This is a genomic window from Microbacterium sp. Marseille-Q6648 (genome assembly GCF_943181415.1).
In the GTDB taxonomy this organism is placed as follows: Bacteria; Actinomycetota; Actinomycetes; order Actinomycetales; family Microbacteriaceae; genus Microbacterium.
Genome location: NZ_CALPBZ010000002.1, coordinates 1 through 55,353 on the forward strand (window position 1 = coordinate 1; position 55,353 = coordinate 55,353).

Genomic DNA, 55,353 nt, shown 5'->3' on the forward strand with positions numbered 1-55,353 from the left:
CCCGCCCGCCTGCCCCCGGCGCCGTCAGCGAGCGGCGTGCACCGGCCGGCCGACACGACGGCCGGTCATCCAGCCCATCGCCCACTCGATCGGCCCGGGTCCGACGAAGCGCCACCACAGCCAGCCGACGAGAACCATGCCGGGAACGATCAGCAGCCACCCGAGATAGTCGTTGGCGTTCGGCCACACCCCCTGCCACAGCGCAAGCAGCCCGACGTGCAGCACGTAGAGACTGAGCGCGACCGCGCCGATCGCGCGCAGCGGCACGAACGCCGCCCCGATCGCGCGTTGCGCCGCCGGCCGCCGCACGGTGGCGAGCACCACCACCGCGACGTACACCGCGAACACCAGACCCACGTCGTGCAGTGTGTCGGGCCAGGAGCCCGAGACGACGAGCACTCCCGACGATTCGACGACGGGCCGCACGGCGTAGGCCACGGGGGCGACGGCGAGCATCAGCCACAGCACCCGGTCGCGGACGAACCCGTGACGCAGGAGCAGGGCGCCGAGTAGGAAGAAGGGCAGCAGGTTCGTCAGCCGGTAGGCCTGCCCGAGCACGAACCAGGACGCCGCTTCACGCAGCAGTCCCGTCGGATCCGCCCCGACGACGCCCGACAGCAGCGTCCGCGCCCACGCGTTGAGAGGATCGCTGACGACCGCCAGCCCGACGGCGACCACCGCCAGCCACCGCGACGACAGGAACAGCAGCGGCGCCCCGACGATCAGCAGCACGCCGAGGTAGCTGAGGACGATCGCGACCCACGTCCCCCACTCCGACAGGATCATGCCGAGCCCGATGAGGATCATCCCGCGGATGATCTGCTGGAAGAGCATGAACGGGATGCCGCTGCGCACCGTCCGCTGCAGGACCAGCTGCGCCGACACACCCATCACGAGGGCGAACAACGGCGAGGCGAGGTCGTTGATGTTCGCCATCACCACGGCGAGCGCGGCCGGGCGCTCGGGGAGGAACGGCACCGCGTGGGCGATCAGCATCGCCAGGAGCGCGACGCCCCGCAGGACGTCGGGCACCAGCAGCCGGGGACCACCGCCCGCTCCCCCGGCGTCGGCCGTGGTGACAGGAGCTCGGGCGGACCGGTCAGAGGTCACGGGCTCGCACCTCCGGACGTTCGGCATGACGGGTCTGCGGCCACGATAGCGCGATGGATCGGGAGCGGCGTCGCCGACCCTCGCCTACCTCGTGTCACCGACCGCCGAGTGACCCGTCTCGGAGCCCTGCGTCACGAGACGCCGAGCTCCGCCTCCGCCGTGACCCGCGCGGTCACGAGGATCGGCAGGTGGTCGCTGAGCCCCTGGGGCAGGGTCGTCACCTTGTCGATCGTGAACCCCGACGATGTGGCGAAGTCGTAGTGCCCGCGGAAGAACCGGTACCGCGTGTACGTCCGGGTGTCGCTGAGCGACAGCTCGTAGCCCTGCTCGCGCACGTGCTGGCCGAGGTGCTCCTTGAACACGGGGTAGTTGTAATCCCCCACCATCAGCGCGGGCAGCCCCTCGCCCAGGTGCTGGATCTCGGCGAGGGCGGTGCGGATCTGATGGCGCCGCAGCGAATTCAGCGCCGTCAGCGGCGCGGCGTGGAACGACGCGAGGATGACGTCGCGGCCGGCGTCGATGTCGTGGAGGCGGACCCCCAGCATCCGCTCTTCCGCCGGTTTGAGCACGCGGTCGTGCAGCGACTTCTTCAGCGACAGCAGGCGCATGTCGACGGCGCGATAGGTGTTCTCGCGGTAGTACACCGCCAATCCGAGCCGGTTGCGCTGCGTGGCGTGGGCCAGGCGGAGACCGTGGATGACCTCGGGGATGTCGGCGGAGTCGCACTCCTGCAGGCACAGGACGTCGACGTTGTGGCGCTCGACCAGCGCATCGAGCTCGGTCGCGGCCCGGTGCTTGCGCAGGTTGTACGAGATGACCCTCATGACGACGCCAGCCTAGACCCGGCCCGGTGGCCGACGGGCGTCCTTGACAGGTCGCACAGAGGGCGCATCGGTTTCGTTCAGGATGCCGCGCCCTGCACGACAATGGAACCTGCCACCCCGTCGCGAGGAGACCCGTCATGCGCATCTCGGCACGAGCGGACTACGCCGTCCGCGCCGCCGTCTCCCTCGCCCGCGCCGGAGCCGACGAGCACGTCTCGGGCGAGCGGATCGCCACCGAGCAGCAGATCCCGGCGACCTTCCTCGAGGGGATCCTCGGCGCCCTCCGCAAAGGCGGCATCGTCACCAGCCGCCGCGGAGCCGCCGGCGGCTACCGACTGGCCGCCCCGGCATCCGACATCTCGGTCGCCGACGTCATCCGCGCCGTCGAAGGCCCCCTCGTCTTCGTGCGCGACGAGCGGCCCAGCGAGATCGAGTACCCGCCGGGCGGCGAGGCTCTGGTGACGCTGTGGGTGGCGCTGCGGGCGAGCGTTCGGCGCGTGCTGGACGACACCTCGCTGGCGGCCCTCGCCTCGGGCGATCTGCCGCCGGTCGTGCAGGAGCTCGCCGCAGACCCGGAGTCGTGGGTCAGCGGACGCTGAAGCCGAGCGACGCCCGCACCCCGCTCCCCACCCCGCGGTGTCCGGCCCGGACGCACCGACACATTGCGTCACGTTGTTGGCGGCATCCGGCCTTCCGTGAGGGAATACCGACTAAACCAGTCGGAATTAGCGGAAAGGCCTGCCCATGCAGACTCTCGTCCTCCTCGCGCTCGTCGGCCTCGGGGCCCAGCTCGTCGACGGCGCGCTGGGCATGGCGTACGGCGTGACGTCGACGACGCTGCTGCTGGCGATCGGGGCGAACCCGGCTGCGGCGAGCGCGTCGGTGCACCTGGCCGAGATCGGCACGACCCTCGCGTCGGGCGTGTCGCACTGGCGCTTCGGCAACGTCGACTGGAAGGTCGTCCTGCGCATCGGCGTGCCCGGCGCGATCGGCGCCTTCCTCGGCGCGACGGTCCTCTCAGCGCTGTCGACCGATGTCGCCAAGCCGATCATGAGCGTGATCCTCCTGGTCCTCGGCCTCTACATCCTCGCCCGCTTCACCTTCCGCTCGCTCCCCCGCGTGGACCGCAGCAAGCCGCTGCGCCTGCGCTTCCTCGCGCCGGTCGGCCTCGTCGGAGGTTTCCTCGACGCCACCGGCGGCGGCGGATGGGGCCCGGTCGGCACTCCGGCGCTGCTGGCCAGCGGCCGCATCGAACCGCGCAAGGTGATCGGCTCGATCGACACCAGCGAGTTCCTCGTGGCGATCTCGGCCTCGCTCGGGTTCCTCATCGGGCTCGGCTCGGGCGGCTTCGACCTGACCTGGGTGGGCGCGCTGCTGATCGGCGGCCTCATCGCCGCCCCCATCGCCGCGTGGCTCGTCCGCAAGCTCCCGGCCCGTCTGCTGGGCTCGCTCGTCGGCGGCATCATCGTCTTCACCAACGCCCGCACGCTGCTCCTGGCGTGGGACACGGACGGCGCCGTCACGGGGTGGGTGCTGGCCGGCATCGCCGTGCTGTGGGCAGCCGCGGTGGCCGTCTCGTGGCGGGCCTGGCGTGCCGAGAAGCACGCCGCCGCCCTCGAGGCGAGCGACGCAGCGGAGGACGCCGAGAAGACTCCCGGCGAACTCGTAGACAACTCCTCGACCCGGTGATGGACACGGCCCCCTGACGGGGTTACAGTTTCTGCAGGAACAGCGGCATAGAGGCTCGACTTCACCCGAACGACGACCTTGCAGGCCTCGCCCGGTTTGCCGTTGCTTCTCGAGGTCCCCTCGGCGTCTCCTAACTGCTTCATGGTCCGCCGAGGGGATCCTGCTATTCCGGGAGCCGCGTCGCGCGCGGCGTCACCGGCGACCGGTACGGTGGCGGGGTGACCGACGACTCGCCCCGCGCCGCCCGGGACGACGCCGAGGCACCCCAGCCTCAGACTCCCCCGCCACCGCCGACCCCGCCCATCGGCCCGCGTGGCGACGCGTGGTCGGCAGCACCTGGTTCCACCTCGCCGCCGCGCTCGTGATCACCGGCCTGGTGCTGAGTTTCGTGGCGAAGCCGTATTGGGTGCCGTCGTCGTCGATGGAGCAGACGCTCATGCCCGGCGACCGCGTGCTGGTCGATCGCCTCGCCTACCTCGGCGGCGGGCCGAGCGCGGGCGACGTCGTCGTCTTCGACGCCGGGGACGCGTGGGGCATTCAGCAGAACACGGCGGACTCCCCGCTCAGCGTCGCCCTGCGGTGGATCGGCGAGGTCACCGGCTTCGGGCCCACCGGACCCCACACCCTCATCAAACGCGCCGTCGCCGTCGCCGGACAGACCGTCGCCTGCTGCAGCGACGACGGCAGGATGCTGGTCGACGGCGACCCCGTCGACGAGCCGTACGTGGGCTCGGACTACGACTTCGAACCCGGGGTCCTCGACTGCGACACCGAGCCCCGGTCGCTCCGCTGCCTCCCCGAGACGACGGTTCCCGAGGGGGCGTTCGTGGCCCTCGGCGACAACCGCACCTCGTCGGCGGACTCCGCGGCGCTCTGCCGCACGCCGGTGCCCGAGGACGGATGCTGGCGCTTCGGCTACGACGGCGAGGCCGTGGGCCGCGCGGCGGTCATCCTGTGGCCGATCGACCGATGGAGCGGGCTGTGACCGCGAGCGCGCCGGCGGCGACCCTCGCGTCGACCTCGTTGCAGCGCACGTACCGGTACCTGAGGATCGCGACAGCCTTGACGGTCGTGGCGATCTTCGTCGGCGTGCTCGCCGCCGTGCCCGCCGTCGGCTGGCTGCCGAGCATCAGCCACTACTACTACTCGCCGGCCCGGACGGTGTTCACCGGCGCTCTCGTCGCCGCGGCCGTCTGCCTGTTCGCGCTGTCGGGTCGCGGCCCCTCGCGCGCCCTGCTCGATGCCGCCGCCCTCTTCGCCCCGCTCGTGGCCGTCATTCCCGCCTCGGGGCTACCGGGGGCCCGTGCTCCCGAAGCCGCCGCCGACGAGGTCGCGGTCGGGCTCACGACCTACCTCGTGATCGGCGTGCTCGTCGTGGCCGTCGGCGCAGGTCTGGCGCTCACCGGCGAGGTCGAGCGCCGCGCGGCCGCCCTCACCCTCGGCGTGAGCGGCGGCATCCTCGTCATCGTCGCCATCTCGTGGGCGGTGGCGCCGGAGGCGGTGCTCCGCTTCGGGCACGTCGTCGCAGCCGTCTCGTTCTTCGCCCTCATCGCCGTCACCGCACTCGTGGAGGCGCTGGGTCCGGCATCGCAGACGCTCCCCCGGTGGCTGCGCACCGCATACATCGTCCTGGGCGCGGGGCTCGCCGTCGTGCTGGTGGCGACACTGCTGTTCAGCGACGAGCGGTTCTATCCCGCCCGCCCGGTGCTCATCGGCGAGTCGATCGCCCTGGTCCTGTTCGCGACGTTCTGGGTGCTGCAGACCGCGCAGAACTGGCGCGACCCGAACCCGGCGCTGCGGTGACGCCCCGCCGGGCCGTTGCCGTGGCGGCGGCCGTCCTCGGTGTCGCCGCCGCGCTGTCGGTCGCGATCTGGGCGACCACCGCGGGAACCAGGGCTGCTCCCTCGCCCGGCACGGACTTCCTCGTCCCTTCCGATTCGTCGGCCGCGCGCGCCGCGGAGTCCGCGGCCGCCGGCTCGCCCGAGGCGGAGGCCGCGGCCCACCTCGCGGGCCGGCCCACCGCGGTGTGGCTGACACCCGAGACCTCCCCCGTCGACGAGGTCGGCGCCCGCGTGACCGACCTCGTCGATCAGGCCCGCGCCGAGGGCCGCGCCCTCGCGCTCGTGGTCTACGGACTCCCCGGGCGGGACTGCGGCGGGCTGTCGGCGGGGGGCCTCGCCGAAGCGGACTATCGCGACTGGGTGGGCGCCATCGGCGAAGCGCTCGAGGGCGGGGTCACGACCGTCGTCGTGCTGGAGCCGGACAGCCTCGCGCTCGCTCCCGAATGCGGGAACGTCGCAGAGCGCCAGGCTCAGTTGAGCGACGCCCTGGCCGCACTGACTTCCGAGAGCATCTTCGTGTACCTGGACGGCGGGCACTCGCGCTGGCTGCCGCCAGCGGAGATGGCCGATCTGATCGCCGGCGTCGAGGGTCGTGAGCGCGCCCGCGGCTTCGCCACAAATGTCTCCAACAGCAACGACGACGCCCTCGAGATCGCGTACGCCCACGAGGTCGCCGAGCGCCTCGGCCCCGGCGCGCACGCCGTGATCGACACGTCCCGCAACGGCTCGGACTCGACCGGGGAGTGGTGCAACGCCTCCGGCCGCTCGATCGGGGCACCCGCCGGTGCTTACGGCGACGACATCGTCGACACGAACCTCTGGATCAAGCCCCCGGGTGAGAGCGACGGCCCCTGCAACGGCGGCGCCCCCGCGGGGGAATGGATGCCGCGCGCCGCGGTCGAGCTCACCCGCGACGTGCTTCGATGATCGGACGGCGACAACCGGCCCGGACTTTTCGCTAGCCGAACGAGGAATGTTACGTCACCGGGACGAAATCCTGCTGTTGCGGGTGTGACGGATGTGTACCATCGAGAAGACCTCGCGAGGCGGGTCCGGGACGATCCGGTCGGCGGGGTCCTGTCATGCGATCGGCCGGGGGGCTAACGTGATCAGCACTTCCGAGATCCAGCGCACCGCGGTGATCGTCGAGGACGACCCTGAGATCCGCCACATCCTGGCCGAGGTCTTCGAATCGGCGGGGTTCTCGACCGTCACGGTCGGCAACGGCATCGACGGCGTGCGGGCGGTCACCGCCTACCAGCCGCTCATCACGACGCTGGATGTCAACATGCCCGGCATCGACGGCTTCGAAGCCGCCCGCCGCATCCGCTCGCAGAGCAGCACGTACATCATCATGCTGACCGGGATGCAGGACGAGACAGACGTCGTGCTCGGCCTCGGGGCAGGCGCCGACGAGTACCTCTCGAAGCCGTTCCGCCCGCGCGAGCTGCGCGCCCGCATCGACGCCATCCTGCGCCGCCAGGGATCCCCGGCGACCGCACCCACGTCGGTTCCCCTGCAGGACAGCGTCGGGCCGTCCTTCCCGGGGCACGCCTCGGCGGGCGCCGCCCACCCCGCCCCGTCCGCGGGGCCGAGCGCGACCATCGCAACCGGCGCAGCGAACATCGCCGGCGACACCCGCTCCGCGCGTCGCGCCAGAGGCGAGGCGGCCGAGGTCGCGCCGGCCGAGAGCGGCTTCTCCGCCGGCGACGTCGCCACCGCGACCGGCTCGTGGCTGCAGCACCGCGATCTCCGCGTCGACCCCGACACCCGCATCGCGCTCATCGGCGACGCCGAGGTCGAGCTCACCCGCACCGAGTTCGACCTGCTGACCACGCTGCTGCACTCCAAGCGCCGTGTTCGCAGCAAGGCCGACCTCACGCTGGTGCTGCGCGGGGAGTCGTACGTGACGAGCTACCTCGTCGGCGACGCCGACAAGCGGGCCATCGAGGCGCACATGACGAATCTCCGCCGCAAGCTCGGCGACAACCCGACCCAGCCCCGCTATATCGAGACGGTGCGCGGCGTCGGCTACCGCCTGACCTCCGAGCTCCTGGCCTCCTGAGGCCGGGCCCCAGCCCCGACCTCACGGCCCTCGCCGCCTCCCCAGCGCGGCTCCCCAGCCTCGTGCCAGGGCTCCCCAGAGCCCTGACCCCCAGCATCCCCAGTCCCGGTCCGCGGCGCCCCAGCGCCGCCGTCCGGATGCTCCACCCCGGGACCTCGGGTCGGTCCCGGGGGGAGCTTCGGGGGAGCACCTCTTCGGGTGAAGCGCTCCCGGTGCGTGCGGCCGGAATCCCCAGATCCCCAGTCGGCCCCACGCGGCTTTCTCACACTCTGTATCCGTGCTGCCTGCGCATCAGCTTCACGAACATGAGGAGAGTCTGTAGGACGGTGACGACACCGACGATCGGCCAGCCGATCCAGAGGATCGACGACTGCGCGACCGGACCCAGCATGGTCCAGATCAGCGCGACGGCAACCAGGACCGCGGCCAGCACGACGAAGGGAGCCCAGTGGGCGTGCCCACCGCCCTTCTCGGCCTTGGCCTGCATGGCCCAGTTGTCGACCTGCTTGCGCGAGAGGAAGCGGGTCCACGAGCGGATGAAGTGGCTGAGCCGGATCCACATGAACAGCTCCGCCGGCACGATCAGCAGCGCGAAGAGCACGTCGCGCGCGGTGCGGGTCTTCAGCGTGAGCGCGATGCGCAGGTTCAGCAGCACCGCCACGGCCGGCGGGATGAGCCACCACGGCGAGAACACGAACGCGTTGATCGAGAGCGACCCCGCCAGCAGCACCAGGAACGCGATGCGGACGAAGAGGTTCGTGAGCATTCCGACGTTCTCGAACCAGCGCAGCCGCAGGTTCGGGTGGAACGGCTGCCCCTTGGTGTCGCCACGCTGCCCCGGCCACATGAGTTCGATCGCGCCGTAGGTCCACTTCACCTGCTGGGCGTCGTAGCCGCGGAGAGTGGTCATGCCGCCGACGTCGGCGCGGGCGAACGGGCTGATCTTGGTGAGGTAGCCGGCGCTCTTGATCTGCAGCGACAGCAGCGAGTCCTCGACCTCGCTGTCCTTCACCCACGGGGTGGCCTGGTGGTTGTCGCGCATGACATCACGCAGCGCCTGCGTGGCGAAGATCGAGAACTGCCCGCCGAGCACCGCCATGTTCCGACCGCGCAGCAGGTTCTGCATGTTGAACGCGGCGAACTGCGTGCGCTGGCCGGCGATGAGGAACTTCGCGATGAATCCGGTGATGGGACGGTCGTCGATCGAGTAGATCGCCGAGATGCCGCCGATGCGGGTGTCCTTGACGGCCTCGGCCTCGAGCAGCTCGACGGCCCGCGCGTCGGCGACGGTGTCGCCGTCGACGCCCAGCAGGTAGTCGTACCCCTCGACGAGCGCGTACCCGTAGTTCAGCGCGCCGACCTTCTTGTCGGGGTTCTTGCCGATGTCGTGAACGAACACCTCGGTGAACTGATCGCCGAGGTCCGTGACGAGTTCGTGGGGGCCGCTGTACTGCGAGGCGATCTTCACCGTCTGGTCGGAGGTGTTGTTGACCACCACGTGGATGACGTCCGGGACCCGCGTCTGAGCGAGCAGGCTCTCGATCACCTGGGCGATCGACTCCTCCTCGTTGTACGCCGGGATCACGCAGCCGATCGTCGAGCGGTGCACCGAGATGCTCTCGAGGACCGACTCGAACTCCTCCGCCCTGGCGCGCTGCGGCTCGGCCTCGACGGGGGTCGAGCCGGCGGCGATGCGCTCGGTGCGGCGGACGATGTCGGTCATTCTCGGTTCTCCGGTCGGGGCGCCTCGTGGCTGCCGAGGAACACTCTGCCGGGTCGACCGCAAGGACCCGACCGGAAGGCCCCGAGGTAACCGCAAGAAACCCTCAAGGAATCCACCGGACGACGCACCCTCGACCGAGGGGAACCGTACGCCACCGCCGATAGACTCCCCCCATGACCGTGAAGCAGTCAGGGGCGCTCGGCGTGCCTGATTCCCGCACGCGGTCGATCTGGCTCACCCAGCTCTCACTGGCGGTGAGCGTCGTGGTGCTGATCGTGGCGATCCTCGTGATCGACCCGGTGCTGTTCGCACGCCCGACCGTGGCCACCGGCATCCTGATCATCGTCATCGCCACCATCTCGAGCCTCGCCGCTCCGCGACGATGGCTTCGCTCGAAAGCCGTCATGGCTGTTCCGTTCGTGGATGCCGCCGCGGTCGGTCTCATGTCGTACGACAGCGACCTGCGCTTCGGAGCGTTCTGGATCTTCCCCGTCATGTGGGTGGCGATGCGGTTCTCGCCCATCGCACTGGCAGGGATGCTCGCCCTCATCGCGGCGATGCTGCTGGCGTCCGCGCTCACCTCCGGCACCGGCGAGTCGCCGCTGCGGATCGTACTGACGCTGCTCTCGCTCGGGTTCCTCGGCATCACCGCCCACATCACGATGCGGGCGGCGAAGGCCTATCGCACGCTCATGCGGCGTCAGGCGCGACGCCTCCAGGCGACACTGGACCGCAGCTCGCGGCAGGAGCGACGCGTCAGCGACCTGCTGAACGGCCTCGACACCGCCGTCGCGCGTGTGACCCCCTCGGGCCGGATCGTCACCACCAACGACGCCTACGTCCGCCTCTACGGGCTCGACCCGCACGACGTCGCCCAGCCCGCGCGCTCGATCGAGTACGACGCCGAAGGCGGCATCCCGCTGCCGGCCGACCAGCGTCCCGTCGCACGCGCGGCGCGCGGCGAGACGCTCGATGACCTGCGGGTCTGGCTGTACACCGTCGACGGCTCGTGGCGCGCGCTTTCGATCACCACGAAACGCGAGGGCGACCAGGACGACGAAGACACCCGCACGCTCCTTTTCGTGCACGACGTCACCGAGGTCGTGCTCGCCGAACGCGAGCGGCGGCGGCTGGCGGCGATCGCCTCGCATGAGCTGAAGCACCCGCTCACCGCCGTCCTCGGCTACGCCGAACTGGCGCTCGAGGCCGACGACCTGCCGCCGCGCACCCGCGATCAGCTCGAGAGCATCCACCGCGCGAGCGAGCGGATGCTCGAGATGACGACGACCCTTCTCACCGAGCCCGGGCAGCGCAGACCCGCCACCCGCCCCCGTCACCGGCTCGACCTGCGCGACATCGTCCGCGAATCCGTCGAGTCCTTCGCCGCCGCCGCGGCAGCCAAGGACATCGCCTTCGCCGTCGAGGCGGACGAGCCGCTGCCGATCGTCGGCGACGCGTTCCGCCTGCGGCAGGTCGTCGACAACCTGGTCAGCAACGCGGTCAAGTACACCCCGCGCGGCGGACACGTGTGGATGAGCGCGGGCAGGGAGGATGCCGACGCCGTCGTGGCGATCACCGACACCGGCATCGGCATCGGCGCCGAGCACCTCGCCGACATCTTCACCCCGTACTTCCGCACCGACGAAGCCGTCACCAGCGCCCCCGGCACCGGTCTCGGCCTCGGCATCAGCCGCGAGATCGTCCTCGAGCACGACGGAGGGCTGACGGTCGACAGCGAGCGCGGCGCCGGCACGACCGTCACGCTGCGGCTGCCGTACGCGGCGGCATCCACCGAACGGCAGGCGATGGCATGATCTCGGCGGATTTCCATCACGCCGTCGCCACGACCGGCCTGGAGGGGCTTCTCGGCCTGGTGCTGGCGCTGTTCACGACCCTCGCGACGATCGCGGCGTACAGCGTCGGGTTCCTCTTCCGCCCGAGCCGGACGACCCTTCTCTGGTCGACGGCGCTGACGGTGGCGATGATCGCCGGGTGCGGCGTCGTCGCCGCCGACGCCGTCGGCTCGCCGAGCATGCGGCTGGCTGCCCTCGGCCTCTTCGCCGGCGTGCCCGCGCTGGTGTGGTCGGGCATGCGCGCCCGCCGCACGGCCCTCGCCTTCGTGTGGACCGGACCTCTCGTCAGCGCCGGGGCGTCGGTCGCCATGCTCTTCAGCGACGACCCGCTCGCACTCGGCCCGGTGTGGCGCATCGCCCTGCTCGCGGCGGGGGTCTTCGCCGCCCTCGTGGTCGCCGAGTGGGTCGTGCAGCCCCGCCCGCGTGACCCCTTCCTGATGCCGCTCGTGGCGGCATCCGCTCTGCTCGTCGCGATCGGCGTGCTCGTCTACGTCACCGGACTCGTCGGGACGCCGTTGATGGGGCTGGAGCTGATCACCATGCGGCTCGTGCGGACGAGCTTTCTGGTGCTCTTCCTCGGGTGCGTGCTGATCGCCACGATCGGGCCGTCGATCCGCGACATCGCTCGGAGGCTGCGGACCGGGCCGACACGGGAGTGGGACCGGTTCGAAGAGTCCGCGCACGCCCGCCTCGTCCGCGGGCGCGAGACGGGCACCCCCTGGTCGGTGATCTCGTTCCAGCTCGATGACGCCGCCGAGGTGCGCCGGGTCGCGGGCGCGCCCGCGCTCGCGACCACCACCTCCCGCGCCGAGCAGGTGCTGCGCGAGACGTTCCCGCCCGATGCCGAGATCTCCTCCCCCGCCGCCGGCGTCGTCGTCGTGCTCACCCCGAGCCCCAACCCCCAGGTGCGTCAGCTCATCCGCGTGGCGCTCAGCCGCATCTCGCAGCTGCCGCCGTACGGCCGCATCCCGGTGCGCCCCTCGGCGAGCGCCGGGTGGGTTCCGGCTTCGACGGCGGGCTATGACCTGACGGTCCTGCTGTATCTCGCCGCGCAGGCCGCCGCCAATGCGCAGGCGCGCGGCGGCGACCGGTGGGAGCGGGTCAGCCCCGAGACGGTGCTGGGGGCGATCAGTCCGTCAGAGCGACCGTGAGCGTGTCGGTCGCGGTCTGCTTGGCGTACTCCTTCGACGTCGGCGTCGTCTGCACCAGGAAGTCGAACGTGAACTGCAGGGTCACGTGCGTCGCCTCGTCGGGCACGGGGCCCGTGACAAAGGTCTGCGAGTAGCTGTACGGGTCGAGCACGAGGTAGCCGGGACTCACGGTGGACGCGTCCTGCTGCGCCTCCAGGGGCGCCAGGTCGGCCTCGGCCGTGCCCGGGACGGCGATCATCGTGGCCGACTGCAGGTACACCTTCTGCCCGTCGTCGGGAGCGACCGTCGTCGTCATCGACAGGCTCACCGGTTTCAGCGCCGTGGCCGTCCAGCGCTCCATGCCCAGCGTCGACCAGTAGTCCACCGCGGCGGTCACCGCTCCCGCGGTCAGTTCACGCGCCGTCGCGCCCCCCGACAGGTCGTTGGGGATCGGCGCCGGCGCGACGCTCGCGGTCGGGGTCGGCGTGGCGGAGCCGCCGGCCTCGTCCCACGGTGCGACCCCGCATCCGCTCAGCGTCGCCGCCCCGGCGACGGCGATCCCGATGACGGCGACCCACCGGCGCGCGACAGTGTTCATGCTCCCCCGAGAATCTCCGGTGGCCCGGAAGACGAAACGCGGGCGACGATCGCCCGCGACTCGGCTCATTCTAGAGGGCGGCGATCAGGCGCCGTCGCGGTCGCCGTCGCGACGGGCGCGGGTCTGCTCCGCACGCTGCGCGAGCAGGTCGTCCGCGGGATAGCCGACCTCGGTGAGGGTGAGGCCACGCGCGGCGAGCACCTTCACCTCGGGCACCCGCTCGGCCTCGTCGCGGATCTCTGCGACGTCGGCCACGGCCAGGCGTCCCTCGCCGACGGCGACGCACGCTCCCACGAGGGCCCGCACCATACTGTGGCAGAACGCATCGGCCTTGACGTTGGCGACGAGCACGCCGTCGGCCTCCCGCCGCCAGTCGAACTCCAGCAGCGTCCGGATCGTGGTGGCCTCGGGCCGGGGCTTGCAGTACGCGGCGAAGTCGTGCAGGCCGATGAGACTGCGGGCGGCAGCATCCATCGCCGCGACGTCCAGCGACGAGCGCACCGTCGTCGTGCGGTGCCGCTCGAGGGGGTCGTAGCCGCTCTCACGGTCGGCGATCCGGTACGCATACCGGCGCCACACCGCCGAGAACCGCGCGTCGAATCCGGCCGGGGCGAGCGCGGAGCGCACCACCGCCACGTCGGCATACTGGCCCAGCACGCCCGTGATGCGCGCCGCGAGCGCCGCGGCGGGCTGCGCGGCCCCGGGCGCCGGCGCGGGTGCGGGGCCCGGAGCCGGACGGATCACAACTCCTGCAGCCGGATCCGGTCCCGCCGCACCATCCCCGCGGAATTCCGCGGTTCTTGCGGCCACCGGCCCCGCCGTCGCGGCCGGGGTGCAGGAGTTATGATCCGCCGCACGCCGGCCCCGGACGTTCAGGAGCCGCTGCTGCTGGTCGGCGTCGAGGTCGAGGTGAGCGACCTGGTCGCTGGCGTGCACGCCGGCGTCGGTGCGGCCGGCGACCACCAGCCGCGGCTCGCCGCCGAGGATGCGGGCGATCGCGTCCTCGAGGGTGCCCTGCACGGTGCGAAGACCCGGCTGGCGAGCCCAGCCGCGGAAGTGCGTGCCGTCGTAGGCGATGTCGAGCCGGATGCGCACCCGCCCAGCCTAACCGCGCCCGCCCGGCCCAACCGTGCCCGCCCGCCTCCCCAGGACGAGCGGGCACGACCCCAGCTTCACCCCCGCCGTCTTCGCGACCGAGCCCCTGCCCTCAACGGACGATGGCGGTGAGCCCACGCAGGCGGTAGAGCATCTGCTCGCTCACCGACCCCAGCAGGAATCGTCGCACCGCGCCGCGCCCGTGGGATCCCATCACCGTCATCCGTGCCGTCACCGCATAGGCGCTCAGGACGTCGGCGGCGGCACCCTCGTCGACGTGGCGATCCACCTGCAGGTCGGGGTAGGTCTGCGCGAGACCGGCGAGCGAGATCGCCTGCGCCTCCTCGGCGAGCTGCCGCAGCGCATCGACGTAGCTCGCCGGCTGCAGCCCCGGCGAGCGCGGCACCTCCATGGGCTGCCACGCGGTGACCGCGATCAGCGGCTCGCCGATCCGGTCGGCCTCGGCGGCGGCGAACGCGATCGCCTTCTCGCTGAGCTCCGATCCGTCCACCCCGACCACGACGCCGGCGCGTTCGCCGTGCTCCGAGTCGGGGACGACGACGACCGGGCAGTGCGCGCCGGCGCTGATGCGGATGCCGTGCAGTCCGCGCGCCGGGCCCTTCCCGCCCGGGCGGTAGTCACTGCCGATCACCAGCAGTCCGGCATCCTTCGACGCCTCGACGAGCTTCGTGACCGGGTTGCCGTGATCCACGCGAGTGGTCACAGGCACGCCGTGATAGCGGATGCTGTCCGCCTCGGCCGCGAGATGCTCGGCGGCTGCCGCCTCGATCTCGGTCACCAGCGCCGCCTCGCCCACGACGCCGACGGCGCCGCCGATGATGCGGAAGAGTTCGAGGGGCGTGTGCGTCGCGGCGGCCCGTTCAGCCGCCCATTCGACGGCGCGGCGCCCCGCCTCGGTCGGAACCACGCCGACGACGATCTTCTTCTTCGACATCTCGGCACTCCCTTCGGGACTGTCTGGATAGGTGTGCTTCGACGCTATGCGCGGCGGCCGCGACCGACCAGGGCCGAAAGACCCAGTGGCCGGAAGTCCCGCTGCGCTCAGAGAACCCGTGCGCGAAAGACCGGTGCGCCGGTAGGCCCAGTGCGCCGGAAGAGCCCCACACCCCGGAAAACTCAGAGCGCGGAAGACCCGCTGCGCTCAGAAAGCCGGTGCGCTGAAAGACCCGGTGTCTGAAGAACCTCGTTCGCCGGAGGACCGTGCGCCGGCTGACCTAGTGCTCCGGCTCTCCCACCGGCGCGACCAGGTGCAGGTCGACCAGTTCGGCGACGAACGCCGCCACATCCTCGGCGACGCGGTGGTCGAACGCGCCGGAATGCTCCGTGGCGCGCGCGCTCAGCTGGGTGAGGGTCACCGGCTCGTCGAGCCAGTCCCACAGCACCGCCGCTGTGCCCTCGAGCAGGCGCGGCCGTCCCTCGACGTCGTCGAGAGCGAGGGCGTAGACCCGGTCGTCGCGGTCGACCCACGCGACGTCGTCGCGACGCCGGAGGTGCGGTTCGTCCGAGACCAGCAGCCCTGCATCCAGCAGGGCGCCGACGGCGACGAGCACGGCGGGAGCGGCATCCGGCCCGGGAGGAGTGCCATAGGCGGCCACGGCGGCCGCCGCCAGCTCGTCGAGGCTCGCACCGTCCGCCGCGCGCCAGACAGCCGGCGCGATCCCGGCCAGCACCCGCACCGTGCCGCGCCCTCGGGTGTCCACGCTCAGGACGGCGACGCGATCGGGGTCGTGCAGCTCGATGTGGTCCGCCCAGTCGGCCCGGCGAAACCGCGGCGGCGCGCCCGGTGTGTTCGCGACGGCCTGCGGCAGGGCCTCGGATGCCGGTTCCCACCCGCTCTGGGCGGGCGTCGTGCGCGCGGGCAGCACCGCGGAACCGGCGTCCATGAGCGCAGCGATCACCGGCACCAGCTCGTCCGCCTCGCGGTACACCACGCGCCGGACGCCGCCGGCGGCTGAGGCGACGTCCGCGATGAACTGCAACGGCGCGTCGGCGTGGGTGAGGAAGCTCGACTGCTCCACCAGGTCGCCGAGCGCGTCTCCGAGGTCGAGGACCTCCACCTCCGGCGCTCCGTCGTGGTCGGGCCGCCGGTCCAGCAGCACGATGGCGCACACGCGCAGCGTCGCGTCGGGTAGCGGCCGCAGACCGGCGGCCGAGGGCGGCACCTGCGCCTTGGGCAGCGCGGGATCCTCGATGACCGACAGCGGCTTGCGGTAGGCGCGCACGCGGCCGGATTCCTCGATGGCGACGGTCTCGTCCGAGACGTAGCCGAACTCCCGCCCCAGGACGCGCGAGGCGGTGGTCTTGCCCCGTCCCGACGGACCGACGAGCACCACCACCTCGCCGGTCTCATTCGCGAGGCCCGCTGCGTGCAGCATCCACGCCTGCCCGCGTGCCGCGTCGATGGCGGTGATCGTCACAAGCTGCGACAGCCCGGACAGCATGCTCTCGACGGGAGCGTCGGCGGGGGTGACGACGACATCCGGGATGCCGTCGGCTGCGGCATCCGCCCAGGCCCGACGGATCGCGGCGGCGCGGACCTCATCCAGACCGCTCAGGTCGATCCCGATGCGCGCACCGACCGCGTCGACGCAGAACACCTCGGGCACATCCGAAGTGTAGGGCCTGGCGCCGGTCACCCGGCACGCGGCGGCCGGATGCGGGCGCGCACTGGCCGCCGATCCCCCGCCGGCCACCGGCTTCGCCCGACTGTGCGTCACGAGGCGGCCGCATGCGAGCGCGCGGCGGCGGCCGGGTGCCGCCGGCCACCGGCCTCGCCCGATAGTGCGTCACGCGGCGGCGGCATGCGAGCACCGGCGGCGGCCACCTGCTGGTGCCGCCGTCCGCCGTCCGCCGGCCTCGCCCGAGGGTGCGTTCCGTACTCGCGGAAGGCGCCGGGTTCAGAACTCGCGGAAGGCGCGCGGTCAGAACTCGCGGACGAGGGCGCGGTCCCGCTCGGTCGCGATGAACCCGAGCCGCTCGTACAGCGTGTTCGCGCCGGTAGGGCTCTCGGTGTCGACATCGAGCACGGCTTTCGCCAGGCCCGCATCCGTCATAGCCCTCAGGGTCCGCGCGACCACCCGCGGCGCAAGTCCCTGCCCACGTCGGTCGCGGACGACGCCGATGAGGTCGATGTAGGAGTTCGTCGCGCCGAGCGTGACCCAGTCGTCCTCGTTGACGGACGCCAGGCAGAAGGCCACGATCCGACCGTCGGCGTCGAGGGCGAGCGTCGACAGGTCCGGCCGCAGGAACGGCCCGCCGACGAACTTCTGCCACCGGTCGGGACTGGACGGCAGGCTTCCCCAATGATCGCGGAAGGCGTCGTTGCGCGCCTCTCGGGCATCCTCGGCGCGATCGGCGCTGTAGGGCACGAGGGTGATGCCCGCGAGGTCCTCCAGTTCGGCGACGGCCACGGAGTTGTCCCGCACCATCGAGGTGAACCACCGCGCGGTGCGAAGTCCGAGAGCCTCCGCGAGAATCACGGCGCCGTCGTTCCCGTCGCTGGCGTAGACGTCGATCTCCCCCGGAAGCGTCGAACCCGATGCCGCCAGCTGCTGCAAGGCCCGGGAGTACTGCCACCTCATCAGCTCGGCGCCGATGCCGCGGCGGCGCCAGGTCGGGTAAACGGCTCCCTGGAGGTAGGACTTCACGCGGGTCGTCGTGTCGGGATGCCGCATCGCCGTCCCTGCCGCGACGACGGTGCCGTCGTGCGCGATCGCCAGGATCGTGTCGACCGTGTGGTCGACGTCGGGCAGGTCGAACGTGTCCTCGACCTCCTCGCGCGGCGTCACCCACGTCGGGTGGTCGACCTGATCGGCGGCGGCGAAGACCGCGTGCATGGCGTCGATGTCATCGCGCGTCGCGCCTCGCCACCGCGCGATGTCGGGATGCCGCGGCTCAGCCGGTCCGGACGCGTCGGCCCCGGCATCCGCGAGACGCTGGGCGAGGGGTGCGGGCGCGGTGTCAATCACCCCGCCACCCTACGCCCGCCGCCATCCGCCCCATCCTCGCGACGCCGGATCACAACTCCTGCACCTCGGCCGGTCACCCCGAGCGCGACCCGCGGAAACACGCCACTGCGCCGCGGCCGACCCCGCCGGGTGCAGGAGTTGTGATCCGCCCACGCCCCACTCCCCTCCTCCCCAACCCTCCCCGGCAGCACCGTTGTGCACAGCCGCCCGGGGACGACCGTCGCCGCCCGCGCCCGGTGCGAGCGTCGACGGATGCAGGAAGCGACGTTGCCGCGAGTCCTCACCCGGGCCGGGCTCATCGAGGCGGGCTACACCGCGAAGACGATCACCCGGGACGTCAAGCGCGGGGTGCTCGTGCGCCTGCGACGCGACCGTTACGCGATCACGCCGTCGGCGGATGCCGACACCGCGGTGCGCATCGGCGGGCGGGTCTCTTGTCTGACCGCGATCGCGGCGACGGGGGCGTTCACCATGGGCGACGAGCGCGTGCACGTGCAGGTCGAGCGACGCGGTTCCCGTCTTCGCAGCCCGAACACGAGCAAGGAGCGCTGGCTGCGCAGCCGCGCGTCGACGGCGAAGATCCGGCTCCACTGGAGCGACTGCGCAGAGACCGGAGGCTCACTCGAGTCCGTCCCGTTCGAGGACGCCCTCCGGCAGTTCATCCGGTGCCAGCCACCGCGGGAGGTGGTCGCGACTCTCGACAGCCTCCTGCGTTCGCGCACGGTGAAGCGACGGCAGCTACGCGAGGTGTTCGCCTCGCTTCCGCCGCGCTATCGCGTCCTGCTCACGCTCGTCGACCCGCGCGCCGAGTCGGGACCGGAATCGCTCCTCCGGCTCATGCTGCGACAGCTCGGCATTCCGTTCGAGATCCAGGTGAGCATTCCGGGCGTCGGACGCGTCGACTTCGTCATCGGCGGCGTGCTCATCATCGAGTGCGACAGCCGCGCACACCACGAGGGGTGGGAGTCGCAGCAGAAGGATCGCATCCGCGACGTCGAGGCGGCGCGCCTCGGCTACGCCACCATCCGCCTCTTGGCCGCGGACGTCATGTACCACCCCGACGACGTCCGCGACGTGCTCCGCGACGTCGCGCGGGCATGGGCGCCCAGGGCCGCCTGACCCGCCTCCTGCGTCGTCACAGAGCCGGAACCGCTCACGCCGGCTCCCGGCGTTGCTCCGGCTCGTCTCGCGCTCGGCTGGGGATCACAACTCCTGCGTCCGCCGGACGGCTCCTCGCAGACCGAGCCGCCCGGGGAGGCATCCGAGGATCACAACTCCTGCACCGCACGGCGGGAGGAGTGCGCGCACCCCCGGTTTTCCGCGGGCACGGGCGGACCGGAGGCCGCGACGTGCAGGAGTTGTGATCCGCCCCGGCGCGAATCGCGCACGCGCAGGAGTTGTCATCCACCCCCGCGCGGATCGCGCACGCGCAGGGGGTGTGGTCCGCCAGACACGGGCGCGAATGCCGCCACGGGCAGGGGCTGTGACCCCGCGCCCCGCCCGCATCACCCGCCCGGACGCAGCGAGACCCGCCGCCCCGAAGGGCGGCGGGTCTCGCGGGGAGGACCGCTGCGGGCTCAGAGAGCCCGCAGGGTCACTCGGACTTCTTGTCCTCGACGGCGTCCTCGGCAGCGGCCTCGGCGGCAGCGCCCTCTTCCGGCGACTCGGCGCCGGCTTCGGTTGCCGACTCGTCCGCGGCGGTCCCGTCCGCGTCAGCCGAAGCGGCCTCGTCGGCAGCAGCATCCTCAGCCGGAGCAGCATCCTCAGCCGGAGCAGCGGCAGCCGGAGCAGCCTTCTTCGACGACGACGACTTCGCCTTCGGGGTCACGGGCTCGAGGACGAGCTCGATGACGGCCATGGGCGCGTTGTCGCCCTTGCGGTTGCCGACCTTGGTGATGCGGGTGTAGCCGCCCTCACGGTCGGCGACCAGCGGCGCGATCTCGGCGAACAGGACGTGCACGACTTCCTTGTCACCGATGATCGACAGCACGCGACGACGCGCGTGCAGGTCGCCGCGCTTGGCGAACGTGATCAGGCGCTCGGCGAGCGGACGCAGGCGCTTGGCCTTGGTCTCGGTCGTCTTGATCGACTTGTGGGTGAACAGCGCGGCGGCCAGGTTCGCCAGCAGCAGACGCTCGTGTGCGGGACCGCCTCCGAGGCGGGGACCCTTCGTGGGCTTGGGCATTCTCGATTACTCCAGTGGGAAAAGTCGGTCGGGGAGGGAGCCGGACGGCTCAGACGTTCTCGTCGTCGTAGCCGCCGTAGAAGTGCGCGCCGTCGAACCCGGGGACCGAGTCCTTCAGCGACAGGCCGAGCGAGACGAGCTTGTCGCGCACCTCGTCGACCGACTTCTGACCGAAGTTGCGGATGTTCATCAGCTGCGTCTCCGACAGGGCGACCAGCTCGGAGACCGTGTTGATGCCCTCGCGCTTGAGGCAGTTGTAGGAGCGGACCGACAGGTCGAGGTCCTCGATCGGCATCGACAGCTCGTTCGACAGGACGGTCTCGACCGGCGCGGGGCCGATCTCGATGCCCTCGGCCTCGACGTTCAGCTCGCGGGCGAGACCGAACAGCTCGGTGAGGGTGCGACCGGCCGAAGCGACGGCGTCGCGCGGGGCGATCGAGGACTTCGTCTCGACGTCCAGGACGAGCTTGTCGAAGTCGGTGCGCTCACCGGCACGGGTCGCGTCCACGCGGTAGCTGACCTTCAGCACCGGCGAGTAGATCGAGTCGATCGGCACCTGGCCGGCCTCGGCGTACTCGTTGCGGTTCTGGGTCGCCGACACGTAGCCGCGGCCGCGCTCGATGGTGAGCTCGAGCTCGAACTTGGCGGTGTCGTTCAGGGTCGCGATGACCAGGTCGGGGTTGTGCACCTCGACGCCGGCCGGGGCGGAGATGTCCGCCGCGGTGACCTCGCCGGAGCCCGTCTTGCGCAGGTACGCGGTGATGGGCTCGTCACGCTCGCTCGAAACGACGAGCTGCTTGATGTTGAGGATGATCTCGGTGACATCCTCTTTGACACCCGGGATGGTGCTGAACTCGTGGAGGACGCCGTCGATGCGGATGGAGGTGACGGCTGCGCCGGGGATCGACGACAGGAGGCTGCGACGCAGCGCGTTGCCGATCGTGTAACCGAAGCCGGGCTCGAGCGGCTCGATGATGAAGCGGCTGCGGAACTCCCCGATCTTCTCCTCGGTCAGAGTGGGACGCTGTGCGATGAGCACTATGTGTTCCTTTCGATCACGTGCCCGCTATATGACACGTGCGGTGGGTGAGGTGTTGAGTTTTGATCCGGGATGCCGGTCCTCCGGCATCCGTGAACGTGCGGTGGCCGGGCGTCGGGGTGCGAGACCCCGACGCCCGGCACGGGAGATCAGACGCGGCGGCGCTTCGGCGGACGGCAGCCGTTGTGGGCCTGCGGCGTCACGTCCTGGATCGAGCCCACCTCGAGACCGGCGGCGGTCAGCGAGCGGATCGCGGTCTCGCGGCCCGAACCCGGACCCTTCACGAAGACGTCGACCTTCTTGACGCCGTGCTCCTGCGCCTGGCGGGCAGCGGACTCCGCGGCCATGCCTGCGGCGTACGGGGTCGACTTGCGCGAGCCCTTGAAGCCCACGCCACCCGACGAGGCCCAGCTGATGACAGCGCCCGAGGGGTCGGTGATCGAGACGATCGTGTTGTTGAACGTCGACTTGATGTGGGCCTGGCCCACGGCGATGTTCTTCTTCTCCTTGCGGCGCGGCTTGCGCGCGGCGGTCTTGGCCTGTGCCATGTTCGTTCTCTCCTAAACCAGGGGGCGCCGGACTAGCGCGCCTTCTTCTTGCCGGCGACGGTGCGCTTCGGGCCCTTGCGGGTGCGCGCGTTGGTCTTGGTGCGCTGGCCGCGGACGGGGAGGCCACGGCGGTGGCGGATGCCCTCGTACGAGCCGATCTCGACCTTGCGGCGGATGTCGGCGGCGACCTCGCGGCGAAGGTCACCCTCCACCTTGTAGGTGCCCTCGATGTGGTCACGGAGTGCGACGAGCTGCTCGTCGGTCAGGTCCTTGACGCGGATGTTCTCGTCGATCTCCGTCGCGGTGAGGATCTCGTTCGAGCGGGTACGGCCGATGCCGTAGATGTAGGTCAGGGCGATGACCACGCGCTTGTCGCGCGGGATGTCGACGCCGGCGAGACGTGCCATGCGGCTCTCCTAGGAGTGTCGTGGAGGTGTGGAGCAGGATCGGTGCCCGGGCCTCCGCCCCGAGGTGTCGGTCTCGTCGGGCCGTTGAGCCCGTCGAAACGTCTGATCCTGCCGTTTGTGTGTTCAGTTGTAGGTCTGTGCGGCTTCGTCTCGGTCGCCTGCGGCGGCCTTGCTCAGCCTTGACGTTCGCGTGTCGATGCGGCTGGCGCATCGACACGTCTCATGTCAACCCTGGCGCTGCTTGTGACGCGGGTTGGACTTGCAGATGACCATGACGCGACCGTGACGACGGATGACCTTGCAGTGGTCGCAGATGGGCTTGACGGAGGGGTTGACCTTCATGATTTCCTGTTTCGCTGTCTTCGCCGCCCGCGCGGAGCCGGGGGCGTTACTTCTCGACCGGTCTAGCGGTAGCGGTAGACGATGCGGCCGCGGGTCAGGTCGTAGGGCGAGAGCTCCACGACCACGCGGTCCTCGGGGATGATGCGGATGTAGTTCTGCCGCATCTTTCCCGAGATCGTGGCGAGTACCTTGTGACCGTTGGTCAGCTCAACGCGGAACATCGCGTTGGGCAGAGCCTCGGACACGACGCCCTCGATCTCGATGACACCGTCTTTCTTCGCCATACGCTCGCTAACACTTGTGCAGACCGGTCGGTCTGCGGTGGATGGGGTGGTGGTGCCCGGACACGCCGAGACAGGCGCAAAGCACCAAAGATCAATAGTACGTGATAGCGGATGCCGCGGCAACTCGGTCTCGACACCGCCCGCCGCGCGATCCCCTCCGCTGCGTGATTCGGCAAGCCCCCCCTGTTCCCCCCTGAAGTCGACTGCTAGCGTCTGCCGCAGGATGATGCGCGCATGGGGGATGAGCGCGCTCCGGGGCGTCCGCGGAGCGCACGTATGGGGAACGATCGCAGCAACGGCGATGCTGGCTGCTGCGCTTTTGGCGTGGGCGGTGATCACCCCGGGAATGCGCGGCCCCGACGAGCCGAATCACGTGGCCGTGGCCGTCGATCTGTTCGAGACGGGCGCATATCCGCCGCCCGGCACTGCGCCATTTCCGGCGAGCGTGCGAGCCTCTTACCCATGGTTCGGCTTCCCCGGCGCCGCGGAGGTCTTCAGCTCGGCGGGACCGGTCGGCGCCCTGCCCGACGATGCGCCCACACTCCGCGATCTGCGTGACGAGAACCCCACCGCTGACGCGGCCATGACGAACCAGATCACCCAACACCCACCCCTGTATTACCTCGCACTGGCGGGCGCGATCCACGCGTTCGGGCTCGCTGACGTGCCCGTGACCCAGGCGATTCTGGCGCTTCGACTGGTTACCGCCGCAATGCTCCTTCCGATCCCCGCGCTCATCGCCACGACGTGCCGGCGGCTGCGCTTGCCGCCCGCAGCGATTCTCGCAGCCTCGTTCATCCCGGCGGCGTGGATACAGTTCGCACACATCAATGTCCTCGTGGGCAACGGCGCCCTCCTGGCACTGACGTGCACGCTCGCGCTTGCGTTGATGGTTCGGGTGGTCACCGGTGACCTGACGGTGCGCACCGGCGTTGCCCTGGGGTTTGCGCTCGCCGCGGCGCTGTGGACGAAAGGCTACGCCCTGGCGCTCCTGCCGTTGGCGATCTTCGTCTACCTGTGGCGCTGGCGGGCCGACCGCGCTCGCATCTGGCCGCCCATGCTGGCAGGCGCGGCTGTCGCCGCGCTCGGTCTGGTCTGGTACGTCGGGGCGCTCCTGGTCCACGGGTCGCTGCAGCCGACCGCCGGACCCCCGAAAGTGATCGTGTTCGCGTGGGAGCCGCTCCTGACCTGGATCGGCGTGTTCGCCCGCGACCTGTCGGGATCGATGTGGATGAACCTCGGCTGGCTCGAGACGCCGATACGCCCTGCGGCCCTTCACATCGCGGCGAGCCTCATCGCCCTCGCCCTCGCCGCCTACGGCGCGTGGAGGCTTCGCGACCGTCCCGCGGTGATCGTCCTGCTGGTGGGTGCCATCCTGCTCACCGTCCTCATCTTCGCCGTCGGCAGCGCCCGCCACTGGCTGTGGAACGGCACCATCCGCGCCGCACAGGGCCGCTACCTGCACGGCGCAGTCCTCGCGGTCGCCGTGATGATCGCCGCGGGCCTCCCCCGGGCCCGCTGGATCGCCGTGGCAGCACCGTCTGCCGCCGCGCTGTCGGTGCTGGCGGGGGCCGTCTTCGGCGTGCGGCACTTCTGGGAAGACGCTTCGCTCTCGTACGTCGTCGCGGCGTGGCCGGCAGGCGGGATCGTGCTCGTGCTCGCAGTGATGCTCCTGATCGGCGGGATCATCGTGGGGACCGTCGCCGCGTCGCGCCTCCCGCCCTCGGGCAGCCGGTCTCGCACCGTCGATGACATCGCACGGGACGGCGCGGCGACCGCCCGGAGCGGCTGAGACGCCTACTCGAAGAGCGAGGCGAGCGCCGCCGGCTCGGGCAGGTCGGAGTTGGCGATCGCCTCGCCGTTGACCGCGATGGTCGGGGTGGCGATCCCGGCCTGGCCGGGCTGGACCGGGGTCTCCTCGGTCATCTCCGCGACGAAGTCCGCATAGGTGCCCTCGGTGACGCACGTGTCGATGCCGGTGACGCCGACCGATCCTGCCACTTCGATGATCTGCTCATCGGTGAGGCCCGTCGTCCCCTCAGCCGGCTGGTTGGCGAACATGGTCTGCATGAACGGCAGCGCGGCATCCGCGTCGGCCACGGCGACGCAGTACATCGCGTTGGCGGAGCGGGTCGAGTACTCGGAGCCCTGCGACGCGCGGTCGAGGATCGAGATCGGGTGGATGCCGAGCGTGGCCGTGCCGTCGTCGACGAGTCCCTGGATGGATTCGCCGTACGCCTGCTCGAACTGGTTGCACACCGGGCACATGAAGTCGATGTAGGTGTCGAGGCGGTTCTCGCCGTCGCCGATGAGGATCGCGCCGGTCTCGGCCTCGATGTTCGACGCCTGCGGGGCCTCGCCCGGCTCGTTCGCGGCGTTGTTGAGCGTGACCACCAGCACCGCGACGAGCGCGAGCGCGACGACGAGGCCGACGCTCACCCAGATCGCGAACCAGTTCACTTTGCGCGCCTGCGCTGCCATCACTTCTCCTCGGTGTCGAATGCGGGTGCGCTCACGCGATGGGCTGCGGCGTCACGCCGAAGCGCGCCAGTTCGGCCGCTCCCCCGTCGGGTGCGGTCAGCACCCATACGCCCCCATCGTGCACGGCGACGCTATGTTCCCAGTGTGAGCCGGACGACCCGTCGAGGGTCGACACGGTCCAATCGTCGTCCTCGGTGAAGGTCGCCTGGTCTCCTGCCACGACCATCGGCTCGATCGCGACGGCGAGCCCCGGTCGCACCTCGGCGCCGGGCTCAGGGGTGCGGTAGTTGAAGATCGACGGGGACTCGTGCATCTTGCGCCCGATGCCGTGGCCGACGTAATCGCGGAGGATCCCGTACCCGCCCTCGGGTGCGTTCGCCTCGATGTAGTCCTGGATGGCCGCGCCGACCTGGCCGAGGTGGGACGCCGAGGCCAATGCCGCGATACCCGCCCACAGAGATCCTCGCGTGACCTCGCTCAGGCGCTCCCGCTGCGCGACGAGCTCGGGCCGCGAAGGATCGGGCACCACGACGGTGAAGGCCGAGTCGCCGTTCCAGCCCTTGTACTCCGCTCCGCAGTCGATCGAGACGATGTCGCCGGGCTCCAGCATCCGATCGCCGGGGATGCCGTGGACGACCTGCTCGTTCACGGAGGCGCAGATGGTGTGCCGGTAGCCGCGCACCAGCTGGAAGTTCGACCGCGCCCCGCGCGAGACGATCGCCTCGGATGCCGCGGCGTCCAGCGCGGCCGTCGTCACGCCCGGGGCGACGAGCGCCCGGACCGCGTCGAGGGCGGCGGCGGTGATGAGACCGGGTTCCACCATCGCCCGCAGCTGCGCGGGGGTCTTGTAGATCGAGCGCCGGAGCACGGCTCAGGCCGCGGCGGAGCGCACGAATCCGCGCGCCTCGAGGGCGGCGACGATGCGCGCGGTGATCTCATCCAGCGATCCCACGCCGTCGACGGCGTCGACGATGCCGCGTTCGCGATACACCTCGAGGATCGGAGCGGTCTCCCGCTCGTAGATCGACAGGCGGTTCGCGATGATCTCTTCGGTGTCGTCGGTGCGGCCCTGCTCCTGCGCGCGCAGCGAGAGGCGGGTGATGCTCTCGTCCCGCGGGACGCTGAGCTCGATGACGGCGTCCAGCGCTTCGCCGCGGTCTTCGAGGAACGCGTCCAGGTCGCGGACCTGACCGAGGTTGCGCGGGTACCCGTCGAGGAGGAAGCCCCCGGCGGCGTCGCCCTGCGAAAGCCGCTCGCGCACGACGGCGCTGGTCAGCTCGTCGGGAACCAGGTCGCCCGCCTCGATGATGGCCTTCACCTGCTGGCCGAGGTCGGAGCCTGCGGCCACGGCCGCGCGGAAGACGTCGCCGGTCGAGATGGCGGGGATGCCGAACGCCTCGGCGATCCGGACGCCCTGCGTGCCCTTGCCGGAGCCCTGGGGCCCGACGATGAGAAGACGTGCCTGCGTGTGGTGGTGCGTCATCGGAGAAGTCCCTCGTAGTGGCGCTGCTGGAGCTGCGCGTCGATCTGCTTCACGGTCTCGAGACCCACACCGACGATGATGAGGATCGACGCGCCGCCGAACGGGAAGTTCTGATTCGCGCCGACCGTGGCCAGGGCGATGAGCGGCAGCAGGGCGATGAGGCCCAGGTAGATGGAGCCCGGCAGGGTGATGCGCGTGAGGACGTAGTCGAGGTACTCGGCGGTCGGACGACCCGCGCGGATGCCGGGGATGAAGCCGCCGTACTTCTTCATGTTGTCGGCGACGTCGACCGGGTTGAACGTGATCGCGACGTAGAAGTACGTGAAGCCGACGATCAGCAGGAAGTACAGCGCCATGTACAGCGGGTGGTCGCCGGTCACGAGGTACTGCTGGATCCACGCGACCCACGCCGGAACGGTCTCGCCGGCCTGCGGCTGGTTGAACTGCGCGATCAGCGCCGGGATGTACAGCAGCGACGAGGCGAAGATGACCGGCACCACACCGGCCATGTTGACCTTGATGGGGATGTACGTGTTCGTCCCGCCGTAGGTGCGGCGGCCGACCATCCGCTTGGCGTATTGCACCGGGATGCGGCGCTGCGACTGCTCGACGAAGACCACGAGCGCGATCACGAGCACACCCACCGCCAGGACGAGGAGGAACACCTCGAAGCCGCGGGACTGCCAGATGGCCCACAGCGAGCCGGGGAACGCCGCGGCGATCGAGACGAAGATCAGCAGCGACATGCCGTTGCCGACGCCGCGCTCGGTGACGAGCTCGGCGAACCACATGATGAGGCCGGTACCGGCGGTCATCGTGATGATCATGAGCAGCTGGGCCCACCACACGTCGTTGGTCAGCAGCTGCTCGCACTCGGGAACGCCGGTGATCCCGAAGAGCTGGCCGCTGCGGGCGACCGTGACGAGCGTCGTGGACTGAAGCAGCGCGAGCGCGATGGTGAGGTAACGCGTGTACTGGGTCAGCTTGGCCTGGCCCGCCTGCCCCTCTTTGTAGAGGGTCTCGAAGTGCGGGATGACCACGCGCAGCAGCTGGACGATGATCGTCGCGGTGATGTAGGGCATGACGCCCAGCGCGAAGATGGACAGCTGCAGCAGTGCACCGCCCGAGAAGAGGTTGACCAACGACAGCAGCCCCTCGGTGCCCGCGCTCGCACTGAGGCAGGACTGCACGTTGGGGAAGTCCACGAACGGCGCCGGGACGTGGGCGCCGAGTCGGTAGAGCGTGATGATGGCCAGGGTGAATGCGATCTTCCGACGAAGGTCGGGGGTACGGAAGACCCGCGCGATGGCGCTGAACAAGAGGATGCCTCCAGAGGGGATGCCGGGCGCACAGGGCGCACCGACGTCCAGGGTAACGCAGAGGGGGCCGGAGCAAGCTCCGACCCCCTCTGGTGCACTACTTGACGGAACCGCCGGCAGCGACGATCTTCTGCTCTGCGGAGCCAGAGACCTTGTCGACGGTCACGTTGAGCTTCACCGAGATGTCGCCGGTGCCGAGCACCTTGACCTTCTCGTTCTTGCGGACCGCGCCCTTGGCGACGAGGTCGCCCACCGTGACGTCCCCACCCTGCGGGTAGAGCTCGGCGAGCTTCTCCAGGTTCACGACCTGGTACTCGACGCGGAACGGGTTCTTGAAGCCGCGGAGCTTCGGGGTGCGCATGTGCAACGGCATCTGCCCACCCTCGAAGCCGACCTTGACCTGGTAGCGGGCCTTGGTGCCCTTGGTGCCACGGCCCGCGGTCTTGCCCTTCGAGCCCTCACCGCGACCCACACGGGTCTTGGCGGTGTGAGCACCCGGGACGGGGCGCAGGTGGTGGACCTTGAGCACGCCGGGGCGCGAAACCGCGACGTCCTTCTTGGGCTCCGCCTTCTTGGCGGCGGCCTTCTTGGCCGGCGCCTTCTCGGCGGCGGGCTTGGCGTCTGCCTCGGCGGCGGCCTTGGGGGCAGCCTTCTTGGCGGAAGCCTTCTTCTCGACGACCTCTTCGGTCGCCTTCTCGGCCTTCTCAGCCATCAGTCGATCTCCTCAACCTTCACGAGGTGCGCGACGGTCTTGACGTAACCGCGCGTCTGCGCGTCGTCCGGACGGACGACGGAGTCGCCGATCCGCTTCAGACCGAGCGAACGCAGCGTGTCACGCTGGTTCTGCTTCTCGCTCACCTTGGACTTGACCTGGGTCACCTTCAGACGGGCGGCCATCATGCACCAACCTTCGCGGCAGCGGCAGCCTCGGCCTCTGCGCGCACGAGGCGCGCCGGGGCCACCTGATCGAACTCGAGGCCGCGACGAGCGGCGACGGCACGGGGCTCCTCGAGCTGCTTCAGCGCTGCGACGGTCGCGTGCACGATGTTGATCGTGTTCGACGAGCCGAGCGACTTCGACAGGACGTCGTGGATTCCGGCGCACTCGAGCACGGCGCGGACCGGGCCACCGGCGATGACACCGGTACCGGCAGCAGCCGGACGCAGCAGCACGACGCCGGCAGCGGCCTCGCCCTGCACCGGGTGCGGGATGGTCGACGCCGAGCGGGGCACGCGGAAGAAGTTCCGCTTGGCCTCTTCGACACCCTTGGAGATGGCGAGGGGGACCTCACGGGCTTTGCCGTAGCCGACGCCCACGACGCCGTTGCCGTCGCCGACGACGACGAGCGCGGTGAAGCTGAAGCGACGACCGCCCTTGACGACCTTCGACACGCGGTTGATGGTGACGACGCGCTCGAGGAACTGGCTCTCGTTGCGGTCGCGCCCACCGCGGTCGCGGTTGGGGTTGCGCTCGCGCCCGCCGCGGCGCGGCTCTCGCTCGGCCGGCGCCGTGGCCGCCTCGGCCGGAGCCTCGGCAGCAGCCTGCTCGGTCACGTTGCTCTCCTTGTTGTCACTCACAGGTTCAGACCTCCTTCACGGGCGCCGTCGGCGATCGCCGCGACCCGGCCCGCGTAGCGGTTGCCACCGCGGTCGAAAACGACATCCTCGATGCCGGCGGCCTTCGCGCGCTCGGCGACGAGCTCGCCGACCTTGCGCGCCTTGGCGGTCTTGTCACCGTCGAACGAACGCAGGTCCGCCTCGAGGGTGGAGGCCGAGGCCACGGTGTGACCCTTCGCGTCGTCGACCACCTGGACGAAGACGTGACGGGCCGAGCGGGTCACGACGAGGCGCGGACGCAGCTCGGTGCCGACGACCTTCTTGCGAAGGCGGGCGTGACGGCGCGTACGCGCCTGAGTCTTGGTCTTGACAGCCATGGTTACTTACCACTCTTTCCGGCCTTGCGCCGAACGACCTCGCCGGCGTACCGCACACCCTTGCCCTTGTACGGCTCGGGCTTGCGGATCTTGCGGATGTTGGCGGCCGCCTCGCCGACGGCCTGCTTGTCGATGCCGCTCACGGTGAGCTTGTTGTTGCCCTCGACCGTGAAGGTGATGCCCGCGGGGGGCTCGACCAGGACGGGGTGCGAGAAGCCGAGGGCGAACTCGACCGAGCTGCCCTTCTGCGCGACGCGGTATCCCGTGCCGACGACCTCGAGGCCCTTGGTGTAGCCCTGGGTGACACCGATGATGTTGTTGTTGATGAGCGTGCGCGTCAGGCCGTGGAGCGAGCGCGACTCGCGCTCGTCGTCGGCACGGGACACGACGACCTGGCCCTCTTCGACCTCGACCGCGATGGGCTTGGCAACGGTGAGCTGGAGCTCGCCCTTCGGGCCCTTGACGGCGACGTTCTGGCCGGCCACCTCGACGGTCACGCCGGAGGGGATGTCGATGGGAAGACGTCCGATGCGGGACATGTCAGATCACCACACGTAGGCGAGGACTTCCCCACCCACGCCCTTCTGCTCGGCCTGACGGTCGGTGAGAAGACCGGAGGAGGTGGACAGGATCGCGACGCCGAGGCCGCCGAGGACCGTGGGGATCTCGGTCGACTTCGCGTAGACACGCAGACCGGGCTTCGACACGCGCTTGATGCCGGCGATCGACCGCTCGCGGTTCGGGCCGTACTTCAGCGTGAGGGTCAGGGTCTGACCGACGCGGGCGTCCGCGACGGTCCAGTCCGAGATGTAGCCCTCCTGCTTGAGGATGTCGGCGATGTTGGTCTTGAGCTTGGAGCTCGGCAGCGACACGGAGTCGTGGTGCGCCGAGTTCGCGTTGCGCAGACGGGTCAGCATGTCTGCGACCGGGTCTGTCATTGTCATGAGTGATTCCTTCGTTCACCAGGTTTCGTACGCCGTTACACGACGGCCGACCTGTGGTGTGTTTCGATTCGGCCGCGTCGCGGCCTTCTCGGCAACCGGGTTGCCGAGCGGGGATTACGCCTGAGCGTCCTCGTTGCGGAACGGGAAGCCGAGGTGGCGCAGCAGGGCGCGACCTTCAGCGTCCGTCGACGCCGACGTCACGATGGTGATGTCGAAGCCGCGGACGCGGTCGATCCGGTCCTGGTCGATCTCGTGGAAGACCGACTGCTCCTGCAGACCGAACGTGTAGTTGCCGTGTCCGTCGAACTGCGCGCCCGAGAGGCCGCGGAAGTCGCGGATACGGGGCAGGGCGAGGTTCACCAGACGGTCCACGAACTCCCACGCGCGGTCGCCGCGCAGGGTGACGTGGGCGCCGATGGCCTGGCCCTCGCGCAGCTTGAACTGGGCGATCGACTTGCGGGCCTTGGTGACGACCGGCTTCTGCCCGGTGATCTTGGTGAGGTCGTCGACCGCACCATCGATCACCTTGCTGTCGCGAGCAGCCTCACCGACACCGGTGTTGACGACGACCTTGACGAGACCGGGAATCTGCATGACGTTCGCGTAGCCGAACTCCTCCTGCAGCTTCTGCTGGATCTCAGCGCGGTACTTCTGCTTCAGGCGCGGCTGGATCTTGCCAGCCGGCGCGGCAGTGGTGGTGCTCATATCAGAGGTCCTTGCCTGACTTCTTCGCGAAACGCACGCGGACGGTGCGCTTCACGCCGTCCTTCGTCTGCTCCTCGACGCGGTGGCCGACGCGGGTCGGCTTCTTGGTCGAGGGGTCGACGAGTGCGACGTTGGAGATGTGGATCGGCGCCTCGAAGGTCTCGATGCCGCCGGTCTTGGTGCCGCGCTGGGTCTGGCCCACGCGGTTGTGCTTGGTGACGTAGTTCACGCCCTGGACGATGACGCGGTTCTGCTCGGTGAGGACCTCGAGGACCTTGCCCTGCTTGCCGCGGTCGCCGCCGCGCTCGGGCTTGGCGCCCGAGATGACCTGAACCAGGTCGCCCTTCTTGATCTTCGCCATGATCAGATGACCTCCGGTGCGAGCGAGACGATCTTCATGAACTTCTTGTCGCGAAGCTCACGACCGACCGGCCCGAAGATGCGGGTGCCGCGAGGCTCCCCGTCGCCCTTCAGGATCACGGCGGCGTTCTCGTCGAACTTGATGTACGAGCCGTCGGGACGACGGGTCGACTTGACGGTGCGGACGATGACGGCCTTGACCACATCGCCCTTCTTGACGTTGCCGCCCGGGATCGCGTCCTTGACCGTGGCGACGATGACGTCACCCAGGCCCGCGTAACGCCGGCTGGAGCCGCCGAGCACACGGATGGTGAGCAGCTCCTTCGCACCGGTGTTGTCGGCGACCTTGAGGCGGGATTCGTTCTGAATCACTTGTTACTCCTTGGGTTCCAAGCAAGCCGAGGCTTACTTGGCCTTCTCGAGGATCTCGACCAGGCGCCAGCGCTTGGTGGCGCTCAGCGGGCGGGTCTCGTTGATGAGGACGAGGTCGCCGATGCCGGCCGAGTTGCCCTCGTCGTGCGCCTTGACCTTCGACGTGCGACGGATGACCTTGCCGTAGAGGGGGTGCTTCACGCGGTCCTCGACCTCGACGACGATCGTCTTGTCCATCTTGTCGCTGACGACGTATCCACGCCGAGCCTTGCGGTAACCGCGGGCGTCGACGTCGCGGACGTCGTGCTCGGCCGACTCGTGGCCGGCGACCTGCTCCTTGACGGGAGCGTCAGCCTTCTTCGCAGTAGCCATCACTCAGTCTCTTCCTTCACGGCCTCGTCGGCGGCATCCGCCTTCTTGGCCTTCGTCTTCTTGGCCTTCGTCGCCGTCTCGACGGGCGCGGGCGTGGCACGGATGCCGAGCTCGCGCTCCCGGATGACGGTGTAGAGCCGCGCGATGTCGCGCTTGACGGCGCGGATGCGGCCGTGGCTCTCGAGCTGGCCGGTGGCCGACTGGAAGCGCAGGTTGAACAGCTCTTCCTTGGCCTTGCGCAGCTCCTCGACGAGGCGCTGGTCTTCGAACGTGTCGAGCTCGCTGGGTGCGAGCGTCTTGGTGCCGATCGCCATTACGCGTCGCCCTCCTCGCGCTTGATGATGCGTGCCTTCAGCGGCAGCTTGTGGATGGCACGGGTCAGGGCCTCACGAGCGAGTTCCTCGTTGACGCCCGCGACCTCGAAGAGGACGCGACCCGGCTTGACGTTGGCGACCCACCACTCGGGCGAGCCCTTACCGGAACCCATGCGGGTCTCGGCCGGCTTCTTGGTGAGCGGTCGGTCGGGGTAGATGTTGATCCACACCTTTCCACCGCGCTTGATGTGACGCGTCATCGCGATACGAGCGGACTCGATCTGACGGTTCGTCACGTACGCGGGGGTGATGGCCTGGATGCCGAACTCGCCGAACGACACCTTGGTGCCACCGGTGGCCTGGCCCGAGCGACCCGGGTGGTGCTGCTTGCGGTACTTGACCTTGCGGGGGATAAGCATCAGGCCGACGCTCCTTCTGCCACGGGGGCCTCGTTGCGGGGGCCACGACGACGGTCGCCACCGCGGTCGTCACGACCGCGGGACTTCGGCGCGTTGGCCTGCTCGCGGGCGAGCTCCTTGTTGGTGAGATCGCCCTTGTAGATCCAGACCTTCACGCCGATGCGGCCGAAGGTGGTCTTGGCCTCGTAGAAGCCGTAGTCGATGTTCGCGCGCAGCGTGTGCAGCGGCACACGACCCTCGCGGTAGAACTCCGACCGGCTCATCTCGGCGCCGCCGAGGCGGCCCGACACCTGGACGCGGACGCCCTTGGCGCCGGCGCGCTGGGCGCCCTGCAGGCCCTTGCGCATCGCGCGGCGGAAGGCCACACGTGCGGAGAGCTGCTCGGCGATGCCCTGCGCGACGAGCTGAGCGTCGGCCTCGGGGTTCTTGACCTCGAGGATGTTCAGCTGGATCTGCTTGCCGGTGAGCTTCTCGAGGTCGGCGCGGATGCGCTCGGCCTCGGCGCCGCGGCGACCGATCACGATGCCCGGGCGGGCGGTGTGGATGTCGACGCGGACGCGGTCACGCGTGCGCTCGATCTCGATGTTGCTGACACCGGCGCGGTCGAGCGACGTGGTCAGCAGACGACGGATCTTGATGTCCTCGGCCACGTAGTCGGCGTATCGCTGTCCGGGCTTGGTCGAGTCCGAGAACCAGCGCGACACGTGGTCCGTGGTGATGCCGAGGCGGAAGCCGTACGGGTTGACTTTCTGTCCCATTACTTGCTCGCCTTCTTGGTCTTGGCAGCCGGCGCCGTCTCGGCGACCTCGGGGGTCGACAGCACGACGGTGATGTGGCTGGTGCGCTTCTTGATCTGGAAAGCACGACCCTGCGCGCGGGGCTGGAAACGCTTGAGCGTCGTGCCCTCGTCGACGTACGCGTTCTTCACGTACAGGTCCTGCTCGGCCAGGTACTCGCCGTCCTGATCGGCCTTCACGCGAGCGTTCGCGATCGCCGAGGCGACGAGCTTGTAGATCGGCTCGCTCGCGCCCTGCGGTGCGAACTTGAGGATGGCCAGGGCCTCCTCGGCCTGCTTGCCCTTGATGAGCGCGACGACACGACGAGCCTTCTGAGGGGTCACGCGGATGTGTCGCACGCGTGCGATGGACTCCACCATTTCTCTCTCCTCTTGCGTCCCCGCGTCAGCGGCGACGGCCCTTCTTGTCGTCCTTCACGTGGCCGCGGAAGGTGCGGGTGGGCGCGAACTCGCCCAGCTTGTGGCCGACCATGGTCTCGGTCACGAACACGGGGATGTGCTTGCGACCGTCATGCACGGCGATCGTGTGGCCCAGCATGGCCGGCACGATCATCGAGCGACGCGACCAGGTCTTGATGACGTTCTTGGATCCCGCTTCGTTCTGGACGACGACCTTGCGAAGCAGGTGTTCGTCGACGAAGGGGCCCTTCTTGAGACTGCGTGGCATCTTCCTCTGCTCCTACTTGCGCTTCTTGCCGGCGGTGCGACGGCGGACGATGTACTTGTCGCTTTCCTTGTTCGCGTGGCGGGTGCGGCCTTCGGCCTGGCCCCACGGCGAAACGGGGTGACGACCACCGGAGGTCTTGCCCTCACCACCACCGTGCGGGTGGTCGACGGGGTTCATCGCGACACCACGGACGGTCGGGCGGACGCCCTTCCAGCGCTTGCGGCCGGCCTTGCCCCAGTTGATGTTCGACTGCTCGGCGTTGCCGACCTCGCCGATGGTCGCGCGGCAGCGCGCATCGACGTTGCGGATCTCGCCCGAGGGCAGACGCAGCTGGGCGTAGGGGCCGTCCTTCGCCACGAGGCGAACCGACACACCCGCCGAGCGAGCCAGCTTCGCGCCGCCGCCGGGGCGGAGCTCGATCGCGTGGATCACGGTACCGGTGGGGATGTTGCGCAGCGGCAGGTTGTTGCCCGGCTTGATGTCGGCGCCGGCACCCGACTCCACGACGTCACCCTGCGACAGCTTGTTCGGGGCGAGGATGTAGCGCTTCTCGCCGTCGACGTAGTGCAGCAGCGCGATGCGCGCGGTGCGGTTGGGGTCGTACTCGATGTGGGCGACCTTGGCGTCGATGCCGTCCTTGTCGTTGCGACGGAAGTCGATGACGCGGTACTGACGCTTGTGTCCACCACCGATGTGACGGGTGGTGATGCGACCCTGGTTGTTGCGACCGCCGGTCTTGGACAGCGGGCGCAGGAGCGACTTCTCAGGCGTCGATCGGGTGATCTCGGCGAAGTCGGCCACCGACGAGCCGCGGCGACCCGGGGTCGTGGGCTTGTACTTGCGAATAGCCATATCTCTAGTCCTCTATCCCGACCGTCAGCCGACTGCCGTGAAGATGTCGATGGTGCCCGACTTCAGGGTCACGATGGCGCGCTTGGTGTCCTTGCGCTTGCCCGTGCCGAAGCGGGTGCGGCGGGCCTTGCCGACCCGGTTGATCGTGTTGACCGCTGCGACCTTGACGCCGAAGATCTTCTCGATGGCGAGCTTGATCTCGGTCTTGGAGGCGCGGGGATCCACGAGGAACGTGTACTTGCCCTCGTCGATGAGCCCGTAGCTCTTCTCCGAAACGACCGGCTTCAGGATGATGTCGCGCGGGTCCTTGTTCACGGCGGTCATGCCGAGACCTCCTCGGTGGCCGACTTGGACGACACGAACGCGTCGTAAGCGGCCTTGGTGAAGACGATGTCGTCGGAGACGAGCACGTCGTAGGCGTTCAGCTGGTCGAAGGTCAGCACGTGCACGTACGCGAGGTTGCGCAGGCTCAGGATGCTGAGCTCGTCGTCGCGGTCGATGACGACCAGGACGTTCTTGGTCGCGCCGAGCGTGGCCAGGACGGCAGCAGCCGCCTTGGTCGCCGGGGCGCCGTCGATGCCGAACGACTCCACCACGTGGAGACGCTCGCCACGAGCGCGGTCGCTCAGCGAGCCCAGAAGGGCCGCGGCGATCATCTTCTTGGGGGTCCGCTGCGCGTAGTCGCGCGGCTTCGGACCGTGGACGATGCCACCGCCGGTCATGTGCGGCGCACGGATCGAGCCCTGACGGGCGTTACCCGTGCCCTTCTGCTTGAAGGGCTTGCGGCCGGCGCCCGAGACCTCACCGCGACGCTTGGTCGAGTGGGTGCCCTGGCGAGCCGCCGCGCGCTGCGCGACGACGACCTGGTGGATCAGCGGGATGTTCGTCTTGACGTCGAAGAGCGCGGCGGGCAGCTCGACAGAGCCGGCCTTCTTGCCGTCGGCCTTCAGGACGTCGAGCGCGAGAGTCGAGTCAGCCATCGGATCAGGCACCCTTCACTGCGTTGCGGACGTAGACGATGCGGCCGCGCGCGCCGGGGACGGCGCCCTTGACGAGCAGCAGACCCTTCTCGGCGTCGACGGCGTGCACCGTGAGGTTGAGGACGGTCACGCGCTCGCCACCCATACGGCCGGCCATGCGCATGCCCTTGAAGACGCGGCTCGGGGTCGACGACGCGCCGATCGAGCCGGGCTTGCGGTGGTTGCGGTGCGCACCGTGCGAGGCGGAAACACCCTTGAAGTTGTGGCGCTTCATGACACCCGCGGTGCCCTTGCCCTTGCTGGTGCCGACGACGTCGACCCGCTGGCCGGCCTCGAACGTGCCGTCCACCGTGAGCTCCTGACCGAGTGAGTAGTCAGCAGCGTCCGCGGTGCGGATCTCGGTGAGGTGGCGACGCGGGGTCACACCGGCGGCCTCGAAGTGAGCCGACTGCGGCTTGTTGACCTTGCGGGGGTCGATCTGGCCGTAGGCGATCTGCACGGCCTTGTAGCCGTCCTTCTCGGGCGTGCGAACCTGGGTGACCACGTTCGGAGCGACCTCGATGACGGTGACGGGGACGAGCTTTCCGCTTTCGTCCCAGACCTGGGTCATGCCGAGCTTGGTGCCCAGCAGGCCCTTGGAAATCTTGGAGTTGATGTCAGCCATGTCGAACCTCAGAGCTTGATCTCGATGTTGACGTCGGCCGGCAGGTCAAGGCGCATCAGCGAGTCGACGGCCTTGGGCGTCGGATCGATGATGTCGATCAGACGCTTGTGGGTGCGCATCTCGAAGTGCTCGCGGCTGTCCTTGTACTTGTGGGGCGACCGGATGACGCACACGACGTTCTTCTCGGTCGGAAGGGGCACGGGGCCCACGACGGTCGCGCCTGCACGGGTCACGGTGTCGACGATCTTCCGCGCCGACGAATCGAGGCCGGCGTGGTCGTACGACTTCAGGCGAATGCGGATCTTCTGTCCCGCCATTGTCTGCTCACTCTCTTTCTCGCGTCTTACCTCCCGGGTTCCCCGGGGGCATCGGACGCACGATGACGCTGTTGCGCCATGGCACTTCCACCAGCCGAAGCTGGTGCTGCTGCACCGCTGTTCTGCTGTCAAACCGGAGGGCTCCCCCGGCTCCGGCCGCCCGCTCCGCACGCGCACGTGCGGACCTGTCTCCAGGTGGGTTGTCGGATGTTTCGTTCTGCTGCCCGCGGCCTAGGACCCTGCGCGTATCGCGCCGCCTATGCACTGCCCTGGCAGTGATCCTGAGCACGCCGAAAGGCGCGTCGGAATGTGGAACTGGTCTAGTCTACGTGCCGGTCGGGCGTGTCGCAAACCCGGGCGTGTCGCGCGCGGAGGTATACGGCGGGTTCACAGCAGAACGGCCCCGGTCTTCGCGTCCGGAGCCGTTCTGCGGGCCGTGTCTACTCGTTTCCGATGGCCTTGTCGATGTTGTCGCGCACGCCGTCCACGTGTGTGTCGACGGAGTCCGGCGCGATCTTCTTCACGAACTCCGCAGCGGCGTCGAGCGCCTTGTCGCTGACATCCTCGGCCTGATCCGACTTCAGCGTCTGCTCGATCTGATCCTTGTTCTTCTCGAGGAAGTCCTTGCCCTGATTGACGAGGTCGTCGATCCCCATGTGATCCCCTTCCGATCCGCGGGTGCGTGCGCACCGCGCTTCATTCTGGCGTGGCGGGCGGTTCGCACGGAAGAGCAGAGCGGATGCCGGCGCGCGCCGTCGCGGCATCCGGTCCACCCCTGGGAATACGACCGGATCGGTGGCACAATGGCAGACGTCGCTCGGGCCTCCGCTACTGGGGATGCGGACCGCGGGTTCACCCGCCTCGCCGCGAGCGGCCGAGAGGGGAATTGTGGCGTCGAATGTCATCGGCGCGGCGAGGATGCCGCCCGATCCGGAGCCCGACCGGTACGGCCTGGGGCAGCTGCGCGCTCTCACCACCGCCACCGCGGCGACATCGGCCGCCGACTGGCGCGCGCGCTACTCGCTGCGGCTGTGGGTGAGCGATCTGATCGTGCTGCTGGCCGTGGTCTTCGGCACGCACATCGCGTGGTTCGGCCTGGGCAATGCGCAGGTCTCCATCCGCGAGGACTCGCGCCTGAGCGCGGTGTCGTACTGGATCTTCTCGCTGGGACTCGTGGCGCTGTGGATGTGGGCGCTGAGCCTGGCGGACTCGCGCAGCGACCGCGCCATCGGCACCGGGTCCAGCGAGTACGTGCGCATGATGTCGGCCAGCCTCCGGCTGTTCGGGATGATCGCCATCCTCGCCTTCCTCCTGCGCGTCGACGTCGCCCGCGGGTACCTGCTCATCAGCCTGCCGCTCGGCGTCGCGATGCTGCTGCTGGAACGCTGGCTGTGGCGGCAGTGGCTCGTCCGCCGCCGCGCGCGCGGCGAGTTCAGCGCGCGCGTCGTGCTCGTGGGCTCGGAGCGGTCGATCGCCCAGATCGGCGCCGCCCTGTCGCGCGCGCCCAGCGCCGGCTACCACGTCGTGGGCGCGTGCGTCCCCGGCGGGCGCGCCGGGGACGAGATCGACGGCACCGGCATCCCGGTTCTGGGCGACGTCGCGTACGTCTCCCGGGCGATGGCCGCGGCATCCGCCGACACCGTCGCGGTGACCAGTACGGACGAGCTGCCGCCGTCGAGCGTCAAGCGCATCGCGTGGGAGCTCGAAGCCGGGCGCCAGCACCTCGTGCTCGCGCCGAGCATCGTCGACGTGGTGGGCCCGCGCATCCAGACACGACCCGTCGCCGGTCTCCCGCTCATCCACGTGGAGACACCGCGCTACAGCAAGGGACAGCGCATCGCCAAGCGCACGATGGACATCGTCCTGGCCGGGATCGGGGTCATCGTGCTGGCGCCCCTGATGGCGGTCATCGCCGTGATCATCCGCACCCGCACCGGCGGCCCCGCGCTGTTCCCGCAGACTCGCGTCGGGCTCGACGGCGAGGAGTTCCGGATGCTGAAGTTCCGCACGATGGTGTGCGACGCCGAAGAGCGGCTCACCGGGCTCGAGCTGCGTCAGGATGCCGGCAACGAAGTCCTGTTCAAGATGCTCGACGATCCCCGGGTCACGACCATCGGGCGGTTCCTGCGGCGGTACAGCCTGGACGAGCTCCCGCAGCTGTTCAACGTGCTCGACGGGTCGATGTCCGTCGTCGGTCCGCGCCCGTCGCTCCCCCGCGAGGTGCGGCAGTACGCCGACCACGTGCACCGCCGCTTCATGGTTAAGCCGGGCATCACCGGACTCTGGCAGGTGAGCGGGCGCTCGAGCCTGTCGTGGGACGAGACCGTGCGCCTGGACCTGTCGTACGTGGAGAACTGGTCGCTCATCGGCGACGTGGTGATCCTGTTCAAGACCGCGCGTGCCGCGCTGGCTCCCGGCCTCACCGCAGCCTGAACCACGCCGCCGGCGGCCGCTCGAGCAGGCGGCGATCCTCGCGTGCGGAGGTCGGCACGCAGAAACGGCCCGGACGATGTCCGGGCCGTTTCCTCTTACGGACATCGCGACCCGGCCGGGGGGCAGGCCGGGCCGCGACGATCAAGGGGCTCAGGCGAAGGCGTGGACGCCGGCGTGAACCTCGACCCACGACCGGATCTTCGACGTGAACACCGAGGTGTCGAAGTCGGTCGCCCGGGCGATGCAGTCCTCAGGGCGTGCCTCGACGGCACGGCTGACCGCATCGGCGAGCTCGTCGGGGTGCCACGTGTACACGTGCGCCCCCGTGCGGCCGTCGATGACGGACTCGGATGCCCCGCCGACCGCATTGGCGACGACGGGCGTGCCCGAGGCCATGGCCTCGACCGGCACGATGCCGAAGTCCTCGACCGGTGCGAACACCAGGGCGGACGCGCGACGGTACAGGGCCCGCAGCAGCGCGAACGACGGGTGGCGCAGCAGCGTCACCGAGATGCCCGACTCTGCGGCATAGGCGCGCAGCCGGCGCTCTTCGGGTCCGGCCCCGGCCAGCACCACCGGCATCCCCGAGGCGGCCCCGGCGTCGATGACGGCTTCGAGTCGCTTGTAGGGCACGAAGCGCGAGACGCCGAGGAGGAACTCGGTAGGCAGCGCCTTCAGGATGCGCTGCTCGGCGACCGTGTGGACGAGCGCCGCCGTCGAGAAGTCGGCCACCCGCACCGGCGGGTGGATGACCTCGGCCTCGCGGCCCCACTTGTCGGCGATGCGCTCGGCGATGTAGTGGCTGTTGGCGGCGATCGCCGTGGCCTCCGCGGCGCGCGAGCGGTCGAGCATCTTGAGCACACCCGAGACCGCCCGGGCCACGGCGTTGTCGCCGCGCTTGTCGAGCTCGGGCACCCACACGTAGCGCGCGGGAGTGTGCGCGTAGACGAGCTTGGGCGCTGTGGCCGCCTTGCCGGCGAACTTGGCGTGGTGCGCGAAGACGTGACTGCTCGCGAGCACCCAGTCCGCGTCGCTCTCAGGCAGATTCCGCCAGACCGCCGGCATCAGCGGCAGCGCCATCGCCTTGCTGTGCCGCAGCGGCGTGCGCGCCAGTGAGCTCTCGGTGACGCCGGTGAAGCGTCCTGCGCTGTCATTCCACAGGCAGAAGCGATCGGCGTCCGGGAACGTGTCGACGAGAGTCTCGAAGACGTTCTCGGATCCACCGCTGGCTTCGAGCCACTCGTGGACGATCATCCCGCTCATGCGTGCACCTCGTCTCGGTGCGCGCATGGCGGATTTTGTGGTGCACAAATAACGGACATCGGCCCCCCAGAGGCAGTTGTTCCCAGTTGCCTGCCACGAGGGACCATCGGGTCGGTCCGCTCGCGCCCAGTGCAGGCGACTTCATCCTAGCCATGCGGGGCCACCGCTGCCTAGAGCGAATCCGGCATTGCGGGTGCCGGATTCCGTGGTGTAGTGAGATCCCCCGCTTCCGGGTGATCAGCCGGTGAAGGTGCCCACGACGTCGGCGCAGGAATCGGCGATCGACACCGGCGTGTCGGTGACGGTGGGCGTGTGCCGCACCGAGACCGCGCCGAGGTCCTGCTCGGGGAGTCGGCTCGTGTACGAGACCGTGCGGGTCTGCCCGCGGTCCACCAGCACGGTCACGCTCTCGGCCTGGCGACCGCCTTCGATGCCGGTTCGCGCGAGCGCGTCCACCGCACCGCCCGGGACCTCGACACGATCGACCGTCGCTCCGGGAGGGGCCACGTACAGCACGTCGAGCATCATCGTGGTCTTCGATCCCCCGTACGTCGGCGATCGGCGGGCCAGCATGTGGAAGGTCAGGTCGTCCCGGTCGAGGGTGTTGGTGACCGACACCGTGGTGGTGACCGTGCGCGCCTCGACGTCGCACCGCACATCCACCTCCGAGCGGAGGTAGTACTCGAGCTTGCCGACCGCGGAGTCGTTCAGGAAGATGCCGACCTCGGTGGTGCTCTCGTTGTCGGCGGCGAGCCGTCCGTCGATGCCCAGCTCGGCGGCGACCGCCTCTTCCTCTTCGCGGGGGAACCACGCGTAGACGCGCTGCTCGTCGACCGACGTGCGCAGAGCCTCGATCATCTCGAGAGGGTCCCATCGCCCGCGCACGAGCTTGTCGAACACCGAGGCGGACGCCGCGGCGAAGAAGGCGTCGGCGGGGGCCTGGTCGCCGGGGAAGCGCAGGTAGGTCTCCTCGAGGAGCACCTGCACGACGTTGTCCGAGGTGATCTGGTAGCCGTCCACGTCCACGGGACCCGCGACCGCCAGCATGTGCGACAGCGCGACCGGGTCCAACGACAGCACGCCGTCGATCTCTCGGCCGGTCTCGGCCAGGATGCCCTGGAAGAGACGGGCTGACGTCGGGAAGCTCGGGGTCTTGGTGTAGTTCTGCGAATACCGCGCCCACTCGTCGTCGTAGAGCGCGGTGGTCTCGGCGGGCAGATCGACGAACTGCCGACCGGTGAGGTCCGGGGTGGCGAACGTCGTGCTGCTCGCCTGATCACTGAGGGCCACCCGGCCGGCGTCGACGCGGATCAGGACGGATGCGGCCGGGTTCCCGCCCGTGGCCCGGATCTCGGCGTTGTTCTGGAACATCACGAAGTACGTGCGCGGCTCGTCGTCGCCCAGGATCTGCAGCGCGGTCGGCAGCACCTCGGTCGCGGTGTGGACGAGGGGCGCCGTCTCGTCGATGACCTCGACGACCTGACCGACGGCGTCATCGACGATCGGCAGCAGCGCGTCGCGGTCGATGCGGTCGACGTGCTCCTGTGCGGAGGCGAACGCCGCATCGATCTCGGGCAGCACCCCCAGCGCCGTGCGGAAGGGATCGAGATTGAACCCGCCCCCCGCGAACCGGATCTTGTCGATGTCGACGGCGCCGAGCACTTCGAAGCTGGCCGGCAGCGCGTCGCGCACGAGGATGTGCGTGGCCGCGGTCGCCTCGCGCACGGCGCCGATGTTGGGCCCGACGCCGGGGATCCACGTGGCGATCTCCCACAGCGGGCCCTGCACGGTCTCGTCCGCGCGCGTCGTGTGCGCCAGAACGCTCGCCGCCGCGGCGTCGAACTGATCGGTGTCGCCCTCGCGCACGAGGGCGGGAACGCTGCTCAGCTCGGACTGTGCCGCCTCGAGGTCGTCCCGGACCTCCAGCGCCTGACCTGCCAGGGCCACCCCCGCGATCGCGAGGCCGGCCAGGACGGCGATGAGCACGGCCAGGATCCCGAGCCCCCATGGCCACCGACGGCGTCGCGGCCGCGCGGGGGCGTCATCGCGCGCCATGAGATCGTCGAGGGTGTCGGGCACGCTCGCATCCTACTGACGCGCACCCCGGATTCGCCGTGAATCGCACCGACCTGGCCTGGTCCCGCCTGCGGGTACGCGAAAGGGGGCCGGACCGAATGGTCCGACCCCCTCGAGATCGCGTCAGATCACTTCAGGATCTTCGTGACCGTGCCGGCGCCGACGGTGCGGCCACCCTCACGGATCGCGAAGCCGAGGCCCTCCTCCATGGCGATCGGCTGGATCAGCTCGACCGTCATGTCGGTGGTGTCGCCGGGCATGACCATCTCGGTGCCCTCGGGCAGCGAGATGACGCCGGTGACGTCGGTAGTGCGGAAGTAGAACTGCGGACGGTAGTTCGTGAAGAACGGGTTGTGGCGACCGCCCTCGTCCTTGGACAGGATGTACGCCGTGCCCTCGAAGTTGGTGTGCGGGGTGACCGAACCGGGCTTCACGACGACCTGGCCGCGCTCGACGTCGTCACGCTTGGTGCCGCGCAGGAGCAGACCACAGTTCTCGCCGGCCCAGGCCTCGTCGAGCTGCTTGTGGAACATCTCGATACCGGTGACGGTCGTCTTCTGCGTCGGGCGCAGACCCACGATCTCGACCTCGGAGTTGATGGCGAGGGTACCGCGCTCGGCGCGGCCGGTGACGACCGTGCCACGACCGGTGATCGTGAAGACGTCCTCGACGGGCATGAGGAACGGCTTGTCCTTGTCACGCACCGGGTCCGGGATGGACTCGTCGACGGCTTCCATGAGCTCGACGATCTTCTCGACCCACTCGGCGTCGCCCTCGAGAGCCTTCAGGCCCGAGACGCGCACGACGGGGGCGTTGTCACCGTCGAAGTCCTGCGACGACAGCAGCTCGCGGACCTCGAGCTCGACGAGCTCCAGGATCTCCTCGTCGTCGACCATGTCGGCCTTGTTCAGCGCGACGAGCAGGTAGGGGACGCCGACCTGCTTGGCGAGCAGAACGTGCTCACGGGTCTGAGCCATCGGGCCGTCGGTGGCGGCGACCACGAGGATCGCGCCGTCCATCTGGGCGGCACCGGTGATCATGTTCTTGATGTAGTCCGCGTGGCCCGGGGCGTCGACGTGCGCGTAGTGGCGCTTCGGCGTCTCGTACTCGACGTGGGAGATGTTGATCGTGATACCGCGCTGACGCTCTTCGGGAGCGGAGTCGATCGACGCGAAGTCACGCTGCACGTTGGTGGCCGACGGGTACTTGTCGGCGAGCACCTTCGAGATGGCAGCGGTGAGCGTGGTCTTGCCGTGGTCGACGTGACCGATCGTTCCGATGTTGACGTGCGGCTTGGTCCGCTCGAACTTGGCCTTGGCCACTGGGTCCTCCTCAGGACGTTCATGTAGAGGTGCCGGGCACTGGTTTGCGACCGGATCTCTACGGGGATGTCTCCACCTTAGTAGAGAGGTTTCTGATGGGTCTGTGTGAAGTTGTACTCCGGGATGCTTCGTCGTGGAAGCATCCCGGAGGAAGGGTTACTCGCCCTTGGTCTTCTGGACGATCTCGTCCATGACGTTGCGCGGAACCTCGGCGTAGCTGTCGAACTCCATGGAGTAGACGGCGCGGCCGGAGGTCTTGGAGCGCAGGTCGCCGATGTAGCCGAACATCTCGGACAGCGGCACGTTCGCACGGACCACCTTGACGCCGGCGGCGTCCTCCATCGACTGGATCTGACCGCGACGCGAGTTCAGGTCGCCGATGACGTCGCCCATGTACTCCTCGGGCGTGCGCACCTCGACGGCCATGATCGGCTCGAGGATGACGGGGTTCGCCTTGCGGATGGCCTCCTTGAAGCCCATCGACCCGGCGATCTTGAACGCCATCTCGGACGAGTCGACGTCGTGCGCGGCACCGTCGGTGAGGATCGCCTTCACGCCCACCATCGGGTAGCCGGCGAGCACGCCGACGTTCATCGCGTCCTGGAAGCCGGCATCCACCGAGGGGATGTACTCGCGCGGGATGCGCCCACCGGTGACCTTGTTCTCGAACTCGTACGTCTTCTCGGCCGTGACCTCGAGCGGCTCGATGCCGAACTGGATCTTCGCGAACTGGCCGGAGCCACCGGTCTGCTTCTTGTGCGTGTAGTCGTGACGCTCGACGGTCTTGCGAATCGTCTCGCGGTACGCGACCTGGGGCTTTCCGACGTTGGCCTCGACCTTGAACTCGCGCTTCATGCGGTCCACGAGGATGTCGAGGTGCAGCTCGCCCATGCCCTTGATGACCGTCTGGCCGGTCTCGGAGTTCTGCTCGACGCGGAACGTGGGGTCCTCTTCGGCGAGCTTCTGGATCGCCAGACCCAGCTTCTCCTGGTCGGCCTTGGTCTTGGGCTCGATCGCGACCTCGATGACCGGCTCGGGGAAGGTCATCGACTCGAGCACGACCTGGCTGTTCGAGTCCGAGAGGGTGTCACCGGTGGTGGTGTCCTTCAGACCGATCACGGCGTAGATGTGCCCCGCGGTGACCGAGTCGACCGGCATCTCCTTGTTGGCGTGCATCTGGAAGATCTTCCCGATGCGCTCCTTCTTGCCCTTGGTGGAGTTGACCACCTGGGCACCGGAGTCGAGGTGACCCGAGTAGACGCGGATGTAGGTGAGTCGACCGAAGAACGGGTGGGTCACGATCTTGAACGCGAGGGCCGCGAACGGCTCTTCACGATCGGCGTGACGCTCGATGATGTTCTCTTCGTTCTTCGGGTCGTGCGCCTCGATCGCCGGGACGTCCAGCGGCGAGGGCAGGTAGTCCACGACGGCGTCGAGCATCGGCTGCACACCGCGGTTCTTGAACGCCGAGCCGCACAGCACGGGGTAGACCTCGCTGGCGATCGTCATCTTGCGGATCGCGGCCTTGATCTCCTCGGGGGTGAGGCCCTCACCGCTGAAGTGCTTCTCGAGCAGCACCTCGTCGGACTCGGCGACGGTCTCGAGCAGCTTCTCGCGGTACTCGGCGGCCTTCTCGACGAGGTCGGCGGGGATCTCCTGGATCTCGTACTTCGCGCCCATCGTCACGTCGCCCTTGGCGTCGCCGGGCCACACGAGCGCCCGTTCGTAGACGAGGTCGACCACGCCGACGAAGTCGTTCTCGGCGCCGATCGGGATCTGCAGCACGAGGGGCTTGGCCTTCAGACGGTTCACGATCGTGTCGACGGTGAAGTAGAAGTCGGCGCCCAGCTTGTCCATCTTGTTGACGAAGCAGATGCGGGGGACGTCGTACTTGTCGGCCTGACGCCACACGGTCTCGGACTGGGGCTCCACGCCCTCCTTGCCGTCGAACACCGCGACGGCGCCGTCGAGGACGCGCAGCGAACGCTCGACCTCGACCGTGAAGTCGACGTGGCCGGGCGTGTCGATGATGTTGATCTGGTTCTTCTCCCAGAAGCACGTCACCGCAGCAGAGGTGATCGTGATGCCACGCTCCTGCTCCTGCTCCATCCAGTCGGTGGTGGCAGCGCCGTCGTGCGTCTCGCCGATCTTGTGGTTGACGCCCGTGTAGAACAGGATGCGCTCGGTCGTCGTCGTCTTGCCGGCATCGATGTGCGCCATGATGCCGATGTTGCGGACCTTGTTGAGGTCGGTGAGCACTTCTTGTGCCACGGGGTGTCCTTACGTCTGGATCGGTACAGGGGGCGTTTCGTCTCGGCTTCGCCGCTCGCTCGACGACCGGGTTCTCCGGTCGTCGAGCGAGCGAAGCGAGACGAAACGGTTTACCAGCGGTAGTGCGCGAAAGCGCGGTTCGACTCGGCCATCTTGTGGGTGTCTTCGCGGCGCTTGACCGCGGCACCCAGGCCGTTCGAGGCGTCGAGGATCTCGTTCTGCAGACGCTCGGTCATCGTCTTCTCACGACGACCCTTCGCGTAGCTGACGAGCCAGCGCAGCGCGAGCGTGTTCGCGCGGTGCGGCTTGACCTCGACCGGAACCTGGTAGGTCGAGCCGCCGACGCGGCGGCTCTTGACCTCGAGGGTGGGGCGGACGTTGTCGAGCGCCTTCTTGAGCGTCGCGACGGCGTCCTGGCCGTTCTTGGACTCGACGCCGCGGAGGGCGTCGTACACGATCGACTCGGCGAGCGACTTCTTGCCGTCGACGAGGATCTTGTTCACGAGCTGGGTGACGATGGGGGCACCGTACACCGGGTCGTTGACGACGGGGCGCTTCGGGGCGGGACCCTTACGAGGCATCTAACTCAACCCTTCTTCGCGCCGTAGCGGCTACGGGCCTGCTTGCGGTTCTTGACGGCCTGGGTGTCCAGGGCGCCGCGGACGATCTTGTAGCGGACACCGGGGAGGTCCTTCACACGGCCGCCGCGCACGAGCACCAGCGAGTGCTCCTGCAGGTTGTGGCCCTCACCGGGGATGTACGCGGTGACCTCGGTGCCGTTGCGCAGCTTCACACGTGCGACCTTGCGCATCGCCGAGTTCGGCTTCTTGGGCGTGGTCGTGTACACGCGGGTGCACACGCCCGCCTGCTGCGGGTTCGCCTTCAGAGCGGGCGCCTTGGTCTTGGAGACCTTCGGCGAACGCCCCTTGCGAACCAACTGCTGAATGGTTGGCACGTTCTCTCCTCTTTCGTGCTGCACGGTGACAGCGTCGTGGTTTCACCACAGATCCACCGGCGCGGCAGAAACCTGCTGCGGATTGGTTGGTGGATATGCCGTGGGGGCGGCCTGTTCGCAGACCGATCCCTGAGATGCGGCATCCGCTGCCCTTCTCGGTGCCGAGGCACGTCGGAGGGCGCGCGCGAACGCACACCCGATCAATGATACGCGGGATCCGGAGGAGCGGTCAAACGAACCCCGATGCGGGGGATGCCGCCGCTCACGCCCGCCGGCGACGGAGGACGTACGCGGAAGCCAGGACCGCGCCCGCGCTCAGCAGCGCGAACACCGTGAAGACGATGGCGCCGACGAGGGCGGTGGTCTCGCCCTCCCCCGTGCCGCGGCCGGAGGCGGACAGCGGTGCGTCCGGACCGACGGTGAAGACGGTGACCCATGAGCTGATCGCGCCCCAGCCGAGGAACACCAGGAGGAGGAGCCCGACGACGAGCAGGCCGACGCGGAGGATCACGAGGCCGCCTCGGCGTGGACGGGCGTGCGGCCCCGCAGCCGGATCGAGCGGAAGAGCGCCTCGACGACAGGCTCGAGCTCTTCGACCACGGCGGTGTGCTCTTCGATGAGCTCGATGACGAAGACGTACCCGTCCGCCAGACCGAGGCAGCGCAGCACCGTGAGGGAGCGATCCGGGATCTCGGTGAGCACCACGGCGCGCATCGCGACGTCGAACCCGGTGTCCTCGAGCACCGTGACGGTCTGCACGAAACCGCCGACCCCGGCCCGGGCCAGCTGCGCGAGCTCCTCGGCGGTGGTCGCCTCGGTGGAGGTGACGTAGAGGTGCACGAGGCGCTCGGGGCCGCCCTGCTCGGGGAGGTGCCAGAAGCGTTCGAGGGCGCCGGGGAGCGGTGGGTCGACCTCCGACATCGCCTGCGCGGCGTCGCGGAGTCGCGCACGCACGTCGTCGGGCGCGTCGATGCCCGTGGTGAGCGCGGTGCTCACGTCCTGCGACCACGAAGCGACGTCCTCGTAGCCGTTCCAGGGGAAGGCCAGCGGGACGGGGATCCAGACGGAGTGATCGAGCTCGATCGTGTATTCGAGGGTCATCGCCAGCGGAAGGTCTCCATGATCGTGTCGACGCGTTCGGTCAGCGCGTCGACCATGTCTTCGGACGAGTCGTCCAGGTAGGGCGTGGCGGCGAGGAAGACGAGCCCGCGCCGCTCACCGGCACCCGGGAGCGGGAAGCCGTAGCCGATCTGACGACTGCGGATCTCGGCGATCTCACCTTCGCCGCGGGTCTCCTCCACCCACCGCAGCACGGTGCCGATGGGGGTGTCGAAGGTCTCGATCGGAGCGGACGTGACAGCGCGCAGCGACTGGGCGAAGTCGGTGCCGGCGGGCGCCGCGTGCTGGCGGACGGCGATGCTCGCGGTCGGCAGCACCTCGTCGCCCTCGCCCGGCAGATAGATCGCGGTGATCCGCGCACTGCGCAGCTTGCGCCACTGCACTTCGACGAGGGTCCGCGCCTCGGCATCGAGGTCGGGGCGCGACAGCTCGCGCATGCGCCGGCTGATCTGGGCGATGAGCGCCCGCTTGCCCTCGTCGTCGACGAGATAGCGCGACCACCCGGGCGGCATCATGATGTGGAAGCCGGTCGGCGCCGGGGCCGTGGCGACGTCGTCGGTCATGCTTCGCCCTTCGGGGATTCGTGGCGGGCGGCCGTGGCACGGGCCCCCGCGATGACGGATGCCGCGACGATCACTGCGAGCGAGATCGCCGTCACTGCGAGGACGTACCCGTACGGCGGGGCGTCGTCTGCGCCGAGGTGGGCGAGGATGAAGAAGCCCGGAGCCATCGCGGCGGCGACCGTGGGGCCGATCGCGCCGGTGAGCGCGGGGGCCTCCTCGGGCCGCGCGGTCAGCGCCCACGTCAGTCCGGCACCGAGGCCGATGACCGCGGGGACGAGCAGCAGCCACACCGGCACCGGGAACACCGGGAACGGCACGACCTGGTCCCACGCGGGAGACCCCGCGGCCGTCACCTGAGCGCCCGAGAGCAGCAGCGACGCCACGAGGAAGACCACGAGGATCGCGGCCGGCACCCACTGGCAGACCACGTAGACCACTCCCGCGACGCGGAGTGCGGGGGCGGTCGCCGTCGTGGTCACCGTCCCCACGGTACCTGTATGTCCTCCAGCACGGGGATGTCGGGCTGCAGTCCGGCGACGCCGAGCGCGTCGTTCGCGGTGAACGACGTCCACAGTCCGACGTTGAGGATCTGCTCGCCACGGCCGGGCAGCGTGCCCGTCGTGCGCACGATGAAGTCGCGCACCGCGGGGTTCGAGCCCCACTGCGACGACCGCATCGTGTTGAGGAAGTTCTGGACCTGCACCGCTTCGGAGCCGCCCATCGCCAGCGACCGGAACGGGTTGACGAACATGCCGGGCCGCGGCAGCGCGAGCCACGAGCGCACCGGGGCGACGAGCGAGCGCAGCGGCGACACCCAGGTCGTCGGCCGGCGCAGTGCGACCTGCGGCAGTCCCGCCCGGATCGCGCCGGTGACCGTGCCGCGGCCGGAGCGGATGATCGTGGAGAGCACGGGCGCACCCTTGGAGAGGATCTTGCCGATGCCGAAGGGCAGCAGTCCCACCAGGCTCCACGCGAGGTCGCTGAGGGTGGCCCGGCCGAAGGCGAACTTCAACGCCGTCAGCGCCACGGTCAAGAGGGTCAGCCCCAGCAGGACCATGCCCAGCAGACCCACGAGCGGCGCGCCGATGATCAGCGCGATGACGCTGAGCACGATCATCACGATGGCGATGACGTTGAGCGCCGAGTCGACGAACTCCCAGAAGCCGTCGTTGTTCTTGGCGCTCTCCATCGCCTTCTGGATGTCTTCGACGGCGTCGTCGTAGGCGTTCGACCACTTCTCGAACACCTGGTCGAAGGCCGTCCACAGTTCGTCGCGCTTCGTCTCCGCGCTGTCCAGCGCGCCGTTCGCATCGGCGACGGCGTCGCGGGCGGCGTTCAGCTCGGTCTGCGTGGGATCGTCCTCCCACACCCAGACGCGCTCGAGCGAGTCCTGAGCGCTCTTCGCGTCGGCCTTCGCCTCGATCGCGGACTGGTAGGCCAGCTCGGCCGCCTCGACGTCGGCCATGTTGTTCCGCAGCCAGGTCTTCGCGGTGTCGAGCGCGTTGCCGTACTTGCGAAGCGCGCGACCGGTCTCGTCGTAGCGCACCGCCGCCTTCTTGAGGTCGTCGACGCTCTCGGCTGCCATCTCGGCGAGCTTGTCGGTGCCCTTGCTCTTGTGCACCGAGGAGTCGCCGATCGCGGCGAGCTCGGTCGCCGTGCTCTCCATGACGTTCGAGAGCTTGACCCACTTGTCGCCGCGCTCCCAGATCTTCTCGGCGTTGCCCTCGAGCTGGCGAAGCTCGTGGCCGCCCACCGGCGAGCGCATCAGGCGACCCTGTTCACGTTGGTGGTGGTCTGCTCGGTCGCGCCTTCGAGGTCGCCGGCGGTGGTGGTGTCCCACTCGTTCCAGCCGTCGATGATGCTCTTGAGCTGCTTGTTGATGTTCTCGAGGTTCTCGGTCAGGGTGTCGCGCTTGCCGTTCCACGCCGACTCGAAATCGGAGGCCTTGTCGCGCAGCGCGCTGCGGTCATCGGGGCGGCCGATGGCCTCCTCGAGATCGTTGTTGATGTCGGACGCGTCCTTGAACTCCGCCACAGCCGCGGCGACCCCCGCCTGCGCTTCGCGCAGCCGCTCGAGGTCGAGCATGATGTCGGCCATCTTTCCCCCTGATCGTTCTCGAGAACCGGGACGCGGACGCCGGCTTCCACGCCGGCGTCCGCGTCATGCCGTCAGCTGCCGGCGAGCGCCTGGTCGGTGTCCTTGATCGCCTGCATCATCTTGCGCAGCGACTCACCCATGTCCGAGATGCCCTCGATGGCCTTCTCCAGGCCCGTGGTCAGCTCGTTGTAGCCCTCGCCGAACTTGCCCGACGCGTGCTGCGTCTTGAAGTCGTCGCCCAGCAGGCGGTCCACGTCGCTCTTGAGGCGGCGCAGCGTGTCACCGATCTCCTCACGACCCGAGTCCAGCTTGCCGGCCATGGCCTCCATCTCGCCATACGAAGCCTTGAAATCAGCCATCAGAATCCCCTCCGAAAATCGCCGGTCCATCCGACTGCCCCCACGCTAACCGACCCCCGGTCGCGGTGCCCATGGGGAGGATTCCCCATCCATCACCCGCGGTATCCGCAGCCGGGGTCGACCGAGCCGGCGGTGAGGTCAGCTCCCCGCCGGGACAAGGGGCAGCTGCACCGTCACGATCTGCCCGTTCTCGACGAACAGACCGCGGCCGGCGGGGAACTCGTGGCGCTGCACCTTCGGGAACGGCAGCTTGAACAGCGACTCGCCGTCGTACGACTCCGGCCGCAGCGCCACCCCGTGCCGGCCCGCCTTGAGCTCGCCGATGAGACCGAACCCGCTGGAGAGCTGGGCGACGTCGCCGTCGGCGACGAGGAAGTGATCGCTGCGGTTGACGGCCTGGAAGAGCTCCTTCAACGGCCGCTCGGCGTCGGTGTCGCTGAACTCGGTGATGTTCTCGACGACGACGACGATGCGAGAGGCGGCCGGCTCCTGGGCCACCATCTCCTTGAGCTCCTTCGCCAGGGCGCGCACCTCCTCGATCTGAGACTCCGCGCGCTCCCACGACCGGTGATCCTTCAGCGCCGCGCGCCGCCCGCCGATGTGGAACAAGCGCACCGCGGGGTCGAAGCGCTCGAGAGCGGCCACGATCCCGCGCAGGGCCGTGGTCTTGCCGCTCTGCGGCGGCCCTGCCACGACGAAGGTCCCGATGGGCTCGAACCCCTTGGGCCCGAGGGTGTCGTCGCCGATGCCGAGGACCGGGAACTCCCCCACCCGCGCCGGCAGCCGCGACGCGTCGAGCTCGGTCGGCAGCGCACCGACGTCGCCGGCCTCGACGGCGCCATCCGACCTCAGACGCGCGGCGAAGGCCTCGGCCGCGGCGTTCTGCTCGGCGACGTTGGTGGTGCCGCCGATGACGGCGACCTGCGTCTCAAGCCCGTCGACGATGGCGCGGCCGGGAGCGCTGCGCTCATCGAGCACGTCCTTGGGCACGCCGAGGATCGAATACGCGCCTTCGTCGCTCATCCGCAGGACGATGCGCTTGGTGACGTTGGCGCTGACCGCGGTGGGCACGGCGCCGTAGCGGTCCGCGGTCGCGACGACGTGCACACCGAGCGGACGTCCTTCGCCCAGCATCCGCATGAAGATCGCGTAGAACGGCGCGCGGCTCGAGGTGGTCTCCCAGTCCTGCTTGAAGACGCCGAAGCCGTCGATGAGCACGAGGATGCGCGGCTCTGCGGTGTCGCCGCTGATCTGGCGGTACTCGGTGAGCGTCGCGGCGTTGACGGCCGAGAACCGCTTGGCGCGGTCGTCGAGGACGCCCCGCAGGGTGCGCAGCAGCCGCTGCACGCGCTCGGCGTCGTCCCCCGAGACGATCGAGCCCACGTGCGGCATGATCTCGAGCGAGCGCAGCGAACCGGTGCCGAAGTCGATGCCGTACACCTCGACCCGACCGGCGTCGGGGCGCGCTCCGGCGCCGATGGCGATCGTGCGCAGCGCGGCGCTCTTCCCGGCGCCGCTCGTGCCGTAGACCAGCATGTGGCCGTCGGTGTCGGGAGTGAAGTACACCGCCTCCTGACGCTGACGCTGCGGGATGTCGGCGAGGCCGATCGGGATGCGGCCGTCGCCTTCGAGCGGGAGGTCGCGCAGGTCGATGGTGGTGGCGAGGTCGTCGAGCCAGGGCCTGCGCGGAGCGGGGATGGCGGCTTCCTGCGAGGCGCGGACGAGGTTGGCGACCAGGCGCTTCTGGTCGTTCGGTCCCAGGTCCTCGTCGTGCGTGTCGGATTCGCGGTCGCCCTCCTGCTCCCACAGCGTCACGGATCCGAAGCGCAGCTCGGCCACGCGCACCTGGGCACGGTCGGGCTCGTCGGTGGTCCAGCCGCCGGCGTAGCCGGACTGGAAGGGCACCAGGCGTCCCGGACCGGTCTTGGCGATGCCGCGTCCCGGGATCGACGGGTCGAAGGTCGAGGCGACGACGTCGCCGACCACGTCGTTCGAGTCGGCTGCGTCGGCCATGCGCAGCGCCACGCGCAGGTTGGTGTTGGCGCGCAGGTTGTCCTTGATGACGCCGGCCGGTCGCTGCGTGGCCATGATCAGGTGGATGCCGAGCGAGCGGCCTCGCTGGGCGATGTCGACCACGCCGTCGACGAACTCGGGCACCTCGGTGGCGAGGGCGGCGAACTCGTCGATGACGAGGACCAGCGCGGGCGGGGTCTCGGGGTCCTGGCGCTTCTCGAGCTCGAGGAGATCCTTGGCCTTCTTGCGATTGAACAGATGCTCGCGATGATGGAGCTCGGCGCGGAGGCTCGTGAGCGCCCGGCGCACCAGGTGCGGGCTGAGGTCGGTGACCAGGCCCACGCAGTGGGGCAGGTCGACGCAGTCGGCGAACGCCGAGCCGCCCTTGTAGTCGACGAACAGGAAGGTCACCCGGTCGGGGCTGTATTCGGCGGCCATCCCCAGCACCCACGCCTGCAGGAACTCCGACTTGCCCGATCCCGTGGTGCCGCCCACGAGGGCGTGCGGGCCCTGGGTGCGCAGATCCAGCGACATCGCGTCGGGACTGCCCTGTCCGATGTAGGCCTTCAGCGTGCCGGCGCGTTTCAGGCGCGGACGCGGACCGCGCGCGCGGTCGACGATGGAGTTGTTCTGGCGCCAGCGCTCGATCGCCGCCTGCGGCTCGGTGGCCATGTCGGTTCCGATGAGACGCAGCAGTGAGACGCTGGCGGGGAGGTCGGAGGAGTCCGCGGCGACCGAGCTGGAATCCACGACCGGGGCCAGCCGCTTGGCGAAGATCTCGGCGTACTCGCGCGAGACTCCCTCCACAGCCACGTCCTGTGCGCGCTCGCCCGCGCGCACCCAGCCGACGACGGCCTCGTCGAGGCCGCCCGAGACGTCGATGAAGGTGCGGCACGCGGCCGGAAGGGACTCCACCGTGGGCGCGACGAAGATCGTGTAGACCCCGGCATCCGGGCCCCGTTCGATCACCTGGGTCAGGCGCGGCCGGTCCACCGGCGCGTCATGGGTGACGAACAGCACGAGCGAGACGTCCCCGACGCCGCCCGAGCCGCGATCGGCCTGCTCGCCGACGTACTTGCCGAGCGACATCGACGCGTCCTTCTCGCCGACCGGCCCGCGGCGGGTCGCCGACCCGGAGAGCCGCTCGAGGATGGCCTCCTCGAGGCCGTTGAGCAGGGCGGT

General features: G+C 69.5%; 64 protein-coding genes (1 of these 64 only partly in view). 11 read left to right on the plus strand and 53 right to left on the minus strand.

Annotated elements, in window-relative coordinates:
- Positions 1 to 24: 24 nt before the first annotated feature.
- Together NFR93_RS07675 and NFR93_RS07680 are read right to left on the minus strand one after the other, a co-directional pair.
- On the minus strand, positions 25 to 1,110 hold the full coding sequence (locus tag NFR93_RS07675) for a DUF418 domain-containing protein (RefSeq protein WP_251451600.1): 1,086 nt from the start codon (positions 1,108 to 1,110) through the stop codon (positions 25 to 27).
- 131 nt (positions 1,111 to 1,241) lie between these two features.
- Positions 1,242 to 1,934, minus strand: a complete 693-nt coding sequence (locus NFR93_RS07680) for an endonuclease/exonuclease/phosphatase family protein (RefSeq protein ID WP_251451602.1) — start codon at positions 1,932 to 1,934, stop codon at positions 1,242 to 1,244.
- A gap of 137 nt (positions 1,935 to 2,071) precedes the next feature.
- Between NFR93_RS07680 and NFR93_RS07685 the strand changes: the two genes are divergently transcribed.
- From NFR93_RS07685 to NFR93_RS07710, 6 genes are all read left to right on the plus strand, one after another.
- Positions 2,072 to 2,533 (plus strand): RrF2 family transcriptional regulator, encoded by a 462-nt coding sequence (locus NFR93_RS07685; protein ID WP_251451604.1) that lies wholly within the window; start codon positions 2,072 to 2,074, stop codon positions 2,531 to 2,533.
- A 145-nt stretch (positions 2,534 to 2,678) separates the two neighbouring features.
- Positions 2,679 to 3,623: a sulfite exporter TauE/SafE family protein gene (locus NFR93_RS07690; protein ID WP_251451606.1), complete on the plus strand. Its 945-nt coding sequence runs from the start codon at positions 2,679 to 2,681 to the stop codon at positions 3,621 to 3,623.
- A 322-nt stretch (positions 3,624 to 3,945) separates the two neighbouring features.
- A complete protein-coding gene (lepB, locus tag NFR93_RS07695) occupies positions 3,946 to 4,608 on the plus strand; it encodes a signal peptidase I (protein WP_251451608.1) in 663 nt (220 codons plus the stop codon).
- On the plus strand, positions 4,605 to 5,426 hold the full coding sequence (locus NFR93_RS07700; protein ID WP_251451610.1) for a hypothetical protein: 822 nt from the start codon (positions 4,605 to 4,607) through the stop codon (positions 5,424 to 5,426). The genes lepB and NFR93_RS07700 overlap by 4 nt, the downstream gene beginning before the upstream one ends.
- Positions 5,423 to 6,391: a glycoside hydrolase family 6 protein gene (locus NFR93_RS07705; protein ID WP_251451612.1), complete on the plus strand. Its 969-nt coding sequence runs from the start codon at positions 5,423 to 5,425 to the stop codon at positions 6,389 to 6,391. Before NFR93_RS07700 ends, NFR93_RS07705 begins: the two co-directional genes overlap by 4 nt.
- A gap of 178 nt (positions 6,392 to 6,569) precedes the next feature.
- A complete protein-coding gene (locus NFR93_RS07710; RefSeq protein ID WP_251451614.1) occupies positions 6,570 to 7,529 on the plus strand; it encodes a response regulator transcription factor in 960 nt (319 codons plus the stop codon).
- A 262-nt stretch (positions 7,530 to 7,791) separates the two neighbouring features.
- Here NFR93_RS07710 and NFR93_RS07715 read toward each other — a convergent pair whose 3' ends face one another.
- Positions 7,792 to 9,252: a glycosyltransferase family 2 protein gene (locus NFR93_RS07715; RefSeq protein WP_251451616.1), complete on the minus strand. Its 1,461-nt coding sequence runs from the start codon at positions 9,250 to 9,252 to the stop codon at positions 7,792 to 7,794.
- 173 nt (positions 9,253 to 9,425) lie between these two features.
- On the opposite strand from NFR93_RS07715, the gene NFR93_RS07720 reads away from it, so the two are divergent.
- Positions 9,426 to 11,066, plus strand: a complete 1,641-nt coding sequence (locus NFR93_RS07720) for a sensor histidine kinase (protein ID WP_251451618.1) — start codon at positions 9,426 to 9,428, stop codon at positions 11,064 to 11,066.
- Complete coding sequence (locus tag NFR93_RS07725) at positions 11,063 to 12,256, plus strand: hypothetical protein (RefSeq protein WP_251451620.1); 1,194 nt, start codon at positions 11,063 to 11,065, stop codon at positions 12,254 to 12,256. The genes NFR93_RS07720 and NFR93_RS07725 overlap by 4 nt, the downstream gene beginning before the upstream one ends.
- Here NFR93_RS07725 and NFR93_RS07730 read toward each other — a convergent pair.
- The 5 genes from NFR93_RS07730 to NFR93_RS07750 form a co-directional block, all read right to left on the minus strand.
- Entirely contained in the window at positions 12,234 to 12,833 is a 600-nt protein-coding gene (locus NFR93_RS07730; protein ID WP_251451622.1) for a hypothetical protein, read from the minus strand. The genes NFR93_RS07725 and NFR93_RS07730 overlap by 23 nt on opposite strands.
- A gap of 84 nt (positions 12,834 to 12,917) precedes the next feature.
- Positions 12,918 to 13,928 carry a tRNA pseudouridine synthase A gene (locus NFR93_RS07735; RefSeq protein WP_251451624.1) on the minus strand — a complete coding sequence of 337 codons (1,011 nt, stop codon included), beginning with the start codon at positions 13,926 to 13,928 and terminating at the stop codon, positions 12,918 to 12,920.
- 112 nt (positions 13,929 to 14,040) lie between these two features.
- Positions 14,041 to 14,883, minus strand: a complete 843-nt coding sequence (locus NFR93_RS07740; RefSeq protein ID WP_251451626.1) for a universal stress protein — start codon at positions 14,881 to 14,883, stop codon at positions 14,041 to 14,043.
- A 280-nt stretch (positions 14,884 to 15,163) separates the two neighbouring features.
- Positions 15,164 to 16,555 (minus strand): PqqD family peptide modification chaperone, encoded by a 1,392-nt coding sequence (locus NFR93_RS07745; RefSeq protein ID WP_251451628.1) that lies wholly within the window; start codon positions 16,553 to 16,555, stop codon positions 15,164 to 15,166.
- A 315-nt stretch (positions 16,556 to 16,870) separates the two neighbouring features.
- Positions 16,871 to 17,917 carry a GNAT family N-acetyltransferase gene (locus NFR93_RS07750; protein ID WP_251451630.1) on the minus strand — a complete coding sequence of 349 codons (1,047 nt, stop codon included), beginning with the start codon at positions 17,915 to 17,917 and terminating at the stop codon, positions 16,871 to 16,873.
- Between the two features lie 252 nt (positions 17,918 to 18,169).
- Here NFR93_RS07750 and NFR93_RS07755 point away from each other — a divergent pair, with 252 nt between their 5' ends.
- Positions 18,170 to 19,036, plus strand: a complete 867-nt coding sequence (locus NFR93_RS07755) for a DUF559 domain-containing protein (RefSeq protein WP_251451632.1) — start codon at positions 18,170 to 18,172, stop codon at positions 19,034 to 19,036.
- Positions 19,037 to 19,511: 475 nt separating this feature from the next.
- Here NFR93_RS07755 and rplQ read toward each other — a convergent pair whose 3' ends face one another.
- The 6 genes from rplQ to infA all read right to left on the minus strand — a co-directional run bounded on the left by rplQ (position 19,512) and on the right by infA (position 22,722).
- Entirely contained in the window at positions 19,512 to 20,102 is a 591-nt protein-coding gene (rplQ, locus tag NFR93_RS07760) for a 50S ribosomal protein L17 (RefSeq protein WP_251451634.1), read from the minus strand.
- 49 nt (positions 20,103 to 20,151) lie between these two features.
- Positions 20,152 to 21,141: a DNA-directed RNA polymerase subunit alpha gene (locus tag NFR93_RS07765; protein WP_251451636.1), complete on the minus strand. Its 990-nt coding sequence runs from the start codon at positions 21,139 to 21,141 to the stop codon at positions 20,152 to 20,154.
- Between the two features lie 149 nt (positions 21,142 to 21,290).
- A complete protein-coding gene (gene rpsK / locus NFR93_RS07770; RefSeq protein ID WP_251451638.1) occupies positions 21,291 to 21,689 on the minus strand; it encodes a 30S ribosomal protein S11 in 399 nt (132 codons plus the stop codon).
- Between the two features lie 32 nt (positions 21,690 to 21,721).
- Entirely contained in the window at positions 21,722 to 22,096 is a 375-nt protein-coding gene (gene rpsM / locus NFR93_RS07775; protein WP_251451640.1) for a 30S ribosomal protein S13, read from the minus strand.
- Positions 22,097 to 22,321: 225 nt separating this feature from the next.
- Positions 22,322 to 22,438: a 50S ribosomal protein L36 gene (gene rpmJ / locus NFR93_RS07780; RefSeq protein WP_005050492.1), complete on the minus strand. Its 117-nt coding sequence runs from the start codon at positions 22,436 to 22,438 to the stop codon at positions 22,322 to 22,324.
- A gap of 62 nt (positions 22,439 to 22,500) precedes the next feature.
- Positions 22,501 to 22,722, minus strand: coding sequence for a translation initiation factor IF-1 (infA, locus tag NFR93_RS07785; RefSeq protein WP_005050493.1), 222 nt, complete (start codon positions 22,720 to 22,722; stop codon positions 22,501 to 22,503).
- A 223-nt stretch (positions 22,723 to 22,945) separates the two neighbouring features.
- Here infA and NFR93_RS07790 point away from each other — a divergent pair, with 223 nt between their 5' ends.
- Entirely contained in the window at positions 22,946 to 24,514 is a 1,569-nt protein-coding gene (locus tag NFR93_RS07790; RefSeq protein ID WP_251451642.1) for a DUF2142 domain-containing protein, read from the plus strand.
- 5 nt (positions 24,515 to 24,519) lie between these two features.
- Here NFR93_RS07790 and NFR93_RS07795 read toward each other — a convergent pair whose 3' ends face one another.
- The 25 genes from NFR93_RS07795 to NFR93_RS07915 form a co-directional block, all read right to left on the minus strand.
- Positions 24,520 to 25,203, minus strand: coding sequence for a DsbA family protein (locus NFR93_RS07795; RefSeq protein ID WP_251451644.1), 684 nt, complete (start codon positions 25,201 to 25,203; stop codon positions 24,520 to 24,522).
- A 31-nt stretch (positions 25,204 to 25,234) separates the two neighbouring features.
- Positions 25,235 to 26,071: a type I methionyl aminopeptidase gene (map, locus tag NFR93_RS07800; protein WP_285814556.1), complete on the minus strand. Its 837-nt coding sequence runs from the start codon at positions 26,069 to 26,071 to the stop codon at positions 25,235 to 25,237.
- 3 nt (positions 26,072 to 26,074) lie between these two features.
- Positions 26,075 to 26,686: an adenylate kinase gene (locus NFR93_RS07805; RefSeq protein ID WP_251451646.1), complete on the minus strand. Its 612-nt coding sequence runs from the start codon at positions 26,684 to 26,686 to the stop codon at positions 26,075 to 26,077.
- Positions 26,683 to 28,005, minus strand: a complete 1,323-nt coding sequence (secY, locus tag NFR93_RS07810; RefSeq protein ID WP_251451648.1) for a preprotein translocase subunit SecY — start codon at positions 28,003 to 28,005, stop codon at positions 26,683 to 26,685. Before secY ends, NFR93_RS07805 begins: the two co-directional genes overlap by 4 nt.
- A 97-nt stretch (positions 28,006 to 28,102) precedes the next feature.
- Complete coding sequence (gene rplO / locus NFR93_RS07815) at positions 28,103 to 28,717, minus strand: 50S ribosomal protein L15 (RefSeq protein WP_251451649.1); 615 nt, start codon at positions 28,715 to 28,717, stop codon at positions 28,103 to 28,105.
- On the minus strand, positions 28,717 to 28,902 hold the full coding sequence (gene rpmD, locus NFR93_RS07820) for a 50S ribosomal protein L30 (RefSeq protein ID WP_023954062.1): 186 nt from the start codon (positions 28,900 to 28,902) through the stop codon (positions 28,717 to 28,719). Before rpmD ends, rplO begins: the two co-directional genes overlap by 1 nt.
- The gene (rpsE, locus tag NFR93_RS07825) at positions 28,902 to 29,582 is read right to left on the minus strand and encodes a 30S ribosomal protein S5 (RefSeq protein WP_285814557.1); all 681 of its coding nucleotides are present in this window, start codon (positions 29,580 to 29,582) and stop codon (positions 28,902 to 28,904) included. Before rpsE ends, rpmD begins: the two co-directional genes overlap by 1 nt.
- Positions 29,579 to 29,938, minus strand: coding sequence for a 50S ribosomal protein L18 (gene rplR / locus NFR93_RS07830; RefSeq protein WP_251451651.1), 360 nt, complete (start codon positions 29,936 to 29,938; stop codon positions 29,579 to 29,581). The genes rpsE and rplR overlap by 4 nt, the downstream gene beginning before the upstream one ends.
- 2 nt (positions 29,939 to 29,940) lie before the next feature.
- Positions 29,941 to 30,477, minus strand: coding sequence for a 50S ribosomal protein L6 (gene rplF, locus NFR93_RS07835; RefSeq protein ID WP_251451653.1), 537 nt, complete (start codon positions 30,475 to 30,477; stop codon positions 29,941 to 29,943).
- 6 nt (positions 30,478 to 30,483) lie between these two features.
- Positions 30,484 to 30,882, minus strand: a complete 399-nt coding sequence (gene rpsH, locus NFR93_RS07840) for a 30S ribosomal protein S8 (RefSeq protein WP_251451655.1) — start codon at positions 30,880 to 30,882, stop codon at positions 30,484 to 30,486.
- Positions 30,883 to 30,996: 114 nt separating this feature from the next.
- Entirely contained in the window at positions 30,997 to 31,587 is a 591-nt protein-coding gene (gene rplE / locus NFR93_RS07845) for a 50S ribosomal protein L5 (protein WP_251451657.1), read from the minus strand.
- A 1-nt stretch (position 31,588) separates the two neighbouring features.
- Positions 31,589 to 31,948, minus strand: coding sequence for a 50S ribosomal protein L24 (rplX, locus tag NFR93_RS07850; protein ID WP_251451658.1), 360 nt, complete (start codon positions 31,946 to 31,948; stop codon positions 31,589 to 31,591).
- A gap of 2 nt (positions 31,949 to 31,950) precedes the next feature.
- The gene (gene rplN / locus NFR93_RS07855; RefSeq protein ID WP_251451660.1) at positions 31,951 to 32,319 is read right to left on the minus strand and encodes a 50S ribosomal protein L14; all 369 of its coding nucleotides are present in this window, start codon (positions 32,317 to 32,319) and stop codon (positions 31,951 to 31,953) included.
- Between the two features lie 33 nt (positions 32,320 to 32,352).
- Positions 32,353 to 32,691 (minus strand): 30S ribosomal protein S17, encoded by a 339-nt coding sequence (rpsQ, locus tag NFR93_RS07860; protein WP_251451662.1) that lies wholly within the window; start codon positions 32,689 to 32,691, stop codon positions 32,353 to 32,355.
- A complete protein-coding gene (rpmC, locus tag NFR93_RS07865) occupies positions 32,691 to 33,005 on the minus strand; it encodes a 50S ribosomal protein L29 (protein WP_285814558.1) in 315 nt (104 codons plus the stop codon). The genes rpsQ and rpmC overlap by 1 nt, the downstream gene beginning before the upstream one ends.
- Complete coding sequence (gene rplP, locus NFR93_RS07870) at positions 33,005 to 33,424, minus strand: 50S ribosomal protein L16 (RefSeq protein ID WP_194582657.1); 420 nt, start codon at positions 33,422 to 33,424, stop codon at positions 33,005 to 33,007. The genes rpmC and rplP overlap by 1 nt, the downstream gene beginning before the upstream one ends.
- Entirely contained in the window at positions 33,424 to 34,182 is a 759-nt protein-coding gene (rpsC, locus tag NFR93_RS07875; protein WP_251451664.1) for a 30S ribosomal protein S3, read from the minus strand. The genes rplP and rpsC overlap by 1 nt, the downstream gene beginning before the upstream one ends.
- Positions 34,182 to 34,580 (minus strand): 50S ribosomal protein L22, encoded by a 399-nt coding sequence (gene rplV / locus NFR93_RS07880; protein ID WP_251451672.1) that lies wholly within the window; start codon positions 34,578 to 34,580, stop codon positions 34,182 to 34,184. Before rplV ends, rpsC begins: the two co-directional genes overlap by 1 nt.
- 25 nt (positions 34,581 to 34,605) lie before the next feature.
- Positions 34,606 to 34,887 (minus strand): 30S ribosomal protein S19, encoded by a 282-nt coding sequence (gene rpsS / locus NFR93_RS07885; protein WP_019181724.1) that lies wholly within the window; start codon positions 34,885 to 34,887, stop codon positions 34,606 to 34,608.
- 12 nt (positions 34,888 to 34,899) lie between these two features.
- Positions 34,900 to 35,739 (minus strand): 50S ribosomal protein L2, encoded by an 840-nt coding sequence (gene rplB, locus NFR93_RS07890; protein ID WP_251451674.1) that lies wholly within the window; start codon positions 35,737 to 35,739, stop codon positions 34,900 to 34,902.
- A 24-nt stretch (positions 35,740 to 35,763) separates the two neighbouring features.
- A complete protein-coding gene (rplW, locus tag NFR93_RS07895; protein ID WP_204978414.1) occupies positions 35,764 to 36,063 on the minus strand; it encodes a 50S ribosomal protein L23 in 300 nt (99 codons plus the stop codon).
- Positions 36,060 to 36,719 carry a 50S ribosomal protein L4 gene (gene rplD / locus NFR93_RS07900; RefSeq protein ID WP_251451676.1) on the minus strand — a complete coding sequence of 220 codons (660 nt, stop codon included), beginning with the start codon at positions 36,717 to 36,719 and terminating at the stop codon, positions 36,060 to 36,062. The genes rplW and rplD overlap by 4 nt, the downstream gene beginning before the upstream one ends.
- 4 nt (positions 36,720 to 36,723) lie before the next feature.
- Complete coding sequence (rplC, locus tag NFR93_RS07905; protein WP_251451679.1) at positions 36,724 to 37,383, minus strand: 50S ribosomal protein L3; 660 nt, start codon at positions 37,381 to 37,383, stop codon at positions 36,724 to 36,726.
- A gap of 8 nt (positions 37,384 to 37,391) precedes the next feature.
- Positions 37,392 to 37,700, minus strand: a complete 309-nt coding sequence (rpsJ, locus tag NFR93_RS07910) for a 30S ribosomal protein S10 (RefSeq protein WP_013584016.1) — start codon at positions 37,698 to 37,700, stop codon at positions 37,392 to 37,394.
- A gap of 440 nt (positions 37,701 to 38,140) precedes the next feature.
- Complete coding sequence (locus tag NFR93_RS07915) at positions 38,141 to 38,356, minus strand: Rv0909 family putative TA system antitoxin (protein ID WP_251451681.1); 216 nt, start codon at positions 38,354 to 38,356, stop codon at positions 38,141 to 38,143.
- A gap of 232 nt (positions 38,357 to 38,588) precedes the next feature.
- Here NFR93_RS07915 and NFR93_RS07920 point away from each other — a divergent pair, with 232 nt between their 5' ends.
- Entirely contained in the window at positions 38,589 to 40,133 is a 1,545-nt protein-coding gene (locus tag NFR93_RS07920; RefSeq protein ID WP_251451683.1) for a sugar transferase, read from the plus strand.
- A gap of 150 nt (positions 40,134 to 40,283) precedes the next feature.
- Here the strand turns inward: NFR93_RS07920 and NFR93_RS07925 are convergent, their stop codons facing one another.
- The 14 genes from NFR93_RS07925 to NFR93_RS07990 all read right to left on the minus strand — a co-directional run.
- Positions 40,284 to 41,396 carry a glycosyltransferase gene (locus NFR93_RS07925; protein ID WP_251451685.1) on the minus strand — a complete coding sequence of 371 codons (1,113 nt, stop codon included), beginning with the start codon at positions 41,394 to 41,396 and terminating at the stop codon, positions 40,284 to 40,286.
- Positions 41,397 to 41,633: 237 nt separating this feature from the next.
- A complete protein-coding gene (locus NFR93_RS07930) occupies positions 41,634 to 43,475 on the minus strand; it encodes a DUF4012 domain-containing protein (RefSeq protein WP_251451688.1) in 1,842 nt (613 codons plus the stop codon).
- A 125-nt stretch (positions 43,476 to 43,600) separates the two neighbouring features.
- Entirely contained in the window at positions 43,601 to 44,794 is a 1,194-nt protein-coding gene (tuf, locus tag NFR93_RS07935; RefSeq protein WP_251451691.1) for an elongation factor Tu, read from the minus strand.
- Positions 44,795 to 44,950: 156 nt separating this feature from the next.
- Positions 44,951 to 47,065, minus strand: a complete 2,115-nt coding sequence (gene fusA, locus NFR93_RS07940) for an elongation factor G (RefSeq protein ID WP_251451694.1) — start codon at positions 47,063 to 47,065, stop codon at positions 44,951 to 44,953.
- A 110-nt stretch (positions 47,066 to 47,175) separates the two neighbouring features.
- A complete protein-coding gene (gene rpsG, locus NFR93_RS07945; RefSeq protein ID WP_251451697.1) occupies positions 47,176 to 47,646 on the minus strand; it encodes a 30S ribosomal protein S7 in 471 nt (156 codons plus the stop codon).
- Between the two features lie 5 nt (positions 47,647 to 47,651).
- On the minus strand, positions 47,652 to 48,020 hold the full coding sequence (gene rpsL, locus NFR93_RS07950) for a 30S ribosomal protein S12 (protein ID WP_018171438.1): 369 nt from the start codon (positions 48,018 to 48,020) through the stop codon (positions 47,652 to 47,654).
- Positions 48,021 to 48,282: 262 nt separating this feature from the next.
- Complete coding sequence (locus tag NFR93_RS07955; protein WP_251451700.1) at positions 48,283 to 48,531, minus strand: hypothetical protein; 249 nt, start codon at positions 48,529 to 48,531, stop codon at positions 48,283 to 48,285.
- Entirely contained in the window at positions 48,528 to 49,121 is a 594-nt protein-coding gene (locus NFR93_RS07960; protein WP_251451702.1) for a hypothetical protein, read from the minus strand. The genes NFR93_RS07955 and NFR93_RS07960 overlap by 4 nt, the downstream gene beginning before the upstream one ends.
- Complete coding sequence (locus tag NFR93_RS07965) at positions 49,118 to 49,702, minus strand: hypothetical protein (protein ID WP_251451704.1); 585 nt, start codon at positions 49,700 to 49,702, stop codon at positions 49,118 to 49,120. The genes NFR93_RS07960 and NFR93_RS07965 overlap by 4 nt, the downstream gene beginning before the upstream one ends.
- The gene (locus NFR93_RS07970) at positions 49,699 to 50,181 is read right to left on the minus strand and encodes a hypothetical protein (protein WP_251451705.1); all 483 of its coding nucleotides are present in this window, start codon (positions 50,179 to 50,181) and stop codon (positions 49,699 to 49,701) included. The genes NFR93_RS07965 and NFR93_RS07970 overlap by 4 nt, the downstream gene beginning before the upstream one ends.
- Positions 50,178 to 51,467, minus strand: a complete 1,290-nt coding sequence (locus NFR93_RS07975) for a hypothetical protein (protein ID WP_251451707.1) — start codon at positions 51,465 to 51,467, stop codon at positions 50,178 to 50,180. Before NFR93_RS07975 ends, NFR93_RS07970 begins: the two co-directional genes overlap by 4 nt.
- Positions 51,467 to 51,799, minus strand: a complete 333-nt coding sequence (locus NFR93_RS07980; protein WP_251451709.1) for a hypothetical protein — start codon at positions 51,797 to 51,799, stop codon at positions 51,467 to 51,469. Before NFR93_RS07980 ends, NFR93_RS07975 begins: the two co-directional genes overlap by 1 nt.
- Before the next feature lie 71 nt (positions 51,800 to 51,870).
- A complete protein-coding gene (locus NFR93_RS07985; RefSeq protein ID WP_251451723.1) occupies positions 51,871 to 52,158 on the minus strand; it encodes a WXG100 family type VII secretion target in 288 nt (95 codons plus the stop codon).
- A gap of 138 nt (positions 52,159 to 52,296) precedes the next feature.
- Positions 52,297 to 55,353: the 3' portion of a type VII secretion EssC family protein gene (locus tag NFR93_RS07990; RefSeq protein ID WP_251451726.1), read on the minus strand. The gene runs 1,434 nt beyond the window's last position; 3,057 of the gene's 4,491 nt are visible here — the last part of the coding sequence; its start codon lies off the right edge, out of view; the stop codon is at positions 52,297 to 52,299.

Coding starts and splice junctions, on each gene's coding strand:
- rpmJ (WP_005050492.1), bottom strand. CDS start 22,438: ATGAAGGTCAACCCCTCCGTCAAGCCCATCTGCGACCACTGCAAGGTC.
- rpmC (WP_285814558.1), bottom strand. CDS start 33,005: ATGGCGATCGGCACCAAGACGCTCGCACCCAGCGAGCTCGACACGTTC.
- rplB (WP_251451674.1), bottom strand. CDS start 35,739: ATGGCTATTCGCAAGTACAAGCCCACGACCCCGGGTCGCCGCGGCTCG.
- NFR93_RS07725 (WP_251451620.1), top strand. CDS start 11,063: ATGATCTCGGCGGATTTCCATCACGCCGTCGCCACGACCGGCCTGGAG.
- NFR93_RS07790 (WP_251451642.1), top strand. CDS start 22,946: ATGATGCGCGCATGGGGGATGAGCGCGCTCCGGGGCGTCCGCGGAGCG.
- NFR93_RS07755 (WP_251451632.1), top strand. CDS start 18,170: ATGCAGGAAGCGACGTTGCCGCGAGTCCTCACCCGGGCCGGGCTCATC.
- rplD (WP_251451676.1), bottom strand. CDS start 36,719: ATGGCTGACTCGACTCTCGCGCTCGACGTCCTGAAGGCCGACGGCAAG.
- NFR93_RS07715 (WP_251451616.1), bottom strand. CDS start 9,252: ATGACCGACATCGTCCGCCGCACCGAGCGCATCGCCGCCGGCTCGACC.
- rplX (WP_251451658.1), bottom strand. CDS start 31,948: ATGGCGAAGATCAAGAAGGGCGACCTGGTTCAGGTCATCTCGGGCGCC.
- rpsJ (WP_013584016.1), bottom strand. CDS start 37,700: ATGGCGGGACAGAAGATCCGCATTCGCCTGAAGTCGTACGACCACGCC.
- NFR93_RS07730 (WP_251451622.1), bottom strand. CDS start 12,833: ATGAACACTGTCGCGCGCCGGTGGGTCGCCGTCATCGGGATCGCCGTC.
- rpsH (WP_251451655.1), bottom strand. CDS start 30,882: ATGACAATGACAGACCCGGTCGCAGACATGCTGACCCGTCTGCGCAAC.
- rplF (WP_251451653.1), bottom strand. CDS start 30,477: ATGTCCCGCATCGGACGTCTTCCCATCGACATCCCCTCCGGCGTGACC.
- NFR93_RS07690 (WP_251451606.1), top strand. CDS start 2,679: ATGCAGACTCTCGTCCTCCTCGCGCTCGTCGGCCTCGGGGCCCAGCTC.
- NFR93_RS07915 (WP_251451681.1), bottom strand. CDS start 38,356: ATGGGGATCGACGACCTCGTCAATCAGGGCAAGGACTTCCTCGAGAAG.
- rplR (WP_251451651.1), bottom strand. CDS start 29,938: ATGGCTGTCAAGACCAAGACTCAGGCGCGTACGCGCCGTCACGCCCGC.
- rplO (WP_251451649.1), bottom strand. CDS start 28,717: ATGGCTGAGAAGGCCGAGAAGGCGACCGAAGAGGTCGTCGAGAAGAAG.
- rplE (WP_251451657.1), bottom strand. CDS start 31,587: ATGAGCACCACCACTGCCGCGCCGGCTGGCAAGATCCAGCCGCGCCTG.
- rplV (WP_251451672.1), bottom strand. CDS start 34,580: ATGGTGGAGTCCATCGCACGCGTGCGACACATCCGCGTGACCCCTCAG.
- rplC (WP_251451679.1), bottom strand. CDS start 37,383: ATGGCTGACATCAACTCCAAGATTTCCAAGGGCCTGCTGGGCACCAAG.
- rpsG (WP_251451697.1), bottom strand. CDS start 47,646: ATGCCTCGTAAGGGTCCCGCCCCGAAGCGCCCCGTCGTCAACGACCCG.
- NFR93_RS07685 (WP_251451604.1), top strand. CDS start 2,072: ATGCGCATCTCGGCACGAGCGGACTACGCCGTCCGCGCCGCCGTCTCC.
- NFR93_RS07985 (WP_251451723.1), bottom strand. CDS start 52,158: ATGGCTGATTTCAAGGCTTCGTATGGCGAGATGGAGGCCATGGCCGGC.
- rpsK (WP_251451638.1), bottom strand. CDS start 21,689: ATGGCACAGGCCAAGACCGCCGCGCGCAAGCCGCGCCGCAAGGAGAAG.
- rpsS (WP_019181724.1), bottom strand. CDS start 34,887: ATGCCACGCAGTCTCAAGAAGGGCCCCTTCGTCGACGAACACCTGCTT.
- rpsM (WP_251451640.1), bottom strand. CDS start 22,096: ATGGCACGTCTCGCCGGCGTCGACATCCCGCGCGACAAGCGCGTGGTC.
- NFR93_RS07805 (WP_251451646.1), bottom strand. CDS start 26,686: ATGACGCACCACCACACGCAGGCACGTCTTCTCATCGTCGGGCCCCAG.
- rpsQ (WP_251451662.1), bottom strand. CDS start 32,691: ATGGCTACTGCGAAGAAGGCTGACGCTCCCGTCAAGGAGCAGGTCGCC.
- NFR93_RS07965 (WP_251451704.1), bottom strand. CDS start 49,702: ATGACCGACGACGTCGCCACGGCCCCGGCGCCGACCGGCTTCCACATC.
- rplQ (WP_251451634.1), bottom strand. CDS start 20,102: ATGCCCAAGCCCACGAAGGGTCCCCGCCTCGGAGGCGGTCCCGCACAC.
- NFR93_RS07680 (WP_251451602.1), bottom strand. CDS start 1,934: ATGAGGGTCATCTCGTACAACCTGCGCAAGCACCGGGCCGCGACCGAG.
- rplW (WP_204978414.1), bottom strand. CDS start 36,063: ATGACCGCCGTGAACAAGGACCCGCGCGACATCATCCTGAAGCCGGTC.
- NFR93_RS07720 (WP_251451618.1), top strand. CDS start 9,426: ATGACCGTGAAGCAGTCAGGGGCGCTCGGCGTGCCTGATTCCCGCACG.
- NFR93_RS07925 (WP_251451685.1), bottom strand. CDS start 41,396: ATGAGCGGGATGATCGTCCACGAGTGGCTCGAAGCCAGCGGTGGATCC.
- infA (WP_005050493.1), bottom strand. CDS start 22,722: ATGGCGAAGAAAGACGGTGTCATCGAGATCGAGGGCGTCGTGTCCGAG.
- NFR93_RS07980 (WP_251451709.1), bottom strand. CDS start 51,799: ATGGCCGACATCATGCTCGACCTCGAGCGGCTGCGCGAAGCGCAGGCG.
- NFR93_RS07795 (WP_251451644.1), bottom strand. CDS start 25,203: ATGGCAGCGCAGGCGCGCAAAGTGAACTGGTTCGCGATCTGGGTGAGC.
- rpsC (WP_251451664.1), bottom strand. CDS start 34,182: ATGGGACAGAAAGTCAACCCGTACGGCTTCCGCCTCGGCATCACCACG.
- rplP (WP_194582657.1), bottom strand. CDS start 33,424: ATGCTTATCCCCCGCAAGGTCAAGTACCGCAAGCAGCACCACCCGGGT.
- rpmD (WP_023954062.1), bottom strand. CDS start 28,902: ATGGCCGCCCGTCTGAAGGTGACCCAGGTCAAGTCCAAGGTGAGCGAG.
- NFR93_RS07960 (WP_251451702.1), bottom strand. CDS start 49,121: ATGACCCTCGAATACACGATCGAGCTCGATCACTCCGTCTGGATCCCC.
- NFR93_RS07740 (WP_251451626.1), bottom strand. CDS start 14,883: ATGTCGAAGAAGAAGATCGTCGTCGGCGTGGTTCCGACCGAGGCGGGG.
- NFR93_RS07975 (WP_251451707.1), bottom strand. CDS start 51,467: ATGCGCTCGCCGGTGGGCGGCCACGAGCTTCGCCAGCTCGAGGGCAAC.